Raw genomic sequence first — 57671 nt, forward strand, 5'->3', positions numbered from 1 at the left:
ATCGGCGCCGAACTCGGCTATCGCTATGTGGATAGTCCGCTTATATGGGACGAACCCGGCGGTCCTGAACACTTGTTCCGAACGTATGAAGCCTCGGCCTGGACGGGTACCCGGTTACCCCACATCTGGGTCAAACCCGATGTCTCAGTGAACGACCTGATTGGCAGGACCTATGCAATCGTGAGGATGGGACCCGGCAACGACGCGGTGGATGCAATGGTCGACGCCTTTCGCCAGATCGGGGCGCCCATCACCGTAGTTGACCTTCCCGATGAGCGTTATCGAAAGCTCTATGGCAGTTCCTATTTTCTCGTCCGACCGGACCTTCACATCGCGTGGCGCGGTGAGGCGCTGCCTTCTGACCCAGCCAAACTGGCTGCCCTTGCGACAGGCCACTCAGTCGACAAGATGGCGCGGTACCACGCCTGACATTATTGGCATAAGAAGAGCCCGGCATTCGCACGCCGGGCCTTCGCCAATCTCCCTCACCAATCTCATTGTGGGTGAAGTTCAATATCGCGAGGCGTCACCGCGCCCACGCCCCTCATCGAGGGGTAAAAACAGATCCTCAGCCTTCATCAGCCTACTGCTCAGTCCCTGTTCGAACGAGTAACGCGCCAAAGTCTCGATATTGGTGCGGTTTTGTGGACCCAGGCCGTAGGCCCAGGGGTCTTCGCCAAGGATCGCTTCCTGCTCTTCCCATGCCTCGCGATACCATGCCAGCGGCACGATGCGCGGATTGAGCATGCGCTGCATCGCCATTCGCCGCGACGCATCAAACGCTTTATAGAGATTGATTGCCACCCAGGGATGGCGCTGCACAATCTCGCGCTTCAGCGCCGTGACGTGCATGATCGGAAAAATTCCGGTCCGTTGAAAATAAGCAATTTCCTCGGCCTTGTGATCCTTAAACAAACGGCCGACACGGGGGTCGTGGGTCTGAATGGATTTGATGATATCGGGATGAAGCAAGGCATCGATCTCGCCCTCGGCGAGCATGTCTTCGATGTTTTTTCCCTCGCTGATCTTGGACAGTTTCAAGCCAGACGGCAGGGAAAGATCCACGTCTTCATCGAGCTGCGAATACCAATCGATCGACTGGTGAGGAACACCATAATGTTCCTCCAGAATCCCGCGCAACCACAGCGTCGCGGTGACAATATAGGATTTCACGCCAACCTTGCGGCCAATTAGATCCTTTGGCTTCCTGATGCCCGAGGCGCTGTTCGTGAAGATAAAACCGTGCCGAAACCGCCTATGGAGAAAAACGGGAATGGCTTCAAGGTCCTGCCCAGCAGCCTTTGCTGCGATGTAGCCCGAGGCAGAGACTTCTGCGACGTCGAATTCTCTGTTTCGCAGAAACCGCCAGTGGCGTGTGGTCGAATCCATATTCGTGATGAAGGTGAGATCGATGCCATCCGCCTTCACCAGCCCCTCGCGCAATGGTCTGATGATTTCATAATCGCCGCAGGCCAGGGTGAGATGTAAATTCTTGGACATTCGCTAACTTTCAAACGACATCCCGGCCCCACCCGATTGCTGCGGGGCCGGAAACTGGAATCACGGAGTGAGAATTCCCTTCACCCGCGCAGCAAGCGCCTCGGTTGTGTTGGCATAAACATCCTCCACGATGGACTGTATCTTCTCACCGTTCAGATAGTTGAGTTCAAGCCCGGCTTGTTCTGCTTCCTTGACGAAATCCGGGTCAGACAAGGTCGCCTCGAACGCGTCGCGTAGCAGACGAATACGCTCCTGTGGAACATCCGGCGGGGCAAGATAGGGGCGCCCAAGTGCCTGTCGGGCCAGAATAAGATTGACCAGAGCTTTGTCCTCAGGAGTTTCTATGAGGCTGGACAGGGTCGGTACATCAGGTAGGTCCGGGTGCGCTGTGCTGCCCATTTGCACGAGGACCTTGATGCGCCCGCTGTCCAGCCATTCCTTTTGCGATGCCACGACACTTGACCACGACCAGCCGCAACGACCTTCAACCTCACCATTCTCCATCGCCAGGTTGATAGCGCCGCCGCCGCCATATCCACTGACGATCTCAATCTTCGTTCCAATCACCTCATTCATGACACGGGCAAATTGCTCCCCGTCCGCGGTTGGCCCGTCTCCGCCCATAACCATCCCTCTGGTCATGAGATCATCGAGGCTTCCAATGCCGGACTCAGCCCAGGCCACACACACGCTGACTTCATCATTGGCGCTGCCAATCCAATTGAATTTGGTCGCATCAAACTGAACCGAGCCGTCGTCCTGACCGGTCAACGCGAAGAAAGGGACGGCGCGGCTGATCGTGGCGATGGCAGTGCCATCTTTCGGTGCCACGTTGTAAAGCCAGTTTGTAAGCAGCATCGAGCCGGCGCCCTCCATATTCATGGGGATCACGCTCGGCTCACCAGGCAGATGCTTGCCCAGATGGTTTGCGATCAAGCGGGCGTAAAGATCATAGCCGCCGCCCGGACCGAACCCGATATAGAGTTTTACCTCCTCCCCCGCGAAGGTTTCTTCTTGTGAGAATGCCGGCGCTGCCACCGCCCCGATCGTCAGGGAGAGCGCAACGGAACATAGAAGTGATTTCAATAGATTTTCCTCCTCCTTGCATGGCTCTTCGGCCATCACGATCTCACTATATACTAATCCTATAATACGAGATAGATATCTAAACCCTTTGGAGGAATTCTTAGGATTCTGCGTGAGTTTCTGGAATTTTTCCATTAAACATATGTTTTATTTTCGTTTTTTTTGAGCGCACTCTTCGGAAACGAAAGAATGGCATAATTCCATATTACAAGATTTTTATAATCTCGCGCCATCGCCATCGAGAGATCGGCTCTCTATGCCGCGAGAGATGCTGCGGGTTCGCGCTTGAGCTATCCGCCACGCCGTGCGCCTACGCCCGCGCCTTCCTGATTGAAGGCATAGGAATGCCGTTGCGGATTTTGTACCCCTTGATAACTTCCGAGACCGTGCCGGCGAGGGGCAAGCTTATGCGCGCATGGTCGGCTTCATCGAGCGCTATGCGCATGTCCTTTTCCGACCAGGGCATCGGCTTTTCTTCGGCTCGCGTCGTGAGAGACCAATTTTGAGCGCTCGAGAGACAGAGGGCTTCACGCACCTTCTGCGGATCCACCCCCATTTTCTCCACCAGACGCAGCGCCTCGTCATTGGCCGACATGCAGGCCCAAAGGATCATATTGTTGGCCATCTTCGCGACCTGCCCGGCACCAAATCCGCCAAGATGAAAAATATCGCTGGCGAAGGTTTCGAACGCAGGACGCCATTTTTCGAACAACGCCGTATCCCCACCCCCGAAAAGCAGAACATCCCCGGTTTCCAACGCCGCTTCGCCGCGCGCCGAAGGCAGGTCAATCAACCCAACACCGCTCCCCACCAGACGCTGCTCCAGTTCCCACGCATAGCTGGGGGATATGGTCGATCCAATCGCTATATCGACCTCGCCCTTCGCACCCGCCAGAATACCGTCATCAGAGAACAGAACCGCCTCGACTTCGTTGTCGAACCCGACGAGAATGAGGACGAGGTCGGCAACCCGCCCCACCGCCGCCGGTCCGTCGAGTACGGTAATTCCGACTTTGGCGGCCTCAGAGCGCGCCGCCTCGACCGGGTCGCATCCGACCACGGCGTAACCCGCCGCAAGGAGATGCCTGCCAACAGGCCGCCCCATCTTCCCTAACCCGACGATGCCAATGGTTGTCTGCTTCCCGGTGGCGGCTTGTTTCATTGTCGACCAGCCCTAGCGATGCTGCGTGATGATGTCGACAAGCGCTGGCCTGCCGGCTTTTACCTCGGCAAGCGCGCGCCGGATTGCCGGACCGACTTCTTGAGGATCATCAATCGGGCCTTCGCCATACATCCCCATGGAGCGCGCCAACGCACCGAAATCCGGGTCGGGCCCGAACAGATCCATACCAATATGCGCCCTGGCTTCGTCGGTATTGCGGTCGCGCGCCACGGCAATCTGATGGTCCCAGTCATTGTAGTATGCGCGGTTGTTGAACATCACGATCAGGATGGGGATTTCGTATTTTGCGGCAACCCACAGAGCCCCCGCGTCGAACATCAGGTCGCCGTCAGGTTGAATGTCGACGACAATACGGCCCGTTCCCTTGTGCGCCAGGGCCACGCCCAGTGAAATCCCGATCTGGGTGGCGGTACCCAGATCAGTGCCGGGATGCTGATGCGGCTTGTCGAAGGTCCAGGTCTTTCGCGCCCATTCTTTCAGGGTATGACCCGAAAGCACCCAGTCTTCATCCCTGATCGCATCCCAGATTTCCAGCGACAGGCGACCAAGGCTTACCGGAGAGCTATCCCAGTTTTCCCTGGCCTTGTCCTGCCATTCATTCCAAAGCTGCTGCTGACGCCTTCCCTGCTTCTCTTTGCGCGCGGCAATTCGTGCCTGCGCGGCCGGGTCACGCGCAATGCGCTGTGCACATAGGCGCGTCAATTCAGGGATTCCCAATATGGTGTCGCCCAAAGCCCGAATGGAGCAATGCTGCATCCGCCCATAGTCGAACGACCATTTCGAGATGCCCACCTCGGCAATGCCAATTTCAACCCACTCGCAACTGTCCGGCGCAAGAGGGCGCACAGCGCGTTCCGTCATCACATATTCGCAGGTCTCCTTCTCCCAGTCGCGCATATCGAGCCCGACAATGAGATCTGCATTTCGGAACACGGATTTGTCGTAGCTGGCGTTTAATGGATGTCGGTTGGGAAAGTTCAGAGCGCTTTTCGCGTCCCATACGGGCGCACCCACTGTTTCAGCGAGCGCGATCATGTTTTCGAACCCACCCTTTTGACGCCCCACATACTGAGCAATCAATACAGGATGCTCAGCCGCCACCAGCTTGTCGGCGATCGCTTCAAGCGCGCGCGGATCCGGCATCATGGGAGTTGGGGTTCGGGCAGCGTCCGGCGGCGGAAGAGCAACGGGACTTTTGAGTTCCTCTTCCTGCATGGCCGCATCGTAACACATATAGATCGGCCCCTGGGGCTGCGTTGTCATGATGGAATAGGCCCGCGCGAAGGATTCCGGTACGCCCTCAATCGCCGTGGGCTGGTAATCCCACTTGGTATAGAGGCGAACGGCATCGCCCTGAACGAGAGCTGTGTGAGTCCAGTCGATCATCGGGCGACGCTCACCTTCATGCATCGGTCCCGTCGCGCCCATGATGAAGATCGGCACCCTGTCGATGAAGGCGTAGTAGATCGCCATATTCGAGTGCAGCAATCCGACAAGATTGTGAAGGATAACCGCCATCGGCTCGTTCGTTGCCTTGGCATAGCCGTGCGCAATCTGAACAGCTGTTTCCTCGTGCTGGCACAGCATCATGGGAGGTTCATTGTTTCCGTAATTGATCAGAGAATCGTGCAGACCCCTGAAGCTCGCTCCCGGATTCATGGTGATGAAGGGAAATTCATAACGTTTGATCAAGTCGACGATAACGTCGGAATTGTACCCCTTGTATGCCCCTTCATCCGACATGCCACCCTCCACTTCCTTCAGTTACGGACAACCGCAATACAAAAGAGAGGGCCGCAAGTCAAAAACAATCCCGTTTTATGAGATAATTATCTCTCTTATCCTCTGCTTCCGCCATACCAGTCGATGAATTTTGAGAAAAAAATCAGTGACTATCCGCTCCGCACGGACCGATTGCTTATCGCAGAAAATGAGATTTTATACTGAACTTCTACAGCTTTGAGGCCAGGCGAATACACCCCGACTGGTTAGCCTTGAAACCGGTGTCCATCAGCACTCTCGGTGCACCAACAAGGCCACGGGCCGTTGCGGGACTGGGCGAGTCCCACAGCTTGTTTGCCACATTCAACGCCGATGGAAATCTCGTGGGTCGCCTGCCCACGCACCGCCATATGCTTCATGCAGCTGCAATCAATCATTGATCGCAAAAACCAATTCCACACTCGCCATGGGCCAGCAACCGCGATTGAATTCTATCACTTTTCCAGAGGCGTCGCGGTTGATCGAAGTGACGTATTGGACCGGGGTCTGCGGTGAAATCTCAAGAATTTCCGCCTCTTCCTTGCTGGCAAACCCACCAAGAACGCGTGTTTCGGAGCGGCGATAGTTCTCGATACCGGCGCTGCGGAAGACTGCGCGAACCGAGCCGCTTTCATGGTAGCGCTCTTCGAAATCGGGAAAACGGGAGATCGGAAACTCTTTGCGCGACACATAGATCGGCGCGCCGTCCAGCTGTCGGAGGCGATGGAGAAATATCACCGGCTCACCAGGTTCGATTTCGAAGAGATCCGCAGCCTCCGCACTGGCCCTGCCCCGCCCCAGCCACAGGTTTTTTGAGGAGATGCTTCCCCCGTCGACGAGCAGCGATTCGGCAAACTGCATGTCGTTGCGGATGAGAAAGCGACGCGGGCGCTGTCGCACAAAAATACCCACACCCTTGCGCGCCTGCAGAAGACCCTCGTTCTGATGCAGTGCCAGCGCGCGCCGCATGGTGATCCTGCTCACGCCGAAAAGATCAGCGAGATACACTTCGCCGGGCAAACGCGAGCCGGGGGGCACCAGCTCCTGCCGAATGGCATCCGCAAGGCGGTCATAGATCTGCAGCCATATGGGGCGGGCCGATCTCGGTGCGTAGGGCCTGGCCGCGAGCGCTGCAAGTTCCGGGTTTTCTGCCTTCACCAGATCGCCCGCCAGCAATTCAGCCACGCTCGAAAACCTTTCTGCCTGCAACAAACACGGCACGAATGTCGCGCGTCCTTTGGTCGATGACAAGCAGATCTGCCCGCAGGCCCGGGGATATTCGACCGCGATCAGTCAGACCAACAGCTTCCGCGGGGTTGCTCGATACGATTTTCCAAGCCTCTTCCAGTGGCAGCACACCCTCATCCACGAGCCGGAATGCAGCATGGCGTTGCGCAGGGTAGTAATAGTCGGAAGCGAGTATGGAACAGTGCCCCGAGCGCACCGCTCCGGTGGCGCACATTGCGCCATTATGACTACCGCCCCGCACCACATTGGGCGCCCCCATCACCACATGCTCCCCGGCTGAGCGTGCGGCCGCGGCCGCCGCCTCGGTCAGCGGGAATTCGGACACGCTGACGCCCTTGCCGCGCGCCTCGATCCTGTCTTCCACGGTCTCCTCGTCATGGGCGAAAACGGGCGCGTCGTGCTGAAGCGCACCCTCGCAAATGCGCCTGATCGCGGGCGGCACTTCATTGCGCCGCGCCCACACATCGTCGATGAGCCCCTTAACCTGCCGCGAGGACATCCCCATGCGCGCAGCCATCCGCTCCAGTTTCGGCGCACCGATTTCCAACGCGCGGTTGGCAGTCGTATGGTCATTGATCGACAAGATATCGCCAGCTCCATTCTGCAACCATGCCAGAACCTCGTCCACGTGGTCGACGGCGAACGTTTCCCAGCGGATGTTCAAACGTGTGTCGGTGGCAAGGCCGGGCGCATATTCACGATGTGCAGAAACGATCTCGCGTGCGCACTCGATGCTGCGCAGGCCCGGTTCCCACGACACGGTGAGACCGTGATAGGCGGTGGTTATTCCATTCGCCAGAAGCTGTGAGCCTGCTTCGGCAAAAGCCACCCCCGCAGGAAATCTCACACCCGGTCGCGGTTCGATGATCCTCTCGAAAGCATCGCCATGAACATCGATGATCCCGGGCAGCACCCAGGCTCCCGATGCGTCCATAGCTCGTGTTGCCTCGCCGCTTTCCCACTGAATGATCCCCTCGGCCAGGTTCAGGCTCCGCACTGCAAAACCTTCTTCAGTCAGGACCTCGCCACCTGAGATCGTCCATTCGTCCATCATGTCGGATACCGCTCTGTTCGTCACGAAAGTGTTATGGGCATCCTCTATGAACGCGGTGTGTGACATCCCTGTGTATACAGCAATTCTTGGAGAGAAGATGATCCGCTCACTTGCCACCGCCGTCGCTCTGGTGTTCGCCGGGGCCGTTCAGGCCGCCCCCCTCAAATTCGCGGTAACCGACATTGAGGGTCTGGAAGCACTTCAGCAGGAGTTTGCGCCCTTCGAGGAGGCTCTCGAGGCGGCCTCAGGACAGGACATTGAATTGCTGCCGGTCAGTTCCCGCACCGCCGCCGTCGAGGCGTTGAAGCAGGGCCAGGTCGATCTCGTTCTAACGGGGCCGGCTGAATATGTCGTCATCGACGGCCTGACGGACGCGGAGATCGTCACGGCCTGGCAGCGCCCCAATTATTATGCGCAGATCGTCGTCATGTCTTCAGGGCCCATCAAGACCGTTCAGGATCTCAAGGGCAAGACGGTCACATTCGGTTCCGTTGGGTCCACATCCCAGCATCTCGGGCCGGCGCAGGTTCTGGCTGATTTCGGGCTGGCATACGGCTCGGACTACAAGCCCCAGATCATTTCCCGCAATGTGGCAGCGGAAGCTCTGATACGCGGGGATGTGCAGGCCATCGGGATGAACGAGGGGCATCTTTCCTCCATCCGCGAAGCTTTCCCCGACCAGTCCTTCACCGTCATCGCGCGTGGACGCGACCTGCCCAATGATGTGCTTGTGGCGCGGAAGGATGCCGACCCCGAAGCGATTGCGGCTGTCAAAAAGGCGTTTGTGGAACAGTCCGACAAGCTCATGGCTGCAGTCCTCAAAGGCGACGACAACCAGAAGTACAAGGGCGGTTTCTTCCTCAACGAGGTGAGTGACAGCGACTACGACTACGTCCGGTCCATGTATGCCACGATCGGTGTCGACAGCAATGCCTTCGTCGGCGAGTGAAGCTCTTCTTGAGCGCCCCGTGCAGGAACCCCAGCCGGGGATTCCGGCACGGGTGTGCCCGCCAATGCCGGACGCATCCGGTCAAGGCGGGGAAAGCGCGATGGTTGTCGATGCCAGGAGCCTGCGCAAGTCCTACGAAAACCGTTCTGAGGTGCTCAAAGGGGTGGACCTCAAGATCGCCGCTGGCGAGCGCGTGGCGCTGATCGGCGCGAATGGCTGCGGCAAATCCACCCTTTTGCGCTGTCTGATCGGTCTTCACGACATATCGGGGGGCTCCCTGGCCACAATGGGGCACGATCTGACGGCTGGACGACACACGGCAGCGCGGCGCCATGTCCGTCTCCAAACAGGGTTTGTGTTTCAAAGACATTGCCTCGTTCGCCGAAGGACCGTCCTCTCGAATGTTGTTCATGGCTTCTTCGGCGACGCCGGAAGCTGGCGTGCCCATGCGCATGGACTGGCGCCTGCCGCCTGGCGCAAGCGCGCCATGGAGGTTCTGGAAGAGGTTCGCCTTTCCGACCGCGCACTGAGCCGCGCCGACACACTTTCCGGCGGGCAACAGCAGCGTGTCGCAATTGCGCGCGCTCTGGTGCGCCGCCCTCGCCTTCTCATTGCCGACGAGCCGGCTGCGAGCCTTGATCCATTGTCCGGGAAAAACGTGATGGAGCTGTTTACCGGGCTGTGCTCCTCACATGACATCACACTGCTTTTCACCTCGCACGACATGGAGCATGCGCTGACCTATTCGAGCCGGGTTGTGGCTCTGCGGAACGGACGCATTCTCTTCGACAAGGCGAGCGGCAAGGTTTCGCAAAGCGATCTGAAAGACACATTCGATGGCTGAACACAGGCACATGGCTCCCAGCCGCCTTTCGGGGATCACACCCCTCCATTTTGTGGTTCTCGTCACGCTTGCGGCTGTGATCCTTGGCTCCATGGGGCAGGTTGCGCCTTCGCCCGGGCAACTCGCCGCGGGCGCGCCGGGCATGGTCAATCTGGTGGGCCGGATGATGCCGCCAAACCTCGAGCCGGACTTCCTCTGGCGGATTGCCGTGCGCATTCTCGAGACCTTTCAGATCGCTTTGGTCGGGGCAGCCATCGGTATTGCCATCAGCCTGCCTGTCGGCTGGCTTGCAGCGCGCGGCGTTTCTCCGCTCGGACGGGGCCACTATGTGTTCAAGATGCTGACCTCGCTGCTGCGCACCGTGCCCGATCTTGTCTGGGCGCTGCTTTTCGTGGCAACGGTAGGACTGGGCGCCGTCGCCGGGACGATGACAATCGTCGTCGACACAATCGGGTTTTGCGGCCGGTTCTTTGCGGAAGCCATGGAGGATGCGGAGAAAGAGCCCCAGGAGGCGCTGGCAGCCATCGGGGCAGGACGCGGGTTCCATCCTTCTCGGCGCCGTGTTGCCCGATGTCGCGCCCTCGCTCACGAACTCGGCGCTCTTCGCGCTCGAAAAAGCCGTTCGCTCATCCGTGGTGCTCGGATTGGTCGGTGCCGGCGGGATTGGCCAGGAACTGAAGGTCGCGTTTGATCTCTTCCAGTATCGCAATGCGTCGACCATCATTCTGGTGATCTTTGCGATCGTGCTTGCGATGGAATTCATCACCGACCGGCTGCGCGCACGCATCCAGTAAGATCAAATGGCGATGAGCCTCTGCTGCTGCCGAGGATCGCGGTGAGATCCTCGGCGGCCGCCCATTACTCCCACTCGATCGTGCCCGGTGGCTTGGACGTCACGTCGTAGACAACGCGGTTGATGCCCTTCACCTCGTTGATGATGCGGGTGGCCGCACGGCCGAGGAATTCCATGTCGTAGTGATAAAAATCCGCAGTCATCCCATCGACAGACGTCACCGCCCGCAGCGCGCAGACGAATTCGTAGGTGCGCCCGTCGCCCATCACGCCCACCGTCTGCACCGGAAGGAGCACGGCAAAGGCCTGCCAGATCGCGTCGTAGAGGCCGGCCTTGCGGATCTCGTCCAGATAGATCGCATCGGCGGAACGCAGGATTTCGAGCTTCTCGCGCGTGACGCCGCCGGGGCAGCGAATGGCAAGTCCCGGCCCCGGGAAGGGATGGCGGCCGATGAAGCTGTCGGGCAGGCCAAGCTCCTTGCCAAGCACGCGCACCTCGTCCTTGAAGAGTTCGCGCAGCGGTTCCACCAGGCTCATATTCATGCGCTCGGGCAGACCGCCCACATTGTGGTGCGACTTGATGGTCACGGACGGACCGCCCGTGAAGGATACGCTTTCGATCACGTCGGGATAGAGCGTGCCCTGCACCAGGAAATCGGCGCCACCGAGCTTTTTCGCCTCTTCCTCGAACACTTCAATGAACAGGCGACCGATGGTCTTGCGCTTCTTTTCCGGGTCACTCTCGCCTTCCAATGCACCGATGAAGCGGTCGGAGGCATCCACCAGGATCAGCGGCAGATTGTAGTGCTCGCGGAACATGGCGACCACTTCGGACGCCTCGTTCTTCCGCATCAGGCCATGGTCGACCAGAATACAGGTGAGCTGATCGCCAACGGCCTCATGCGTCAGAAGGGCTGCCACGGAGGAATCGACACCGCCCGAAAGCGCGCAGATCACCTTGCCGTCGCCGACCTGCTTGCGGATCGCCTCAACCGCCTGTTCGCGGTAGGCGGCCATCGTCCAATCGCCTGAAAGGCCGGCGATCTTGTGCACGAAATTGGAAAGCAGCTTTGCACCATCTGGCGTGTGGACCACTTCGGGGTGGAACTGGACCCCGTAATATTTGCGATCATCATCGGCAATCGCCGCAAAGGGTGCTCCGGTCGAGGTGCCGACGACGCGGAAGCCCGGCGGAATGGCCGTCACCCGGTCGCCATGGCTCATCCACACCTGGTGGCGTGTGCCCTTGGCCCAGACACCTTCGAACAGAGGACAATCGTCTTCGATCTCGAGGAAAGCGCGGCCAAACTCACGGTGGTCGGAGCCTTCGACCTTGCCGCCAAGCTGCGCACAGATGGTCTGTTCGCCATAGCAGATGCCAAGCACCGGAAGGCCCGAATCGAAGATGATCTGCGGCGCGCGCGGGCTGCCGATATCAACCGTTGAGGCCGGGCTGCCCGAAAGAATGACCGCCTTGGGCGCAAGGCGCCTGAACGCCTCTTCCGCCGACTGGAAGGGTGCGATTTCGCAATAGACTCCGGCCTCGCGCACCCGCCGCGCAATGAGCTGCGTGACCTGGCTGCCGAAATCAACGATGAGAACTGTGTCGGGATTGGATATCGTCATGGCGAGCCTTTAGAGAAAGAAGCGTTTGGGTGCAAGCGTCCGGGCTGTTTTTTGGTCATAGAAGGCCATCGGCGATGGCCTGTTCGAGGCGGTCCACCGCATCGGCGAGCTTTTCGTCGATGACATGCAGATATTCGGTCCAGTCGCTGACATGCTGAAGTTCGGCTGCACCATCGGAAATGCCGCGCAGCGCCACCAGATCGAGGCCGAAACGCTGGCAGGCGCGCAAGGCGGCAAAGGTTTCCATATCCACCATGTCGGCATTGATGGCGTCGTAGGCAGCCCCTGAAATCACGTTGCCGCCGGTCGAAAGCGTGGCTTCCCGGATGCCCGGAATGCGATGTGGCAGGGGCATGATCGCAGGATGATCGAGAAAGGGCGTGACACCCTTTTCGAAACCAAGCGGCGAAGCGTCCATGTCGCGATAGGAAACGGCGGTAGCCTGATAGACCTCCGTCTGTTCGAGACTGCGGCTCCCGGCAGATCCAAGGGAAACGAGGAGATCCGGCAGACGGCCCTCGGCATCGAGAAGGGCGAGCTCTGCACCGAGCACCACCCCCGCCTCCACGGGGCCGACACCTGTCATCAGGGGTTTGAAGCGCTTTTTAAGATGTGGGCCATATTCGGCTTCAGCCGCCATGACGAAGAGAACGCGTTTTCCGGCAAGAATTGCCGGTTCCACCGGTGCCCGCATCATCCCTCGATCCCTTCACGTCCGATGATGGTCATCATAGTTCCCGTCATCGTGGCAATGAGTTTGGCATCGCCTTCAGCGGAATAGGCATAGGCCTGACCGTCTGCCACGACGATGGTGCGGCCGGGCTTGGTGACGGTGCCACGGAACAGAAAGCGCTCGCCGCGCCCCGGCGCGAGGAGGTTGACCTTGAACTCGATGGTCAGGACGGCAGCATCGTCCGGCATCAACGAGAACGCAGCATAGCCACAGGCTGAATCCAGCGCCGTCGAAATCACACCCGCATGGAGAAACCCATGCTGCTGCGTCAGCGCATCCGCATAAGGCATCTCGATCTCGACAATGCCCGGCGTCACGAGCGTCAGCTCGGCGCCGATGGTTGCCATCATCTTCTGACGGGCGAAGCTTGCCCGAACACGGGCTTCGACATCTGCGGGGTTTGGCTGGTTCATCGTCTGGCCGTTGGTTTTCAACTCCGCTCCAGCGCGGCAAAATGAAAGCCGTCCGTCGCTGTGCGGTTGGGAGAGAGGGCAATACCCGTGGTCTTGCCTATTCTTGCCTTGGCGGATTGCCCCGGGAAGTGCCTCTCCCATAGCGCCTCATGGTCCACCGGACAGAAATCCGAATTGGCTTTGAGAAAGGCGCGCACCTGGTCGTCGTTCTCCTCGGCGAAGACCGAGCAGGTGATGTAGGCCAGCCGCCCACCCTGCCGCACGAAGCGTGCTGCCCGCGCGAGAATTTCGGCCTGCTCCGCCTGCCGCTGTTCCAGCTGTTTTTCGCCAAGCCGCCATTTGGCGTCCGGTCTGCGCCGCCAGGTGCCCGCTCCCGTGCATGGCGCATCGACGACCACGAGATCGAACTGGCCCTCATGCGCGGCCAGCGCCTCCGGGTCGGCTACAGCCTGGACGTTCCGGCAACCGGCCCGCTTCAGTCGGTCGAATATGGGAGCAAGCCTCTGCTTTTCAGCATCGAAGGCCCGAATCTGGCCGGTGTTCTCCATTGCTGCCGACATGGCGAGCGACTTGCCGCCGGCTCCCGCGCAATAGTCGAGCACCTGCATGCCAGGCGCGGCTTCGGTAAGGGCGGCAACGATCTGCGAGCCCTCGTCCTGAACCTCGAACCAGCCCTTTTGAAAGGCCGGTTCTGCCTGCACATTGGGATGCCGCCCCTGCCCTTCGATCGGACCGATCCGCAACCCCTGTGGCGCAAGCTCGCTCTCGTGAACGCCGGTGCGTGCCAGCGCTTTCGCCACCTTGTCGCGCGTCGACTTCAACGTGTTGACCCGCATGTCGAGCGGCGGGCGCTCGGCAAGGGCCGCCGCCTCGGCCACCCAGTCATCGCCCCAGGCTCGCTGAAACAGCGGCTCGCACCATTCGGGGCATTCCGCCCGCACGCCGTCAGGCGCTTGATCCAGTCGGTGCGCCGCAATGCGGTCCGCTTCCTCGCTGGAAATCGGTTGCGGTGCGAAATTGTCTTCCGCCAGGGCTGCATTCAGCGTTTCGGGATCATATCCCGCCTCGATCATGAGGGCGCCGAAGGCAAGAGCGCGCGGACTTTCTTCCTGAAACAGCCATGCCGCAGAGCGTTTTCTGCGCAACGCGTCATAGACGAAATTGCCAATGGCCGCCCGGTCCTTGGAGCCGGCAAAGCGGTGTGACAGACCCCAGTCTCTCAGCGCTTCCGCCGCCGGTCGATAGCGCCGGTCAATGTCTTCCAGAATTTCAATGGCCGCAGCCAGACGTCCGCCAAGTCGCATGTGACACCTTTGCCGGTTACCCGAATGGCGCACAGCTAGCCGGTAGCGAGCCTTTAGACAAGCAAAACGGGCGTGGATTGCTCCACGCCCGTACTTTATCAAGGCCTTTTCACGTCTGCCTATTCGGCAGCGCGCTGCGGCGTATTGCCGGTCACGGGCACGGCATTGGGCTCGTAGCCGTGCGCTTCCTTCAGCGCCTTGCGCACCCCATTGCCATAATCGGGATGAACCTTGTCGAAATGCGCGAGCTGGCGCTCGATGATCTCGCCGGGCACGCCGTCCATCGCAGCAGCAATGTTGGAGAACAACCGGTTCTTCTGTCCCTCGTCGAAGAGGTTGAAGAGCGCGCGCGGCTGGCTGTAGTCGTCGTTGCCGATGCGATGGTTGTAGCGGTCCGCATCGCCAGAAATCTTCAGCGGAGGCTCCTTGGCTGCCGGTTTTTCCACCGGGCCACCGAAGGAGTTCGGCTCGTAATAGGCGTCGGGGTTGCCTGTCTTGATGCCGCCGAACGTGTTCATCTCGCCATCGCGGTGGTAGTGATGCACCGGGCATTTCGGCTGGTTGACCGGGATCGTCTCGTAATGCGTGCCAAGCCGGTAACGGTGCGCATCCGCATAGGAGAAGATGCGCGCCTGTAGCATCTTGTCGGGCGAATAGCTGATACCCGGCACGATGTTGGAGGGCGAAAACGCGGCGTTCTCGATTTCGGTGAAGTAATTGTCCGGATTGCGGTTGAGCTCCATCACGCCAATGTCGATCGGCGGATAGTCCGCATGCGGCCACACCTTGGTGAGGTCGAAGGGATTATAGGAGGTCTTCTCCGCATCCGCCTCGGGCATGATCTGCACCTGCACTTTCCACTTCGGGAACTCGCCGTTCTCGATCGCGCCGTAGAGCGCTTCCTGATAGCTTTCGCGGGTCTTGCCCACCACCTGCTCGGCCTCCGCATTGGTGTGGTGCTTATGGCCCTGCATGGTCTTGAAATGGAATTTGACCCAGAAGCGCTCGCCTTTGTCGTTCCAGAACGAATAGGTGTGGGAGCCGTAGCCATTCATGAACATGGGTGCAGTCGGCAGACCGCGATCCGACATCAGGATCGTCACCTGATGGAGGCTTTCCGGTGAGAGCGACCAGAAATCCCACATGGCCGTCGGCGAACGCATATTGGTGCGCGGATGGCGTTTCTGCGTGTGAATGAAATCGGGAAATTTGAGCGGATCACGGACGAAGAACACGGGCGTGTTGTTGCCCACGAGATCCCAATTGCCGTCCTCGGTGTAGAATTTCAGCGCAAAGCCGCGCACATCGCGCTCGGCATCGGCTGCACCCTGCTCGCCGGCAACGGTGGAGAAGCGCGCGAGCATCGGTGTTTCCGCGCCCGGCTGAAGCGCCTTGGCAATCGTGTACTTCGAAATGTCACCGGTGATCTTCAAAACGCCATGCGCGCCCCAGCCCTTGGCGTGAACCACACGCTCGGGAATGCGTTCGCGGTTCTGATGTGCAAGCTTTTCGATGAGCTGGTAGTCCTGAAGCAGAACCGGGCCCCGCTCACCCGCGGTCACGGTGTTCTGGTTGTCGCTGACGGGCGCGCCAGCAGACGTGGTCATCGTGGGTTTGTCTGCCATAAAAAAACTCCCTTGCTTGCTTTCCGGTTTTGCCCGGCTGCCGGTCTCACCTGCGGCGTGGCTTGGAACGGTTCCAAGGTATCGACGCCTTTTGATAAATTCCAATTGTCTTTGATATTCGATGCGATAATTTAAACTTATGATACGCTTGACCATCAGACAGATGCAGTATTTCGAACGTCTGGCCGAAACGCTGCACTTCGGACGCGCCGCCACGAGCTGTGGCGTCACGCAGCCCGCGCTCTCTGCACAGATTTCCGAAATGGAAGCTCAGCTTGGCTTCAAACTTTTCGAGCGTGGCGGCGGTGCCGTGCGTCTCACGGCCGAAGCGCAGTCTCTTTTGCCTCGCGTGGCGCGGATCCTTGCCGAGGTACGCGATCTGGAAGGTGAGGCGCGCAGGGAGCGCAAGGCGCTCGAAGGCCGCTTTCGGCTGGGGGTGATCCCCACCATCGCGCCGTATCTTCTCCCTGAGCTTCTGCCGCTCCTCAAACAGAGATTTCCGCTGCTGCGCCTTGAGGTGCGTGAGGCGGTCACCAACGCATTGGCCGAAGATACGGCGACCGGTCGGCTCGACGCCATGATCGCAGCCGATCCCATCGACGATAACCGGCTCGCGCCGGATATTCTTTTTGAGGACCCGTTCTACCTTGCGGTACCAACAGGCGATGCCGCACGGATAGCCCCGCCCGTGGCGCAGGAGAGCATGGCGCTCGAGAGGCTGATGCTTCTGGAAGACGGGCACTGCATGCGCGGCCAGGCGCTCGAAATCTGCGGGCGCGTCAAACCTGTGACGATGGAGACTTTTGGAGCGACCAGCCTGACAACTCTTTTGCACATGGTGTCGCATGGGATGGGTGTCACCCTCATACCGCAAATGGCGCGCGCCTCGGCAAACCTTTTGCCATCCGTCAGCGTGCTTCCGTTTCTCGACCCCAGCCCTTCCCGCAGCATATGCCTTGTCGGACGGAAGTCCAACCCACGCAGAAACGACTTCGCGGCTCTGCGCGAGACTGTGCTGGAGGCCCACCAGGCGCTGCTCGCCCGCGTCTGAACGTCATCCGGCATTCCACAGTTTCAGCGCGAGAAGCACCCACATGGCGGCCAACGCCAGAAATCCCAGCACGAACAATGGCTGCCGATAGCGGATCCTGTTGGACGTGACGTGTACATAAGCATGTGCATAGCGGGAGAGCACAAAGGCCCACGCCAGCCAGATTGCCACCGTCCCTGCGCCTTCCACCGCAAAAAGTGCCAGACATACCGAATGGAAGAGCACGGGCAGTTCAAACTGATTGGCCAGATTGTTCCGCACAAACAGGCTTTCAGGCGGTTCCTCACGGTTTTCCCTGAATTGGGAAACGCGCGCGCTCCCCGTTTGCACGGCCTTCTTCCGCCGCAGGCCGATCAGCACATACACGGCGTAGACGAGTGCCACATGGGCGATCATCGGCCAGAAGATTGCGTGTTGAGACATGTCTTTCCCTTCCCGTCTTCACGGTTTCCCGTCTCAATTCCTGATTTCACCATCAGCATCGAAACGAAGACGCTTGGCAAGGGTGGCCTTATCGCAAGGATGAAACCATGAAAGCTTACGTCGCCGAGTGTTTTGGAACGTTTTGCCTGGTCTTTCTGGGATGCGCCAGTGTGACGGTTGGTGGGTTTGGAAATCTCTTGCCGCTGGGGGGCCTGGGTATTGCCATCTCGTTTGGCGTTGCAGTGATTGCCATGGCCTATGCCATAGGCCCCGTTTCCGGCGCTCACCTCAATCCCGCTGTCACGGCCGGGGTTTTTCTGGCCGGTCGCATGCCTCTCAAAGACGTATTGCCCTATATGGTCGCACAATTGGCTGGAGCTTCACTGGCCGCTGCATCACTTTGGGGCATGGCAAAGGGCTCTGACGCCGTCGCGCCCGTGTCCCGTGCAGCCAATGGCTGGGATGCAGCAGGACTCTATCCAATGCCGACAGCCTTCGCACTCGAAACCTTGGGCACTTTTATTTTTGTCACCGTCATCCTCGGAGTGACAGCGTCAAAACACCGGACACCTTTGTCCGGTGTCGTGATCGGCCTCACACTCACAGCAATACACCTCTGCCTGATCCCGGCGACCGGGACATCAGTCAATCCCGCGCGTTCAATCGGCCCTGCCCTTTTTTCAGGTGCACGTGAGATGAACCAGCTCTGGCTCTTCATCGCTGCGCCCTTTGTCGGTGCAGCTGTTGCGGGGGTCGTTGCCAAAACGACATTGATGGAACGCATGTAGGGACAAGAAAAAGGGCGCTGAGGCCCTTTTTCAAATGGCAATGGGACCCAACCCGCCTTACGCGCCGCCGGGATAGTTCGGGCTTTCGCGTGTGATGGTAACATCATGCGCGTGGCTTTCGCGAAGGCCTGCTCCCGAGATGCGCACGAAGGTCGCTCGCTCACGAAACTCCGCCAGATTGGCCGCGCCGACATATCCCATGGCAGCCTTCAATCCACCGGTGAGCTGATGAAGAACTCCACCGGCAGGCCCCTTGTAAGGGACCTGTCCCTCGATACCCTCAGGAACGAGCTTCAGCGTGTCACGCACCTCGGCCTGGAAATAGCGGTCGGCCGAACCGCGTGCCATCGCTCCGACCGAACCCATGCCGCGATAGGCTTTGAAGGAACGTCCCTGATGCAGGTAGACCTCCCCCGGGCTTTCATCGGTGCCCGCAAGAAGCGAGCCGACCATCACGGCTGAGGCACCGGCGGCGAGCGCCTTGGCCAGATCGCCGGAGAACTTGATGCCGCCATCCGCGATCAGCGAGATGCCTTCCTTATCCGCGACCTCGACTGCGGACATAATGGCCGAAAGCTGCGGCACACCGACACCGGCGACGATGCGGGTGGTGCAGATGGAGCCGGGACCGATGCCGATCTTGACGCCGTCGGCTCCCGCATCAATCAATGCCTTGGTGCCATCGGCCGTTGCTACATTGCCGGCGATGATGCGCACGTTGTTTGACAGCTTCTTGGCGCGCGCCACAGCATCAAGCACACGCTGCGAATGGCCATGAGCGGTGTCTATCACCAGAAGGTCCACGCCGGCATCGATCAGGCGCTCGGCGCGTTCGAAACCATCATCACCAACACTGGTTGCCGCTGCAGCGCGAAGCCGTCCCTGGGCATCTTTCGACGCATGAGGATTGAGCTGCGATTTCTCGATGTCCTTGACCGTGATCAGACCAACGCAGTTTCCCGCATCATCGACCACCAGAAGCTTCTCAATGCGGTGTTGATGCAGAAGCCGCTTCGCCTCGTCCTGCGCCACGCCGTCCTTGACCGTCACCAGGTTCTGATGGGTCATCAGTTCGCGTACCGGCTGTTCAGGATCAGAGGCAAAACGCACGTCACGGTTGGTCAGGATGCCAGCCAGGCGACCGGTCGTATGGCCGCCGGCACCGCCGTTTTCCACCACCGGTATGCCCGAAATGCCATGCGCGCGCATCAGCGCCTGTGCCTCGGCCAGCGTTGCATCGGGACCTATGGTGATCGGGTTCACCACCATGCCGGACTCGAACTTCTTTACCTGCCGCACCTCTTCGGCCTGCTCAGCCGGGGAGAGATTGCGATGAATAACGCCGATGCCGCCGGCCTGGGCCATGGCGATCGCAAGGCGTGCTTCCGTCACCGTGTCCATAGCCGCCGAGAGAATCGGAATGTTGAGGTCGATGTCGCCGGCGATGCGCGTGCGCACGTCCGTCTGACCGGGCATCACTTCGGAATGGCCGGGCTGCAGGAGCACGTCGTCGAATGTAAGCGCCTGGGCGCCGGTTGCTGTTTCGATGATTTTCGCCATGGCCGACCCTTTGGAATAAGAGGACGCGCGACCCCGCCATAAAATGGCACGGCCCCGCTTGTGTGATTCCCTTTCAGGATTGGCGCTGGCTGGTACCACGGAAGCGCCGGCTTGAAAAGGAGGTCCTCCTCTATGAGGGCGGAATGTTTCATCCACACAACATGACAGCACCAACACAGCACCGCCTCTGCCACAGGACAAGCCGTACATCTCATGCTATAGCCCGCATGCTGATCCGGCCTGCCCGCAGTTTCCCTCCCAGCCCCACCTGGCAGACCGGCACAGGGACAGAATGCCTTGAACCGCACATTACCACTGATACTCGCCGTCGCGCTCTTCATGGAGCAGATGGATTCAACCGTCATCGCCACATCGCTTCCGGCCATCGCCGCCGACATCGGCACAAGCCCCGTGACGTTGAAACTTGCGCTGACCAGCTATCTCGTTTCACTCGCCATCTTTATCCCGATCAGCGGCTTCATGGCTGATCGTTTTGGGGCAAAAAAGGTCTTCCGAATTGCGATCGCGGTGTTCGTCCTCGGTTCAATCGCCTGCGCGTTCTCCAATTCTCTGGCTGCTTTCGTCCTCTCACGGTTTTTGCAGGGGATGGGCGGCGCAATGATGACCCCGGTTGGCCGCCTTGTTCTCGTGCGGGCCGTGCCGCGCGAACAACTTGTAAAAGCGATGGCCTGGCTGACTGTCCCCGCTCTGATCGGCCCGATCGCCGGCCCGCCGCTCGGGGGATTCGTCACCACCTATTTTTCCTGGCACTGGATCTTCCTGATCAATGTGCCGATCGGGCTTCTGGGCATTCTCCTTTCTGGCTATGTCCTGCCTGACTTTGCCCGCGAGGAGACTGGGCCTTTGGACCTCTCCGGATTTCTGCTCTGCAGCATCGGTGCATCCGGGCTCGTGTTCGGTCTCTCCGTCATCAGCCTGCCGGCATTGCCTCCCATCGTCGGTGTGGCGACAGTGGTGCTCGGTGTCCTGGCCACGGCTTTCTACATCCGCCATGCACTCCGCACCCCCGCGCCCATTCTCAATCTCCGCCTTTTTGCCAACCGCGCGTTCCGCTCGGCAATCCTCGGCGGCGCCCTCTTTCGCATCGGGGTCGGTGCGGTGCCCTTTCTGCTACCGCTCATGTTTCAAGTGGTGTTCGGCCTGACACCGTTTCAATCGGGCCTCCTCACCTTCGCATCGGCATTCGGTGCCATCGCGATGAAATTCATCGCCACCACAGCTTTGCGGCTCGGCGGTTTTCGGGTCGTTCTGGTTGCCGCTTCGGTGCTTGGCGGAGCGAGCATTGCCGTAAACGCATTGTTCACGCCGACCACACCGCACTGGATTATCATCGTCGTGCTTATCGGCTCGGGCCTTCTGCGCTCGCTCTTCTTCACCTCGGCCAACGCGCTCGTATTTGCCGAGCTTGGTGACCGTGAGGCAAGTCAGGCGTCGACCATCTCAGCGGCAGCCCAGCAGGTCAGCATCGCCCTTGGGGTCGCGGTCGGCGGCGGCATACTTGAGATGTCCGCCTTCATCACCGGCACGGAACTCGGTATGGATGCCTTTGTCAGCGCTTTCCTGATCGTGGCTGCGCTTTCCGCTCTGGCCGCCATCCCGTTCCTTTCCCTGCCACCAGAGGCAGGGAGCCGCGTTTCCGGTCACATCAAGCGGCGCAACACCGTTGACACGCCGGCTCCCGCCGGCGAATGAGGCAAGGGCTTTACAAATCCTTTTCGGAACGTTCTTCGGAACGTCCCTTGAACCCCTTGGCGAGAAGGTAGAGCTCCACTGATTCGGCGCGCGAGGCCTGCGGCTTCACGTGGTGGACGGACTTGAAATTGCGCTTCAATTGATCGAGCAGGCCGGTCTCGGCGCCGCCCTGGAAGGTCTTCGCCAGGAAGTGTCCGCCAGGTTTCAGCACGGAAAGCGCGAAATCCGCCGCCGTCTCGCACAGATGCATGGTGCGCAGATGGTCGGTCTGGCGATGCCCGGTGGTCGGCGCAGCCATGTCGGAGATGACCAGATCCGGCGCTTCACCAAGCGTCTCCAGAAGGCGCTGTGGAGCGTTGTCGTCCAGAAAATCCATCTCCAGAACGATGGCGCCGGGCACCGCATCCATACCCAGATAGTCTATGCCGACAACGAGCGGGTTTTCAGGTGTGGACCCCACCCGCTCGGCCGCAACCTGGCACCACCCCCCAGGAGCGGCACCCAGATCGATCACCCGCGCGCCGGGAAAGAGCAGCTTGTGGCGATCGTCGATTTCCGTCAGCTTGTAGGCTGCGCGCGAGCGCATTCCCTCAGCCTGTGCGCGATGCACATAGGGATCGTTCAGATGCCGTTCGAGCCAGCGGCGGGACGAATTCTTCAGCCCACGCTTTTTCTTGACCCGTGTTTTGAGCGCACGAGCGCCGCCGCCCGTCTTGGCCGGTTTCTTGCTCATCCGCACAACCTCATTTGCCTCGTCCCGTCTGCCGCCGGCGGCGCCACGCGCCATCAGCGGCCATCATTTCGTTCAACATGCCTTCGCGCAGGCCACGGTCCGCGACCCGCAACCGCTCCGAAGGCCAGCGCCGGCGGATCGCCTCCAGAATTGCACAACCGGCAAGCACGAGGTCGGCCCGATCCGCGCCGATGCAGGGATTGGCCTTGCGTTGCTCAAAATCCCATGAAAGCAGGGTGTCGATCATGCGGTCCACATTGTCCCGCTCCATCCAAAGCCCGTCGACCTGCCGGCGATCATAGCGCGCCAGGCCCAGGTGGACACCGGCGAGCGTCGTCACTGTTCCGGAGGTACCGATGAGATGAAACCGCCCTCCGGCAGCGATCTTCGAAAGCCGTCCGCCATCGTCAAACCGGTCAAGCATGTCGCTCACCGCATCGACCATGGCCGAAAAGCTTTCGCGTGTCACATGATGGCCGCCGAAGCGCTCTGCAAGCGACACCACGCCTACAGGCAGCGACGTCCAGGCGACGATATGATCAGCAAGCCGCGGGGTGCGGTGGCGTGAAATGTCCACCAGAGCGATCTCGGACGAACCGCCGCCAATGTCGAAGAGAACCACGCCCTCCGTACCTCGGTCCACCAGCGTGCTGCAGCCAGCAACGGCCAACCGTGCTTCCGTCTGCCGGTCGATGATTTCAAGGGTGAGCCCGGTCTCGTGTTTCACGCGCTCGATAAAGGCTTCGCCATTTTGGGCCGAGCGGCAGGCTTCCGTCGCGATCAGCCTCATACGCCGGGGCTTTCGATGCCCCAGTTTTTCGGCACAAATGGCAAGAGCACTGACGGCTCTGTCCATCGCCGCTTCGCTTAGCCGCCCTTCGCGGCTCAGCCCTTCTCCGAGTCGTACGATCCGCGAGAAAGCGTCCACCACGCGAAAATGTCCGGGTCTGGTCGGCACGGCCACCAGCAGGCGGCAATTGTTCGTGCCGAGATCGAGCGCCGCATAGGATGTGCGCTGGCCATCCTGCTCTGATTCGCCCCGTCTTCCCGCCTGAAGCCTGGCCGGCTTCCCCGTGTCGACTTGAGGTGGGGTTTCCTTGGTGGTCGGTTCAACCACCGCATCACGCACGAACGCACGGCGCCTGCGCCGCTTGCGGCGTTTTCTTTTCGGAGGAGTTTCCTCCGGTCGCGAAGCACCATTCCGATCCGCTTTCCCGTGCTGCAATCGCTCAGGCGAAGCGTGATCTTCGGATGCGTCTTTTGAAGCCTCGCCCGAGGTCCCGGGCGACGCGGCGCGAGAGCGTGAGGCTCTTTTTCTGCGCGTTCTTTTTCGCTGGGGCAAAACATTCGTTTCACCCACAAGAGCAGGTTGTCCGGCCGACCGATCGTCGAAGCCGGGGGAAGAGCCCCCATCCGACGCGGCATCCCGGACGACCCTGTCTAACGGGGAGACCCCGCCATGGTCGTGGTTTTCCACCGCTATTCCTTCGCCGCCGCGCAAGCCCTTCAGGGCGCAGCAGGCAGCTCATTCCGTTTAGTTGACACCAGAGTATCAGCCATAGCTGGTTTCACCAAGAGTGGTGTTCGCCGGAAATGCAATCATCTTTGCGTGGTCGGGAAAATTGTCGTTCCTCGAATTGAATCCGGATCCGCCCTTGACTATAAAACTCATATCGCTAAATAGCGTGGCGAAAGCGGCCAGCGCCGCCTGCTGGGGAATAGGTTAACGGTAGACCCACGGACTCTGACTCCGTTAGTCCTGGTTCGAATCCAGGTTCCCCAGCCAACTTCTTTCTCGAGAATATTCAAGCACCAGAAGCGCTTTTGCGGAGAGCGCCCACCCACTTCGTGCCGGGCTTTCACAGTCGCTAGACAGGTTGCCTGCAACGCGTGGGCTTGTTGCTCGCACGCTCCGTCCAGAATAAAGCCAGGCGATCCTGCCGGCGTTGGAAAAATGCGCCCTCACCTGGCGCATCGTGATCAAGCCCCTCTTTCGTTGAGGCCGCAGCTTCCCTGGCCATCATCGTTTGCTGGCACTGTCCGATGCGCCGGTTGCTGCAGGAAATTTAGCCGGATTACCCTGGTAACCATTGGTTAACCATCTCGGCGCATCGTGTCCCCATACGTCTGCCTGGATCGGTTGTTGACCGGTTCGACCAGTTCAGCGTTGGCAGCTGTTTTGCGTTTGCTCACACTGTCCGGAGTTGTGAATGCGTCAGCTCGACGAATTGTCTCTCGCGTTCGGCTGCGCTCTGATGGCGCTGCTTTGCGGATGTGCGAGCACGCCCACAACGAAGCCTGCCGACGCACTCAACGGGCAGCCAAGCAGCGAAATAACCGGATCGATCACACCGTCAACCGACGCGCCGAGCGCAGCGGATGAAGCATCGCCTGCCCGAAGCGGGCAAAGCAAGATGCCCCAATTGTCTGCCGGGCCTGGTGGCGGGCAAAGCCCTACCGGCCTGGCCGCGCTGGTACGCCGTGCATTGACCTGGCACCCTTCGGTGAAGGAAACGGTTGAGCGTCTGAACCAGCAGAATGAGATCGTGGAGCAAGCACGGGCCGGTTATCTGCCGCAGGTGAATTGGGGCGTGAACTCCTCCTATGGAAGAGACGCGAATGAAAGCGGATACAGCCCCACCGTCAACCTCTCCGCATCACAGATGGTCTACGATTTCGGTAAGGTCGACCATAAGATAAAGGTTGAGCGAGCTGGTGTTGAGGGCCGCAGATCGCAAGTGCTGCTCCGGGTGGATGAATTGATCCGCGATACCGTTCTGGCTGTCACCGAGGTGCAGCGCAATCAGGCACTCGGCAGGATTGCTCAAGATCAGGTCCGCGATACCCACGCCATTCTCGACCTCGTGCGCGCCCGCACCGACAAAGGTGCAAGCACGCGTTCCGATCAGCTTCAAGCCGAGGCGCGGGTGCAGGCAGCGCGCGCAAAGGAACTCGAAATAAAAGCCCAGGCGCGGCGCTGGCAGAGCAGGCTCGACACTCTTACCGGAGGGGCTGCCCGTGCCGGAACACCCGCTGTTGTAAAAGCACCGAAATGGCTGAGCGAGGCCTGCGCGGTCAATAAGCCGGACTGGTCGCAGATTCCCGCGATCATGCAGGCAGACGCCGAACGGGCAGCCGCAACTGCGCAAGTCGATCTGAGCAAGGCAGAGGGCCTGCCCACCTTCTCGCTTGAAGCCAGTGTGGGGGCCGACCTCCTGGAACTGGATGATAGCGATCCCGAATACAATATCGGTGTGAATGTTAAGGGGAGCCTCTACAACGGCGGCGAGAACGCGGCCCGCAATCGCGCAGCCAACCGGGCTTTGCTCGCATCATCACAGGCACGCGATCGTGTCCGGGTGGAGGTCGAAGGCAAGCTGCTTGAGGCCAACGGACAGATTGCCAGCTATCGGCAGCTTCTCGAATCCATTACCTCGCGTGAAGCGATGATGAAGCAGACACGTGACCTTTATCGCAAACAGTATCTGGATCTGGGCACGCGGACACTTCTGGACCTCCTCAACGCGGACCAGGAATTTCATGCCGCCCGTTTTGAAGCAGCAAACATCCGCTACGACCTGCAGAAACTGAACGTGGACTGCGCATTTCAAACAGGGCTGCTGCGCCGCTACCTCTCTCTGGAGGGAGAGCAACTCCACGGTGTTCGCCTTTAGGGCGCTTCGCAGCTCCATCCTGCCTGTCCGTCTGTCTGACCTCTGGACTCGGCACCAGAGGCGCGAATTCCGCCGTTCTTGCAACGACAAATCAACCCTGAGTTTTACTGTAATATATATTTCAATTACTATATTTATATTTTTAATAATCAAATCAATGAATCAAAAACAATGAATTTGCGAAAAAACATCAATAATCCACCACTATCTAATTGAAGCTGCGATGTTTTTAGATCCAGCCGATTCTACCCGTACTAAATATCCACGCATTTCTTTTTGAAACGTATTTTGTCTACACTATTTGTATTTCAAGTTATTTATTGAAAACGAATTCTTTTAGGACAACATTGTTGACAGAGGTGATCTCGTGGCAGCTGTAATTTCAGTTAAAGGGACCGGGAGCGAGAGAACCGCAGCTCTTGACGCTATCGTTCTGGATGCGCCGAGTGTCGTCACGCTGAAAATCTCTCCTGCAGCAGTGGATAGTTTTACCCGGGAAGGCAATCACCTTCTCTTGAAGCTGCATGACGGGCGCCTGATCAGAATCGCGAATTTCTATCTTGAAAGTGAAGGTGCCAAAAGCGACCTGGTTCTAGAGGATCCAAGCGGGAATCTCTGGTTTGGAGATCACACGGCGGGTCTCGCTGACTTTCAGTTCTCCGAAATTGCCTCTGTCGATCAGCTTGTGGGGGGTGGGGCAGGCGGTTCCTCGCTGCTAGGTTTGGCAGGCCTCGGCCTTCTCGCCGGCGGTGCCGCCGCGCTTACCGGTAGCGGCTCGAAAGCTGACGACAGTGATGCGGATGCCGATGCCGATGCCGACGCAGATGCTGATGCTGACGCGGATGCTGACGCAGACGCAGATGCGGACGCAGACGCAGACGCAGACGCAGATGCCGATGCCGATGCTGACGCGGATGCAGATGCGGACGCCGACGCGGATGCAGATGCTGATGCGGATGCTGACGCAGATGCAGATGCAGATGCAGATGCCGACGCGGATGCGGATGCCGACGCCGATGCCGATGCGGATGCTGACGCCGATGCCGACGCTGATGCAGATGCAGATGCCGACGCGGATGCAGATGCTGACGCGGATGCCGATGCTGATGCAGATGCGGATGCCGATGCAGACGCGGATGCGGATGCTGACGCAGATGCAGATGCAGATGCAGATGCCGACGCGGATGCGGACGCCGATGCCGATGCCGACGCAGATGCGGACGCGGACGCAGATGCTGACGCCGATGCGGATGCCGATGCAGATGCAGATGCCGATGCCGACGCTGACGCTGATGCGGATGCGGACGCCGACGCGGATGCTGACGCCGATGCCGACGCGGATGCAGATGCCGATGCGGATGCTGATGCTGATGCGGATGCAGATGCCGACGCGGATGCCGATGCAGATGCCGATGCCGATGCCGATGCTGACGCAGACGCCGATGCGGACGCTGATGCAGACGCGGATGCAGATGCTGACGCAGACGCCGATGCAGATGCCGACGCAGATGCCGACGCTGATGCAGATGCTGACGCTGATGCCGATGCGGACGCCGACGCAGATGCCGATGCCGATGCCGATGCCGATGCCGACGCGGACGCTGATGCCGACGCCGACGCTGATGCAGATGCTGATGCAGACGCCGACGCTGATGCAGATGCTGATGCAGACGCGGATGCTGACGCCGATGCAGATGCTGACGCCGATGCAGATGCCGACGCGGATGCCGACGCAGACGCGGACGCGGATGCTGACGCCGATGCAGACGCGGACGCGGATGCCGACGCAGACGCGGACGCCGACGCCGACGCCGACGCCGACGCTGATATTCAGGCCTATGATGATTTTGCCAGAGCTGAGGTGAATATTCTTCCGACGGCCTCATCAGTCGATCACGGCAGCGCAAATTATCTGGCACTCGTTTCAATCGGTGTGTTGGACCTGCAGGCCGAAGTTCTGGGAACCTCGACCGTCAACTTCAGCGTTGAAGAAAATCACACTCTGGAAGCGGACTTCGATTACAGCGCTCTCGCCTCTCTGGGCGTCCTCAGCGACTATTCGCTGGTCATCCAGAAATGGGATGGCACGCAATGGACCGGCATTGACGGCACCGGTGAAGCGACGCTGCTCGAGCTTGGCTTGTTGAGCGGAAACGAATACCGCGTCGAGCAACTCCTCGAATCCGGCCAGTACCGGGCCTTCATGACATTCGAAGGTGTCGGGGCCGGTGTGCTCGGCGACCTGCAGGTGTCTGGCACGGACTACGATTACACCGAGATCGGGGGTTACGATCCGGTTCCGGTTTCCGGCAATGTCATCACGGATGTGAATGACGACGGGCAGCTCGATGACGTCACGCCCACAACAGTGATCGCGCAGGTGAACGGAGAAGCGGTGGCCGGACCGGGAACCACCATCGTCGGCACCTATGGCACGCTTACCATTGGTCCCGACGGCAGCTACACCTATACGCCCAATGCAGCAGGCGATGGTATCGGGCAGGTGGATGCGTTCACCTATACGCTGAACGATCCTGAGACAGGAAATACCTCGACAGCGACGCTCTATGTGCAGATCGACAGTGCCGGGCAAGGCCTGGTGTGGAACGACCTCGATCCGACACAACCCGCCACGCTCGACATGAGCGCAGTGGACGACGCTGGAACAGCCGGGATCGACACGACCTATGTCGTCACCACCCAGCAGGTCGACAATGCCATCCAGTACACAAACGTGTTGGGCGGTGGCGAAGGAAGTTATGATTTCAACGTTGCGGATCAGGTCGAGACCGACCTGTCCATTGCAGTCAGTTCTTCCAGTCTGCTCAATCTTCTTGAGGCCATCGAGTTCTCGCTGGAACAATTCATTGACGGCGCCTGGGTGGAGATCGCGAACAGCAGCGAGGGCGGGCTGATCGACGTGATCGGTATCGTTGGCGAATCAATCGAAGCGACGATTGATGACCTGCCGACAGGTCAGTATCGCCTAAATGTCTCCAATAGCGGGATCGCCATTGGCGTCACCGTTAGCGCCGACCTGACCTTCGAAAACAGCGATCTGACGCAGATCGTGGCGGAGGGTGGCGTATCAACACAGGGCAACGTGCTCGAGGACGATACGCTGGGCTCGACCTATACGGTGCTTAAAGTGGCGCCTGACGGCGTGACTTATGAAGAGCCTGCGCAGGCAGGAACGCAGCTTGTGGGCACGTATGGCACACTCACGATTTTCGCCGATGGTCGGTACAGCTACGCACCGGATCCCGACACGGCATCGATCGGTCAGTCAGACGTCTTCACCTATCAGCTGGAGCACCCGAACGGCACGACCGTCGAAGCCACGCTCACCATAGAGATCCAGCATGGCGCCGGGCCGGGTACCTTTGCCGCATTTGCATCGACCCAGCCGCTGTTTGCCACAGACGATGTGATCGGGCTCGACAGCCTCGACCAACCGAACGAGGAGGATAGCAGCCCCGGCAAGACCACATCCTCAGACGGCCCAAGACTGTTTGGCCTGCTTGAGGATGGAGGCAGTCCGGACGTGCCCTTGGACAACATCGAAACGCTTTCGCAGCAGACAGAAAGCGCTGCGGCCAAAGGCGCGGTCAGCGATGGAGCATCCGAGCTTGGCGAAGGCGTGCCGGTCGATCCCTTCGGCCACCTGGTGCAAGAAGACGACCTGGATGACACCGGATCGGCTGGCGTGTAGCCCCAGACACTTCGTCGTGCGGTTGCAAGATCGCGCGACCGAAACACATTGATTGATCAACCGAAGGGGATCGCATGATGGGCCCCGACATGGAGCAGGTGGAACTACCTGATCGAGATAGGCCCGATCTCTCGGCCTGGATCGAGGCGCTGGAACATGTGGCGCGGCACTACAACGTGCCGTTTTCCGCACAGGGTGCCCGCCAGCTGGCGCAGGCCCTGGAAACGCCCGACAAAGCCGAGAGCATCATCAGGGTGTCCCGAAAACTGGGGCTGCGGGCAAAGCCAGTGCGGCTTCGCAAGCTCCATAGCTGGCGCCTGCCGGTTCTGGTCGAGTTCGAAAACGGGCTTGTCGGGGTTGTAGTTGCACTGAGCGCAGAGCGACACGCATCTGTGGTCTTCAGCGGTGATGCCGGCCAGCCCACCCCCATCCCGCTCGACGACCTGTTGAACGAAACGCGGCTGATGGTGCTCGCCCGCCCTCAGCGCGCAATCGCCGATGAACGCGTGGACGCCTATATCGCTCCCTATCGCAGGAACTGGTTCCGGCGCATCGCTCTGCGTGATCTGCGGCCCTATGCCCATGTGATGCTGGCCTCGCTCATGGCCAATCTCCTCGCGCTGGCCGGCATCATCTTCTCCATGCAGGTTTATGACCGGGTGGTGCCAGCAAACTCGATGAACACCCTCTTCGTCCTGTTTTCAGGTGTGTTGCTGGCAGTGCTCTTCGATTTCATCATACGCCGGCTGCGAACAGGCATTCTCGACACGGTGGGCAAGCGCGTCGACCTGCGGATGTCCGACGTTCTTTTTGGCCATGCATTGCGGGTCAAGAACACAGCCCGACCGACATCCACGGGGACGTTCATTGCGCAACTGCGCGATATGGAACAGGTCCGCGAATTGCTGACGTCGACAACAGCGTCGGCCGTCTCGGACCTTCCATTCTTCTTTCTCTTCCTCGGTATATTCTGGCTCATTGGCGGACCGCTGGTCATCATTCCCGCCGCGGCCCTCCTTCTGTTGGTCGCTCCGGGGCTGATGGCTCAAGGCAAGCTGCGCGCCAGTGCGCGCGAAGCCATGCGCGAGGCCTCGTTGCGCAATGCGATGCTGGTCGAGGCGGTGCAGGGCATCGAGGACGTGAAAGCGTTGCAGGCGGAGGAGCGCTTTCAGCAACGCTGGAACCATTTCAACGCCGTCGCAGCCGAGGCCCAGCTGCGCCTCCGCTCGATCACCAGCGCGCTCACGGGATGGGGCCACACGGTGCAGACAGGCACGTTCGCTGTCATCGTTTTCTTCGGTGCGCCGTTGGTCATGAATGGTGACATGACTACGGGCGCTCTGGTTGCCTGTTCCATTCTGGGCTCGCGGATGATGGCGCCCATGGCGCAGATCACTCAGGTGTTTGGCCGTCTGCAGCAGGCAAAAGTCGGACTGAAAAGCCTCAACGCGATCATGGAGATGCCGGTAGATCACCCCGATACCGAGGTGCGGGTGTCGGCAACGGCTCTGCGCGGCGCATACCACATGCGCATGGCCGTGTTCACCTATGGCGATTTCAGCATGCAACCGGCGCTGACGGTAAAGGATCTGGACATAGAAGCCGGGGAGAAAGTCGCCGTTCTGGGTAAGAATGGCGCCGGCAAGTCCACATTTTTGCAAGCGCTTTCAGGCATGATGGAACCATTTTCTGGAGATGTGACCCTGGACGATCTCGCGCTTGGCCACATCGATCCTGCGGATGTCAGACGTGATGTCGGTCTGCTCACACAGAACGCGCGGCTCTTCCATGGCACCATCCGGGACAATGTCACGCTTGGAGCACCACATGCTTCGCAGGACGCACTCTTCGAAGCTCTGGCCATGGTGGGCGCAGATGAATTCATACGCCGCCTGCCGCAAGGTCTCGATCATCCCATCCAAGAGGGTGGCCTCGGGCTTTCAGGCGGTCAGAGGCAGTCACTGTTGCTGGCTCGTCTGCTGATCAGACAACCGACAATCATCCTTCTCGACGAGCCCACCGCGGCAATGGATGAGGCGACCGAGCGCCAGTTCATAACGCGCTTCAACGATTGGGCCGCGGACCGGACAGTGGTGATCGCCACACACCGCATGCGCATTCTCGATCTGGTCGAGCGGATCGTTGTGTTCGACAACGGTCAGGTGGCGCTGGATGACAGAAAGGATGCGGCCTTGAAGGTGCTGCAAGGCGTGAAAAAGGTCGTCCCGGCCAATCGACCGGGCAATCGTCAAGCCGCGAATGAGGAGAGCCGATCATGACGCTGCTTCACAAGGACGACACGCACGGCTGGGAGTATGGCGATCACGACGATGTCCGGCTGTCACGATCCACACGCATTGTGCGGGTTCTGTGCTTCCTGCTGGCGGCAGCGCTTGTATGGTCGTATTTCGCAACCCTCGATGAGGTGTCTTCAGGCAGCGGACGCGTTATCCCAACCAAGCGTGAACAGGCGATCGAATCCTTCGAAGGCGGTATTCTTGCCGCGCTTCACGTTCGTGAAGATCAGGTGGTGAATCCGGGCCAGTTGCTGGCGCAGCTCGACCCCACGAGAAAAGCGTCCGACGTAGAAGAAAGCGCAGCCAAGTACCGGGCCGCCCAGGCCGCGTCCGCGAGACTGCAGGCAGAGGTCAATCAGACACCGCTTCGGTTTCCTGAAGACCTGCAGGAATATCCAGATCTGATCAGAGCGGAACGCGAGCTCTATGAGGAGCGACGGCGCTCCTTGCGTGCATCGCTGCGTTGGATCGAAGAATCACTCCTCCTCGTCACCAAGGAGCTGGAGATCAACAAATCTCTGTCTGCGATCGGCGCGGCGAGCAATGTCGAAATCATCCGCCTTCAGCGTCAGGCCGCCGAGCTGGAACTCAAGAAAGCCGAAGTCAAATCCGAGTACCTTGTTCGCGCCCGGGAGGAACTCTCCGAAGCCAACGCCGAGATGAGCGCTCTTTCCCCGGTTGTCCGAGGCCGCTCCGACAGTCTCGCCCGGTTGACCCACCGCTCGCCAGTGCGCGGCATCGTCAAGAACATCGAGGTTTCCACCATCGGGGGCGTCGTCCCCCCGAACGGGAAGCTAATGGATATCATTCCACTTGATGATCAACTGCTCATCGAGACCCGCATCTCGCCGCGCGATATCGCCTTCATCCATCCGGGCCAGAGAGCGAACGTCAAGATCAGCGCCTATGACTACGCCATCTACGGAGACATTGACGGAGAGGTGACAACCATCTCACCGGACACAATCCAGGACGAGGTGGAGAAGGAGAAATATTACTATCGCGTCTTTATCGAAACCGATGATGACGCCCTCGTCAACGAGGCTGGAAAGCGTTTTCCCATCGTGCCGGGGATGGTCGCCACCGTCGACATTCACACCGGAAGCAAGACCGTTCTGGACTACCTCATCAAACCTTTCAATCGCGCGCGCGAAGCACTGCGTGAACGTTAAGGCAGAACCTATGCGACACGAGAAATTCGACGGCTTGTCAGAAATCAGAACGGCTCTGCGCAAAGGCATCGTGCCGCTTCAGGCACCGTTTCCGGCGGTGGTGTTGTTTTTTTCCGTTTCCGACGGCGAGATGCGTGCGCGCGTGGTCTCTGCCACCGGCGCCACCCTCGAAGCCGCATGGCAAAAAGGGCTGGCGCAACTTCGGCAAGTCATGCGCAAGGACAGGCTCGAAGGGCGATGGCTGCGGGTGGACTGGATTGATCGCGCCGAGGCCTGCAGTTGGAAGGATTTGCGTGAGAGTCTGACCCGTACCAAGCGAAATTATTTTCGATGCGGTATTGCGCTCGATGCAGGCTTTCACAGGGCCTTCTTGGAGCAGGAGCTGAATGCGAATGCGATGCTTTATGGCGGCAATCGCATGGCCCACGCCACACTCAACGAGAAGAATTTCGCACGATATGCTGGTGCGAAATATCCCGGCACCGCCGCCATGGATTTCAATGACGAGCGGGCGGTTTTCATATTCTCCACAAAAGGCGTGTTCCGCGATGTCGATGGCGGTCTGCATCCACTCAACGAAGCGGGACCGGATGCGGGACGGCGGCACGTCGAAGACCTCGACGCCCCTCTCGTCGATCATCTGGTTCGATCGGCCTCTGGATATCTCGCCCGGCAGGTGGGAGATGATGGCGCATTCGTTTACGGGTTCCACCCCTGTTTCGACCGGCGCATTGAAGCATACAACACGCTGCGCCATGCAAGCACCACCTACGCCATGCTTGAAGCCTGGGAAGTGACGCGCGAGGCGACACTGAAAAGCGCCATAGATCGCTCCATTGGGCGTATGAATCGGGAGTTCATTCGCGAAGCTGATCTACCGGATGGCGGGCGGGCTGCATTCCTGGTGGATGTCGGCGACGAGATCAAGCTGGGTGGCAATGCCGTCGCTCTGCTGGCGCTCAGCAAATATACGACCACCACCGGCGACCAGACCCATCTTCCGTTGATGGAAAAGCTCGCGCTCGGCATTCTTTACATGCAGGATCGGCGAACCGGCTCGTTCAACCATGTGCTGCACTTTCCCTCCTTGGAAATGAAGACGGCTTTCCGCACCATCTACTACGAGGGCGAAGCTGCCTTCGGCCTGATGCGTCTCTATGACATCACCAGGGATCCTCGTTGGCTGGATGCCGTGGAAAAGGCGTTCGACCATTTTATCGCCCAAAACCACTGGCGCCATCACGACCATTGGCTGAGCTATTGCGTCAACGAACTGACCCGCCATCGACCGGAAGAGCGCTATTTCATCTTCGGGCTGCAAAATGTCGCCGGTCATCTGGATTTCGTGCGGCAGCGCATCACCACTTTTCCCACGCTTCTTGAACTGATGATGGCTGCACGCTCTTTGATCAGTCGGATCGGCGATTTTCCCCAGATGACGCATCTTCTGCGCAGGATCGATCTTGTCGCGTTCAGTGAAGCGCTCGAGTTTCGTGCCCGATACCTGTTGAACGGGTTCTTCTGGCCGGAGACAGCGATGTTCTTTCGAACGCCGAACCGGGTGGCGGGGAGCTTTTTCATTCGCCACCATGCGTTCCGGGTGCGCATCGACGATGTGGAGCACTATTTGTCCGGCTTCATAGCATACCGGAATTATCTCCAGCTGCGCCCCGGTTTCCAGTCACTGGTGGCGCAGCATTCACGTGATCCTGCTGACCGTAGACCTCTTCTGCGCACGTCGACCGCCGCCATCTGGAACTCGTCCACCGTTGCCGAGGCAACGGGCGGCCACTGGATCGTTCCGCCGGAGACTGGCTGGACCGCTACGGGACTGTGCATTCACGCTCCCACGCGCAAGCCCGGGCAAATGGTCACCATGCGTGTCGGAAAGACCGGTAGAGGAATACCACCGAACGTGATTGCCGGCATGAAGCCGCCACCGGCGGCTATCATCACGGATAATCCCCAGGCCCCGGTCCCAGACAATATTCCCGTTCTTGCGGTGAGAGATACCGGAGCCGCCATTCTCGCCCTGGGGCGCTATGCGCGCCAGCGTATGAGCGGCAAGCTTCTCGCCATCACGGGTAGCGCCGGAAAGACGACATCCGTCGCAATGCTGGCCCACGCACTGTCGCCATATGGAAGCGTCGCCCAGACCGCGCACAATGCCAATCTTCCACACGGTGTGGCCTGGAATCTTGCCTCGATACCTGCTGCGACAGATCACGTGGTGCTCGAGCTGGCGGTCGGCCGCATGGGTCAGAGCGCGCGCATGGCGAAAGCGGATGTCGCCATTTTTACCAACATAGCGCCAGCGCACCTCTCCGAGACAACCACGCCGCGCGACATCGCCGTGACAAAAAGCGCGATCTTTGAGGGCATGACTTCGGGTAGCGTGGCAATCCTCAACCGCGACATGCAGGAGTGGGATGTGGTCCACGCCGCCGCTCGGGCCCGCAACCTGAAAATCCTCCATTATGGCCTCGGCGAGGAGTGCGAATATCGGCTTATCAATTACGACGCGCAAAACGGATCTGTTGAGGCCCGCGTCAATGGGCAGGCAGTGCGGTATGCGCTTGGTGCCGCCGGCGAGCACATGGCGCTTAATAGCCTCGCCATCCTTGCTGCTGTGGCGGCCCTCGGGCACCCGCTTGATGCGGCCCTAGACCAATTGGCCAGTTTCTCGCCCCTGCCCGGACGCGGTGCAGAGCACCGGCTGACCATCAACGGGTGCACCATTCATCTGATAGACGATGCCTACAATGCCAACCCAGCCTCCATGAGAGCCGCCTTTGCCAATCTCGGCAAAAGAACCGGGGCTGGTCGGAGGATCGCTTTTTTGGGCGAGATGGCAGAGCTGGGTGCTCAAAGCCGGGATTTTCACACCGGTCTGGCACCCCTGATCGAGGCAAATGGCATCGACCGGGTTTGCGTGCTCGGAACACTTTACGAAGATTTCTGGGCCGCCCTGCCGGATGCCTGCAAAGGAGTTTACGCGAAAACACTGGAAGAGATGCACCAAGCATTTCTTGCAGATATCCGGAATGGCGACATTGTGTTGATCAAGGGATCCAACAGCACCAGACTGCATACCCTTGCAGGCGCCATCGCGAATATCCGTTGAGAACACCGGATACGTGGACGCCGGTTGCATCGTTAAAGACCGTAGGGAGAGCGCCTGAAGCGTGCACGTTCGGCGCGGGCAGGCAAAACAAACAATCCGATTATTGGTAGCCACAACGGCAAAGTCCCTGCCACCCCGGCAAATAAGCGTGACATTTGCGGCATTCATCAAGCCAGCCTGCTACTGGTCTCTGTTCAAATATGATAATTGTGAGCAAATAAGACCGATTCAGCGGGGCCGTAAGTGGCAGAAGAGCATAAAGCAGAGACAAAAGAACCCCTTTACGTGGTTCCCCCGGTGACCAGAGCAATTGCGCTGCTTCGCTATATCGCGGCGGGCAATCGGTGCCGCAACATAAGCAATGCGGCGAAGGCGCTCGACATCAACCGCACGACGCTCATCCGTCTGCTTGCGACGCTCGAGGCAGAAAGCATGATCGAACCCATTGCCGATGATGGCGGATATCGTCTCGGCACCGGCCTCATCGCTCTTGCCTCGGAGGCCCTGAACGAGCGAAGCATACTTCAGGTCGCGCGGCCCTTCCTCAAGCAGCTTGTCGAATCACTCAATCTGTCGGCGCATCTTGGCGTTCTGGAGGGTCGGGAGATTGTCTATCTGGCGCGTGAAACACCGAATTCACACCTTGCCAGCACCGTGCGCGAGGGAACCCGGCTGCCGGCGCATGCGACCACCATCGGTCGCATCCTTCTGGCGGAACTGCCGATTGCCTCACTCCGGTCCTTATATGCCGGTCAGACGATGGAATCGTTTACGACCAAAACACGCACCACACTTGCGGATCTGGAAAAGCAGCTTCAGTCCGACCGGGCCCGTGGGATTGCGTGGAGCGTTGCTAATTTTGAGCGCGAGATCGGCTCCGCTGCAGTCGCAATTCACGACCATCAGGCACGTGCCGTTGGTGCCATCAACGTGACCGGTCACGCGAGCATTTTTGATGAAAACAGTCCCAATGCAGGGAAAATCGAGCAGGAGCTCAAGACCGTCGCCCGCGCCATGTCCGAAGCTTTGGGCTATCGCGGCTGGTCAGCCGATCAACTGTAGGTGTACCCATAGGAAAGCGGGAAGGCGCTGCTTTGCAGCCGCCTGTTTCCCACGACAGCGTGACGCAGCCACAGGCGGCCATGAACCTGGGTGTCCGCAAAGTCGGCGTTCTCAGGCAATTGTGCCGCCTCGCACCATAGCCCCCCCAACCATTCGGCTCCCTGAAACTCCGCCTGCTTGCGCATCCACACGCCGTGCAGGGAGAAGTTTCCGTAACATGCAACGCTGCGAAAGTTCGCTCCCGAGACGAAGTCACCGCGGTCGAACCGTGCGATACCGCGGAACTCGGCGCGTTCAAATGATGCCTTGCCGGAAAAGGTGGCCTGATCGAAGCGGGCATCATTGGTAAACACGGCTTCTACGAAGCTGGCGGCCTTGCCGAAATGACCATGGCTGAACCAGCTCACGCCGCGAAAACGAGCGCCTGATGCATCAAAGCCATCGGGGAAAAATGCCCCTGTGAAATTCACGCCCGTCACATCACATCCGGCGAGATCCAGCGCCCCCTCGCAAATGACGCCCGAGAGGTCGACGCAATCCCCATGGTGCCATGGTGTACAAACCAGTTCTCGAATTTCGGCGGCCTTCATCACGCGGTCTCGCCCAATTTTTCCTCAGCCAGCGCCACGATCTGCGCTGCCCAGGGGAATGCCAGGTCCTCGGCCATGTCGCTGCCCGAGGCGTCATGCGTGATGCGTTCGCCGATCTGTACCGCCCCTCTTGCGCTCAAAAGCTCCGCAAGGCTTTTGCTTCCGAAGCCGAATGTCTCTTCATATTCCGTGTCTCCCAGGCCAAAAATACCGAAATGAACACCAGTCAGGTCCGGCGTGTTTGCCTGTAGCGCTTCGGCAAAGGGCTGGGCTGAAGCCGGGAGCTCTCCGTCGCCATATGACGAGCAGACGATCAGGTAAAGCCGCCCGGTATCAAAGGCATCCGGCGCAAAATCCGACAGATTGCTGCAGGCGACATCATGTTCGCCCTCGAGCTCGGACATGATGTCCTCGGCCAGCATCTCGGCATTGCCGGTCTCGGTGCCGTATAGAACCGTAATGTTCATTGTGAAGGCTCCTGTTTCTCAATGGCGAGCGCCAGCATGGCGTCGCGCGAAGCAATCTTGGCGCGGCAACGATTTTCCGGAGCTGCCGCAAGTTCAGCAGCGTCAATACGTTTCCAGCCCTGATAGTCAACCGCATGCCTCCAGTCCGGAAAAGCGCTCCGGCCGGGTTTTGGAGGCGAACCCTCCCCTGCCTGAAAATCCGCAAGGATACGCTCTGCCAGACGCTGTGCATCGGCGCGATTGTCCGGGATCGTTCCGCGCGGGCCGCGACGGAACCACCCCGTTGCATAGAGCCCCGTATCGAGAACCCCGAGTTCCCTATCCCTCGCCGCGCCAATTAGCGCATCGCGTGGCAAGCCATCCTGGGCGCCGAAACCGATCGCGGTGATAAAGGCGCTGCATGGCAGGGACACCGTGTTGCCCTGCCCGTCCTCGAACTGCGCTTCCTTCAGATTACCATCGATGCCGGAAAGCTCTTTTGGCGTGAGACCAAATCGGAACGTTATGCGGCGCGGGCCGGAACCATGACCGTCAACCGCTGCAAGGGCTGCAAGTTTCTTCGCCGCCTCCGGATCATCGCCCTCGCCCGCATCGATAACGCGAATGCGCACACCCTCGAGCTTGGCCAATTCCTTGATCATGACGGGATCGAACTTGGCCGCTGCTGCCGGCGAGCGGCCAACAATCTCGATCTCCTCGATTGCGGAACCGGCAAGCCAGGCGGTCGGCCCGGCACCAAGATCGGAGCCGGCCAGTTCTTCCGGGGTCTTGGCGAGCAGGCGCAGAATGTCGATGGCGACATTGCCATTGCCCATGATGACCACCCGCGATCCCAGTTCGGGCAGAGGCTCTGCATCGGGATGCTCATAAAGCGCGCGCGTCAGACGCCCCGCACGATAAACGCCCTTGAGCGTTTCGCCGGGAATGCCAAGGGCGCGATCGGCGGACAGGCCGGCGGCGAGCACCACGGCATCATAGGCCGCGCGCAGCTCATCGAGGCTGACATCCTCGCCGATTGAAACATTTCCGATGAAGCCCGCACCCTGTCGCTCGAACAGTCGTTCGAACTGCCGGATCACCCCCTTGGTGCCCTGATGATCGGCCGCCACGCCATAGCGCACGAGCCCATAGGGCACGGGCAGGCGGTCGATCAGATCGACGCTGAGGTCCGGCTCTGCCTTCAGGAGCGCTTGCGCCAGATAGCAGCCGGACGGCCCCGACCCGACAATGGCGACCGCGCGGCTCATTGGGTCTTCACCGTGGCTGCCGCCCAGGGGTGCGGCGCGCCCGAAAGATCGGTGTAGAAGGATTTTTGCGCCATATAGGCGCGGATGCCATCGCGGCCTTTCTCGCGCCCCATGCCGCTTTCCTTCTCGCCACCGAAGGGCGTTGAGATCGAAAACTGCTTGTAAGTGTTGATCCAGACGGTGCCTGCCCCGATGGCATTGCCGACACGCCAGCTTTTCGGGAAATCGCGGGTCCACAGGCCGCACGCCAGACCATACTCGTTATCATTGGCCTGCGCGATGACGTCTTCCTCGCTGTCGAATGGCAGGACGACGAGAACCGGCCCGAACACCTCTTCACGGCAGATGCGCGCCGTGTTGTCGACACCGGCAAGAATGGTGGGCAGATAATAAGCACCCTTGTCGAAAACATCGCCTTCGGGCGCTTTGCCGCCGGTCAGGAGTTCGGCTCCCTCTTCAATCGCCCTTCTGACATGCTCTGCGACACTGTCGCGGTGATCGAAGTGGACCATCGGCGCGACCTGCGTCCCCGCTTCGAAGGGATGTCCCACTTTCAGGCGCTCTGTCGCCGCCACGAGGCGCTCGACGAACTGATCATAAATCGGCCGCTCGACGAAGAGGCGCGCACCGGCGATGCAGCTCTGACCCGTTGACGAGAAAATGCCGAACAGCACGCCGGCCAGCGCCTGCTCGATATCGGCATCGGCAAAGACAATGGTCGGAGACTTGCCACCAAGCTCCAGCGACACCGGCATCAGTTTCTGCGCGGCCTTCACGGCAAGCGCACGGCCCGTCGCCGTGCCGCCGGTGAAGCTGATTTTTGCGATATCGGGATGCTCGACCAGAAGATTCCCGATCTCCCGGCCCGATCCCGGCAGCACCGAGAACAACCCCTTGGGCAGGCCCGACGCCTCGACGATCCGCGCCAGTTCAAGAGAGACCAGCGGCGACCAGGAGGCCGGCTTCAAGAGCACCGCGTTTCCGGCAGCCAGCGCCGGAGCAACCTTCTGCGCATCCGAGGCGATCGGAGAATTCCACGGCGTGATCGCGCCCACAAGGCCGAGTGGTTCATGAACCGACATGGTCAGGGCGTCGCCACGCTGGACCGTCAGCGTCTCGTCAGAACTCTCCAGCACCGCGCCGAAATAGCGAAAAGTGCCGGCAGCGGAAGCGGCCAGCGCACCTGTCTCCCGCAGGGTCTTGCCCGTGTCACGGCTCTGGATATGGGAAATACGTTCGGCATTCGCCTCGATGCCGTCGGCTATGGCGTAGAGAAAGCGCGCCCGCTCATGCGGTTTGAGATTGCGCCATGCCGGATCTGCCTGCGCCTTCTTCGCGCGCTCGATGGCACGTTCTCCATCGGCGATGCTTGCACCACGAAGCACGCGGTTGACGCTGCCGTCAGCAGGGAAGATCGAGGTGATTTCGGCACCACTTCCCTCTTCCCATTCTCCGCCTATGAAGAGCTTATTCTGGGGCAGTTCGATCATGTTCGCCTCCCTTTTCAGATCGCCACCGGTCCGATCCGGTTCCGGATCTCGCGCAGAACGCTGTAGACCGTTGAAACGGATGTCTTGGCATTGCCGGCGGATGGCAGGTTCTCGATCCGCATCGAATATTTCGCCAGCGGTGAGACGACCGAGTATTCGTGCACATTGCCGGGTGCGGCGGGATCGGCGACCAGCTCCACATGGGTCGCCTCGAACCCGGCTCCCGCCAATGCCAGCGTTGCGGCAACATTGGCGTTCTTGGGAAAGTCGCGTGCGGCTTCGCGGGCGTTGCCCGTGAAGAATGTGGTTGCATCGGTCAGGTTCGCCAGATCGACCGCCTCTTCGGCGGGTGTCCCGCTCCAGGCGCGCGGCGGTTTGGAACCGCGATAGCGCACCTCCAGCCCGCCTGCCGCTCCCAGAGCGGAGAGCAGGTCAATACCGCCAACAGCACCGGCGGGCAAAACGAGGCGCGCACCGCCGGCGCTGGCGGCCGCCCGAAGATCGGTCTCGAGCGCCGCATCGGAGAGCGCGCCGATCGACACGATGATCACGTCCGTGCCAGCGCGCAAAACCGGCGGCACATGTGCCACCACGGCCCCGTGGCCCGCGCATTCCACCACCAGGTCCGGCTTTTCGGCGAGCAGCGCTTCGGCATCACCGACAACGGAAATGTCCTGCGCCACGGCACCAAATTCCGCCCGAAGGCGCGCCTCCGTTTCGGCGGCAAACTCCGGCAGCGTCACAACACACAGATGAGCCAGCGGCGCATCGAGTGTCTTTGACAGCAGGTCGAGCAGCGTCCCGGCGATGTTGCCAAAACCGATCAGTCCGAGCCTCATTCTCTACGCCTCCTTGCCCGCGGCGCCCGCAGGCGGGCCGGCAAAGGCTTCGTTGAACGGGCCAATGGCGCACATATCGATCTCAATGAGCTGCGGTCCGTCAGCGGCGACAGCTTCATCAAAGGCTGTGGGGAAGTCTGCGACGTCGCTGATCACCCGGTGGGGCATACCGATCGACTTGCAGAACCCGGCAAAGTCCGGCGTCGCCAACGCCGAATAGTGACGGCGGCTATCATACTGTGCATCCTGGATGTTCTGGATCACGCCATAGGCCTTGTCGTTCATCAGGAGATAGACGAGCGGCGCGTTCTCTTCGACCGCGGTGATCATCTCGGCCAGTCCGAGCATGGTTCCGCCGTCGCCCAGAAGCGTGATCGCCTTCGCCCCCTTGGACGCAACCGCCGCCCCGACGCCCATCGCGACGCCCTGGCCGATGCCGCCGCCCAGCGCGTGAACGCCGAGATTGGGTGCGGCAATGCGCACATAGCGGTTGCCGAAGGTGGAGTTGGAGATGGTGACGTCCCGTACCCAGGCATGGCCATTGGTGAACACCCGGTCAGCCAGCGTGTCGGCCACAACCCGGTAGGGTCCAAGCACATCGCGCATCCGGCCTTCGGCCTGTGCCCGTGTGCGGGCGATGTCGAAGGAAAGATTGGTGTCGGTGTCGAGCGTGTCCGGCAGGCGCTCAAGCAGGCGCGCCAGCGTGTCTGCGGCATCGCCATGGGCAAACACGTCAACCGGATAGTTGCGCCCGCCCTGTGCAGCGTCAGCGTCGATCTGGATCAGCGGCCGGGGCAGCGGCATCTTGTTGTTGCGCGTTTCATTGCCGCGAAGGCGCGAACCGACAACGATCATCAGGTCACAGCTCTTGTAGAGCTCGACGGCCTCCGGCGTCATGTTGAAGGCGCCGAGGCTGGCAGGCTCCGCTTCCGAAACAATGGCGCGGCCATTGGTCGAGGTCACAATGCCGAAACCGCGGCGCATCAGTTCGGTCGCTTCCCCGCCGGCTTCGCTGGCACCACCGCCCAGCCAAAGAAGCGGGCGTTTTGCCGCCTTCACCAGTTCGGCGATCTCGTCGATCACGCTGTCGGGCGCCACCGGGCGAATCGGCTGCGGCTTGTGAATGCGCGCAGTCGGGCAGGCAGGCGACCTTTGAACGTCGACCGGTATTTCCAGGCTGACCGGCCCGCTCGGTGCCGAAAGTGCCGCAGATACCGCAGCGGTCAACGCCCCCACCGCGCCATTGGCGTCCCACATGCGGAACACAGCCTTGGAGACGCCGCGCAGCATTTGTGGCTGGCGTGGCACATCGTGGATGGCGGCGCGGTCGCGGTCGGCGAATTCCAGATCAACCTGCGTCGTGATGTGCAGAACCCGCGAGCCGGCGGTGAGCGCTTCGGCCTGTGCGCCGGCCGCGTTGCCGGCAGCGGTGCCGGTGGAGGTCAGGCAGACACCCAGCTCTCCCGAAACACGTGCATAGGCATCGGCCATGTTCATGGCGCCCGCCTCGCCGCGCGCCGGCACGAACCGGATGCGCTGCTGCCGTGCAATCGCATCAAGGATCGGCATGTTGTGAATGGAGATGACCCCGAACACCGTGGTAACGCCGATTTCTGCGAGATAGCGGGCGATGAGGTCCCCGACCGTCTCGGTGGCTGTGATTGTCTCGAGTTTCATCCCGTGTCCTTCAAATGTAACGAGACAGGCCGCCCGAAACTTCGAGCTGGGCGCCTGTGATGTAGCTCGCCGCAGGCGAACCGAGAAAAGCGATGGCGGCGGCCGCTTCCGCCGGATTGCCGAGGCGGCCGAGCGGAATGCCCTTTTTGGCCGCCAGAGCGCCATACCATTCGGCGCGGCTCTGGCTCTGGTCCTCGCGTTCGGCAAAGCGGCGCGACCACTGACCGGAACCGACCAGACCAAGCAGGATCGAATTGACCCGAACATCGGGTGCCAGTTCGACGCTCAGCGATTTGACGAGGTTCTGCACCCCGGCCCGCGCTGATGAGGTGCAGACCATGTGCGGCTCGGGCTGGTAGGCCAGAAGCGAGTTTACCGCGACGATGGCGCCCTTCGCCCTGCGCAGCATGGGCAGGAAGGCGCGGGTTGGATGGATCTGGCTGAACAGCTTGAGTTCGTATTCGGCGCGCCAGTCCTCGTCCGATGTGTCTTCAAACGTGGAAATGCGTCCCTGCCCGGCGTTGTTCACCAGAAGGTCGCAGCCACCGAAGCGGTCTTCCACCGATCTGGCGAAATCCTTCACCGCCTCCGGTTCGAGAACCGAAAAGGCCTTTGCCATCACCCGTTCTTCGCCATGATCGCGGATGAGGACCGCGGCCACGTCGTTCAACCGGCTTTCGGTACGGGCGCAGAAGGCGACTTTCGCGCCCGACTGGAGCAGCGTTTCTACCGTTGCCAGACCGATCCCGGACGAACCGCCGGTGACCACAGCAACCTTGCCGTCATATCCGTAGTGCATCAGACATTCCCCCCGGTTGGTGCGAGTTCGGGGAAGCCGGGATCGGGCCTGCCCTGCATCACGGCGCGTTGGGCAGGTGTCGGGGGGCCCGCCGTCATCCAGCGATCCATCGCTTCGGGCTTGTCGCGTGGCCAGACCTGGGCCTCGTGCGTTTCCTCATCGATCTGCTGCAGCTCGGAGGTGAACTCGATGACAAAGCCCGATGGCGAGACGAAATAGGCGAAGGGGTTGTTGCCCGGCCCATGCCGCCCTGGCCCCCAGGTCGGCACATGACCCTTCTGTTTCATGCGGCCGATGCCGCGCATGAACTCGTCGATCGAGGGCATTTCAAACGCAACGTGATTGACGCTTGCATAATTGCCCCGCACAAGCGCGATGGAATGGTGATCCGAATTACACCGCAGGAAGACCATTTGGTCGGCGGAGTAATCGGAAACGCGGAAACCCAGAACATGGGTGTAGAATTCCTGAACGCCTTCCATGTCCGGCGTGTTCAGCACCACATGGCTCACCTTGCGCGGCTTGGCCCATTCGGGTTCCTCGTCAAGGCTAAGGGCATCGGTGCGGAACCGAAGGCGCCTGTTGTCCGGATCGAGCATCTCGAAACCATAGCCGCCGGCGTAATCGTCAAATGGTCCCGGCTCACCAAGCACCACGCCTCCACGCTCGATGATCTGGGCATGGAGCGCGTCCATCGAAGCGCGGTCGGGCATCGCAAAATGCACATATTCGATGCCGTAGACGGGTCCGTCCTTCAGGCCGTAAAGGAAAGGCTCACTTCCGGTGCCGCGCAGAAGCGCCAAGCCGTCTTCCTTGTGAGCGAGGCTCAGCCCCCACATATCCTCATAAAACGGCAGCGTGCCGGTGATGCCAGGCCCACGCATCATGATGCCCCGAAGGCTGCCGACGCGAACTGTATCTGCCATGCTCGTTCCTCCTGCCGGCTTCAGCCGGCTGTTTCCGCAAACGCGTCCAGCGCCGCTGCAAAGGCGGCGGGCGACTGTTGGTAAAGGGCGTGCCCGGCACCCGGCACCAGCGTGAGCGCACCACGCCATGGCTGGCGCAACGCCGCATGGGCACGGCGGGCAGAATCGGGCGGCGTCACGACATCCTCCGCACCGACGATGACGTCTGTCGGCACCTGCAGGCGTTCCGCATCATCCAGAAGACGGCCGGACGCCAGCATGCGCGCTGCCTGCGGGTAGCCCGGCACGCTCACCTGCGCCATGCCATGGCGCACACGGTCCACGATGTCGGTGTTGGCTTCCGGTTCGAAGACCAGCCGCGGCGCGCGCAGCGCGGCGAATTTCTCCGCGCCCAGTGCCTCAAGGTCGTCAATGCGCGCCTGAGCAGCGGCACTCAAAGCGGCCCCGCGCGGCACGCCATGGCCAAGTGCCGGCGAACTCAAAAGGAGATGCGCGACGCGGTCGCGATGTGTGCTCGCAAAGGACGCCGCCATCAGGCAGCCGAGCGAGTGGCCTGCGAGAAAGACCCTATCCAGTTCCAGCCGGTCGAGAAACGCCTTCAGCGCCTCGGCATAATCGCTTGCCAGCGGCCAGTCCGCATCGAGCGGAGCCGATCCGCAATAGCCCGGCGCGTTCCAGGCGACGACGCGCCAGTCCCGCGGGAGATGCGGCAGAAGCGGTACGAAGGAGGCCGCGTTGGAGCCGACCCCATGCAGCATCACCAACGTCGGCCCGCCCGAACCTAGGCGCTCGAGATAGGCGATATTGCCGGATATGTGCTCTTTGAACGTCATGACCGCCTCAATTGAAGACAAAACCATTGTTGACCGGCAGGATCTGCCCGGTGAGCGCGAGCGCGCCCTCGCTGAGCAGAAAGGCAATGGTTTCCGTGATCTCGTCCGGGGCCTGTGCTCCAGGCACTGCCCTGCCCTCGGCATAAAGCCGGTGGCGGGCTTCCGGTACGTAATCCGTGGACTCCGTCGTCAGAATGCCCGGGGCAACCGCCGTCACGCCGATACGGTCGGGACCGAGTTCGCGCGCCAGCGACCGCGTCATCGACATCATCGCTCCCTTGCTGGCGACATAGGACAGCAGGCGCGGCGCGCCCCAGAGCGCCGTGTCAGATGCGACATTCACGATCCGGCCTGAGCCCGCAGCCTTCAAAAGCGGCGCGACCGCGCGTGTCATCAGCCAGGTGCCGCGCACATTGACCCGCATCACCCGGTCCCAGCTTTCGATGTCGATTTCATCGAAGGGGATGCCGCCAATGCCGGTCGCGATGGCGCCGTTGTTGACGAGCCCGTGCAGGGTGCCGCCATTCGCCTCGCCCAACGCCTTTGCCGCCGCCTCGATCGATGCCGGCTCGCCAAGATCGAGCGGGATAAAGCGCGCGCTCGTCTCTTTCGCGACCGCGCGGCCCTCCTCCTCGGCTATGTCGGCAAGCACGAGATCCGCACCGTGTTTCGCCAGGCATCGCGCGATTTCGGCGCCAAGCCCGCGTGCGGCTCCCGTCACCAGTATGGTGCGTCCCTCAAGCATCATTCAGCCGCCATCTCGGCTTCGATCTGGCTTTTTGCCGCGCGGGTCAAAATCTGCCTGACGCGGGAGACGCCGAGGTCGTGCTGATAGAGCATTTCCCGCTTGCGTGCGTCGTCGGGCATGCCCTCCAGCATCACCCGATCCTGCTCGAGCACGTCCCAGTGGGTCTTTTCCAGGCGCGCCCGATAAAGGAAGCGCCAGCTTTCGCGAGCAAGCCCCGAGACCTTGCGCATGCGCCAGAAAAAGACCTTGCAGGTGTTGGCATCGACGGGCGTGACAAAGCCGATGATGCGGAACACGCCGCCCGGACCGGCTGCCGGCGGATAGGGGATCTCAAGGAAACAGAACATCGAGCCCGGATGAACCTCGAACTCGGTCCAGTCGAAATTTTCGCCGACCTGCCCCACACGGCTGACCCGGAAACCCGTGTCGGTCTTGTCGAGCTTCATCAGATCCTGTTTGGAACCGAAGGCGAGTGTGAAGCTTTCCGCATGCAGGTAGCAGCCATGCATCGGGTCTGCGAGATTGTCGAGTGCATAGCGGTAGTTGGTCTTCCACTCGCCGGTGCACAGAAAGCCCGTCCAGGCCTCATCGGTCAGCTCTTTCGGCAGCGCCAGCGGCGGCGCTTCGGGCTGTTCTGCGGAGCGTATGTAGACGAATACGGCATCACCAGCTTCCGCGACCTCGAAGGATTTAAGCGCCTTGCGCCCTTCCAGCGCGCATTCGGGCATGGCCGGAACCCGCACCACCACACCCTCGCCATTCACGACAACACCATGATACCGGCAGCCGATATTGCCTTCGTGAATTTCGCCATAGGAGAGCGGCGCGCCGCGATGTGGGCAGAAATCCTCCACGCAGCGCAGCCGGTTCTCTGCATCGCGCCACAGGACAATCTTGTTGCCGAGCACGCGTGTTCCATAGGGCTTGCTCGCCTTGACCTCCACCGATTTGGCCACCGGGTACCACTGGCCATGCAGACCGGTGTTCACCCGCTCCTCGATCAGCGCTTTTTTGTCGATGCCTGTCATGTCCGTCTCCGTACTGGATCCCGGAAGCCTCCCGCCTCCGGTGGTCTTGTTTGTTCAAAGCCAGCTTCGGCCCACTGTCTTGCGCAGGTCTAATGCTGGGCTTTCGGCAGATAGTGCAGCACCCGTTCCTCGATCCGCACGAGCACCGTGTAGAGAAGGAAGCCGATCACGGTCAGAAGCACGATGGCGTTGAAGACCATCGCCGCATTCGCCTGTCCGCCGCCGTAGGAAATCAGGAAGCCGAGCCCGGTGTTTCCGCCCACCAGTTCACCAACCGTCACGCCGATCACCGCAAGCGTGGATGCGATCCTCAGCCCCGCCATCAGATTGGGCAGGGTGGACGGCATCTCGACCTTCATGAAGATGCCCCAGCGGGAAAGGTTGTAGGCACGTGCCAGATTGACCAGATCACGGTCGACCGTGCGCATGGCCTGCAGCACATTGACCAGAACGGGAAAGAACACGATCAGCACGGTGACCAGAAGCTTCGGCATGGCGTTGTAGCCGAACCACATGATGAACAGCGGTGCGAAGGCAACTTTCGGGGCGATCTGAAGCGCCAGGATATAGGGCGAAAGCACCTTCTCCCAGAATTCCGACATACCGAGCAGATAGCCGATCACCGCACCAAGCAGGCTTCCGATGGCAAAGCCGAGCACCGTGTAGAGCGCCGTCGAAAGCGTGTGGCCCACCAACCCTTCCTGAAGCAGCATGCGCTTCATCTCGATGAGGCAGTCCGTCACCGTCGGGATGATGAATTTCGGCACCCCAAGCGCCGGTGGCAGGAACTGCCAGGCGAGCAAAACGAGCACCAGAAGCGCCAGACTGGCCAGATATGTCTTACTCTGCGAACTCATAACGGGCTTTGCCACCTCGGCCGGGGCTTTCGCCCCGGTCTCCATCGAACCGACCTGTGTCATTGGACGAATTCGTTCGTGTAAAGATCATCGATCGGAACGGCGGTCTGGACGATGCCATTGTCGACATAGAAGGCCTGCACCTTGCCGATGCGTGTCGGATCGAATGCGCCGAGCGGCTGGTTTTCGCCTTCGGGGTAAACCAGCGTTGCATAAGAGCGCAGAATGCCCTCGATCTCGGCTTCCTTGCCCGCATGCTGTGGGACCGCGGCGACATAGTCCTTGGCCGCCTGAGCCGGATCGGCAGAGATATCGGCAACCGCCTTCAGTACGGCACCGACGAAGCCGCGCACCACTTCCGGACGCTCTTCGATGGTCTTGTCGGACGCGATGATGGCTTGCGCCATGGCGGGGAAGACTTCATCGACCGGCATCTGTTCCATCTCGACGCCTGCTGCCTCGATGGCGGCAATCCATTCCGGCACACCGGACATGGCCTGCAGGTTTCCAGCGATGGTCAACTGAATGATGCCGCCCGGGCCGACCGCCTGAATATCGGCATCCGCCTTGCTCAACTCGGCCGAAGCCAAAACGCCGAGCAGGTTGTAGTAAGTGGTGTCCTGAAAGGCGAGAACGCCGATCGACTTGCCCTTTAGGTCCGCGGGCCCGGTAATGCCGCTGTCCTTGCGCCAGGCGAGCTGCGTCAGGCCGCGCCCGCCGAGCAGGGCCACGCCACGAATGTCGAGCCCGTTGGCGCGCACGATGATCGGCGTGTCGCCAATGCCTCCGCCAAGATCCGCATTGCCGACCGCGACCTGGGTGGCCACGTCGGCGCCGCCCTTGCCCACCTGAAATGTCACATCGAGACCGGCATCACCGAAATAGCCTTTGCTCTTGGCAAGCTGGAAGGGTGCGAATGCCGGCAGGAAGTCAGGTGCCGGGAAGAGATAAGTCACTTTTTCGGCAGCTATCGCACTCACGGCCGAGGCCGTCAGAATGGCAGCGGCAAGTGCTGATTTGAGCATGCGTTTCATCGAAATTCCCCTTTGTTTGTGGCCAATCAGATGGCTTTTTCTTCCAGCTTCAGATGCTTGAATATCTGCCCCGCGTAGTCGCTGACTTCGGGCATGACCCGGCGCTGCAGCGGCTCGTCGCGATGCGGCAGGTCGACCTTGATCTCCGCCACGACCGTGCCGGGGCGTTCGGACAGGACGAGAATACGGTCAGACATCAAAACCGCCTCGGCCAGATCGTGGGTGATCAGCAGCGTCGTCTTTCCGGTCTCGGAGATCGTTCGGGCAAAGCTGTTCTGCAGCAGCAGTTTGGTTTGCGCATCGAGCGCAGAGAACGGTTCGTCAAGCAGGACGATTTCCGGCTTGATCGCCAGCGTTCGTGCCAGTGCCGCACGCTGACGCATGCCGCCGGAGAGCTGATATGGGAAATGGTTCTCGAACCCCGCCAGATGACAGCGCTTCAACTCTGCCATGGCGCGGTCGCGCCGCTCGGCCCGCGCGACGCCACGTGCTTCCAGTCCAAACTCAATATTCGAGACGATATCCCGCCAAGGCAGAAGCAGATCCTTCTGCAACATGAAGCCCACATGCGCATTGGGGCCGCTGACAGGCTCGTCACTGACCAGAACCTCACCGCGCGTTGGCTGGTAGAGGCCGGCGGTCATGCTCAGGATCGTGCTCTTGCCGCAACCGGACGGTCCGACCACGGAAACGAATTCGCCCTCGTTCACCCGGAAACTGATGTCCTTCACGGCAACGAGGTTCTGCCCGGTCCCGGTGGTGAACTCCTTGCTTACAGAGCGAAACTCAAGCGCCATAGCCGTGAGCCTCGTACGCCGCGTCCAGTTCCCTGTTCGTTGCCACGAGCTCTTCGTTGAGCAGCTCTTCCGTCCAGTCTGTTCTTCCGGAGCGAGGCGCAACCACGCCCTTTTCGGCCAGTTGCTGCGCTACTGCGGAAAAGTCGTGCTCACCGGTGGCATAGATCGCCATCAACGCGTCGGCGAGCGCGTTCTCTCGCTCGTCCAGCTCACGCCCCCGGCATTGATGCTCCAGCCCGGGACGCCCCGTGTCGAAGGCGCGCTGCGACAGGCGATCTTTGAAGGCGTCCATCTCTTGCTCCCACTCAACGTTCAAATAAGAACACATTGTTCAAAATTAGAATGACGAATCCCGGCTTCCTTGTCAACTGCCCTTCCAAGCGGCTGGGGAGGCCGAGGTCCTCTCCGCAAACAACCGGATCGCCCGGCCTTGATGCTGGGGCCGCGTTGACACCGAACTTCACACGGAATACCGTTATTTATTGAACTATAAGTTCTTATTTGAACATATTGGGAGTGAGCTGGATGAAGATCGGCATAGCCGGTGGCGGCGTTGGTGGAATGGCAACGGCGATCGCGCTGCAACAACAGGGGCACGCGGTCACGATTTTCGAGCGCGCCCGCGCCTTCGGCCGCATCGGTGCCGACGTCAACCTCACCCCAAACGCAGTGCATGCGCTCGACGGGCTCGGGATCGGAGACCTTTTGCGCAAGACAGCGGCACGGCCTGAATATCGCATCAGCCGCACGTGGGATACCGGCGAGGAGACCTCGCGCCTCCCCATGAGCACGGCGGCCGAGGAACGCTATGGCGCGCCTCAGCTTACCATTCACCGGGCTGACCTTCTGGCAGCGCTAGAGAATGCTTTGGCTCCAGACACCATTCGCTTTGCAACACAGGTGCAAAGCGCAGAGGTGAACGAGACCGGTGCGACCGCTCTTCTGACCGATGGAGCGCGCTTTGACTGCGATGTGCTGATCGGAGCTGACGGCATTCACTCGGCCGTGCGGCATTCACTCTTCGGCGAGGATCATCCACGCTTCACCGGTCTGGTGTCCTACAGGGCCGTGTTCCCGCGCGAGCGCGGCGAAGGCATTCCCAATCTCGATTCCTTCACCAAATGGTGGGGCCCGACCCCCGAGCGCCAGATCGTCACCTTCCCGCTCAATCTGGGCAAGGAGATTTTCGTCTTTGCCACCACACCGCAGGATGACTGGACCGAAGAGGGCTGGACATTGCCCGGAGATATTCAGGCACTGCGTGACGCCTATGCGGATTTCCACCCCGAAGCCCGCGCGCTGCTCGACGCCTGCGAAAGCGTAACCCGTTCAGCATTGCATGTGCGCGAACCCATGGAGCGCTGGTCGCGCGGCGCGATTACGCTTCTGGGCGATGCCGCTCACCCCATGGTGCCCTTCATGGCGCAGGGTGCCTGCATGGCCATCGAGGATGCAGTCGTTCTGGCCAGGGCGCTCGAAGGCGCCACGCCCGCTTCCATCCCCGAAGCCCTGCGCAGCTATGAAGGCGCGCGCATACCGCGCACGGCGCGGGTGCAGGAGGGCTCGCTGGCCAATGACTGGCTCAAACAGGGTACCAATGCCGACTGGGTGTATGGCTACAATGCCTGGGCCACGGAGCTTGCTGAAATGGCCTGAGCGCCGCCGGCTATACAAATCGGAACAAAAGAGCCCCCGACTTGGCGAAGCCGGGGGCGTTTTCATTTCTCGAGAGCGCGGAGCCTACGCCGCCTCGTAGACAATCCCATCGGGCTTGGACGAGCCGATGACCGACCACACCGTGGCAGGCGCTGCGGCGTTGTTGCGGAACCAGTGCTTGCGGCCGGCCGGTGTCTTGACCAGATCGCGTGGCCCAAGCTCCACCTCCACAGTTTCGCCATTCTCTTCCCAGCCGACGATCAACGATCCTTCAAGGACAAGATAAGCATCCTCCACATCACGCACGATCGGTTTGATGCCAACCTTGGAGGGAATGCCCAGCATTTCCTTGCGGCAAGTGTCGTGCTGAATACCGCCCTCGCCCACATAGACCTTGCGGGTGAAGCCAGCCTTCTCCCAGATCGTTGGCAGTTCACTGTGGCGCACCACATACTGCGCCATCAGCTTCTGCAGCGGGTGGCTGCCATTGCGATCGAAGGGGAGCGTCTTGCCGGGTTCGGCGCCGAAGCTACGCGCCAGCTCCGCCGGATGCTCCTTGGGATGATAATGATAGACCGGCGGCAGCGGCTTGCCCACATCGACCGAAATCGACATCAGCACAGGCACCACGCCGTCGTTTCGGAAGCCGTGGCCGATCTCGCGGGCGTTGAGGATCATGTCCTTGGCGCCAAGCTTGACCTCGACCACCTCGCCATCCTTCTCCCAGCCCACAACGAGCACACCATCGATGATCAGGAAGCTCTCTTCGATCTCATGGCTGTGGCAGGCGGCATATTTGCCCGGCTCCTTGTGGATCAGGCTCAACGTGAAATGATCGGGCTTCAGGGTCGTTGTATCGCCCACTTTCGGCGAACCGCCGGCACCGATATAGCGCATCTGCGCGCGGGCCAGATCATCGAAACCGGCATTCGAGGGAAAAGCGTTCCAGTCGAACGTCTTGTCGGTAAAGCGCCCCGTATGGGCAGCAAGGTCCTGAGCAAGCGCCGAAGCGGCAGTCGTGTGTATGGTCATCGGTTTTCCTCTCCTGTGAGTTAACCGAAGGCTAGGACAAGCTCGTTTTACCTGCTAGACAGCGTTTTATGGATAAAACACCAACACCCTCCCGAGACACCGTTCTCTCCGACGACAAATACATTGTCCCCGGCCTCATCCGCGGCCTGCAGGTCCTGCAGGCTTTCACGCCCGACAACCGCGAGATGACGCTTTCGGACATCGCCCGCCAGCTCGGCACCACCCGCTCGGCGGCGTTCCGGACTGTCTACACACTGGCACATCAGGGATACCTCCTGCACAACCCGCAAACCGCGCGCTACACGCTTGGGCCCGCCGTTCTCCGGCTGGGCTACGGCTATCTGGCAACACGCGAGCTGGTGGAAGTCGCCCTGCCCGAGCTTGAGAAACTCCGCGACGCAACCGACTGGTCGGCCCATCTGGGCGTGCGTGACGGCCGGTTTGTGCTCTACATGCTGCGCGTTCCCAGCCATATGGGTCTCGCCAGCATTGTTCATGTCGGCAGCCGCCTGCCTGCCGCCGGCACCACAATGGGCCGCGTCCTGCTCGCCGATCTCAGCGAGGAAGAGCTGATCCGGCTCTTTCGCGACGAGACCTACCAGAATGCGCCAGGCCAGACGCCGCGCAGCCTGAGCGAGGTGGCCGCGCAATGGAAGCGTGACCGGCACGCGCGATCGATTGTCCAGGTCGGCAGTTTCGAGACCGGGATCGTCAGCATCGCCGCGCCCGTGCGCGACATTGAAGGGAATGTCGTTGCCGCCATCAACGCCACACAGGCAGCATCGGCCGACCGGGTGGACAGCATCGATGAAACGGTCCGACAGGAGGTCGAACGTACTGCAGATGCAATAACACGCCTTTTGGGAGGGCTGCCGAAACCCTCTTCCCGGATCTCGAACGGGTGATCCCGGCAAATGTTTGTTACCCGGCTAGCCAAGCCACTCTTGCCAGAACCGCCGATTTGCGCTTAGATTTCATTGAACAATGAGTTCAAATTTGAACAGAGGCGCGCTTAGCATGAATATTTCAAGAAGAAACCTGATGTTGGGGGCAATGGGCAGCGCAGCCATGCTCTCTTTCCCCATCAAGGGTCACGCCGAAGAAACATTCAATTTCATTACCCCCTTCTCGCTCTCGCTTGCCTTTGCGCCGGTCATCTACGCGGATGCTGCAGGCTATTATGCCGAAGAAGGGCTTTCCATGAACCTTCAGGCTGGCAAGGGTGCGGCTCTTGCCGCGCAGATGACCATTGCCGGACAGATGGATTCGGGTCGAACCGGTGGCACCAACTACATTGTGTCGCGCGTCAACAACGATGCGCCGCTGATCTCCATCGCCACCATCGCGCAGCGCTCGCCCTTCTTCGTTCTGTCCTCAAAGGACAATCCGGTGAATGAAATCGCGGATCTGGAAGGCCGGACGGTCGGCATGGCGTCGCTGGGCGGCTCCATGGAGGGTACGCTCGATCTGATGATGTCCGGTGCAGGGATCTCCCCCGACACGGTGGAGAAGGTCAAGGTGGCGGATTCGGCTGCCTCCTTTGCCCTGATCGAGGCCGGTCGCGCCGGTGCCTTCCTCGGCAACACTTCGTCGATGATCATCGCCAGTTCGGCGCGGGATGATGTGAATGTCATGCCGATCGACGATGGCATGCCCGGCCAGGTCTATGTGGCGCGTCCCGACCAGATCGCGGAAAACCCGGAAAAGTTCGTGGCCTTCCTGCGTGCCACCCACAGGGCGGCCAGCGAGATTGCCACGACCGAGGACCTCCAGCCCATTCTCAAGACCATCGGCGAAAAGCACGAGGTCACCGGCCTGAACAATCTCGAGACAGCCCAGAAGGATCTGCGTACCAATGCGGAGAACTGGGCTTCCAAGGGCAATGACAACATTCTGCGCAATGTCCCGGAGGTCTGGGAAAAGGCCGTCGGACTGCTGGCCGATGCCAAGCTGATCGACAAGAAGGTCCCGGCCACGGAGCTTTATACCAACGACCTCCTGGATCAGGCCCTCAAAGCATGACCATCGAAAATGCCGCCGACATCCGCATCCTGGGTGTCGGCAAGACCTTTGGACAGGGCGAAAACGCTGTCCGCGCCATCGGCGATGCAACGCTCGACATGCAGCGGGGGGACTTTATCTCCCTGCTCGGACCGTCGGGCTGCGGCAAGACCACGCTTCTGCGCATCATCGCCGGCCTGGAGCGGCCGAGCGAAGGCGAGATCATCGTCCGAAACCGCTCCGTCTGGGAAAACGGCAAACGCTCTGCGGCAGCCACTCGCCCCATCTCAATGATGTTTCAGGAGGCGCGGCTTTTTCCGTGGTTCACGGTCGCGGAAAATGTTGCCCTGCCGCTGCGGCTGCGCGGCGTCAGCAAGGCAGAGCGGGAGGAGCGCGCCCACGTTCTTTGCGAGACCGTGGGCCTCAAGGGCTTTGAGAATGTGCGCCCTTCCGCGCTCTCCGGCGGCATGCGTCAGCGCGCCTCGCTTGCCCGCGCCCTTATCACCGAGCCTCAGGTTCTGTTGCTCGATGAGCCCTTCGGCGCGCTGGATGCCATGACGCGCGACACGCTCAATATGGAGCTGATGTCGGTCTGCGCGAAGGCAAATGTCACGACAATTCTCGTTACGCACTCCATCACCGAAGCGGCTTTTCTTTCCGACCGCGTCGTGGTGCTTGCCGCCCGTCCGGCGCGCATTACCGAAGTTGTCGAGATGCCGTTCGAGCGTCCGCGGACGCTCGATCTGCAACGCAACGCCGAATTCCAGGACATGCTCCTGCGCCTTCGCGCCAGTCTGACAGGAGACCACTGATGGGCACCGACCGTTTGATCCGCGTCGCACTTCCTGTTGCGACGGTAGCACTCTTTCTGATCGCATGGACGGTTTATGTCCGCACCGCCGAGGTGTCGGCCTTCATTCTGCCGACGCCCTTTCAGATCGTTCTCGCCTTTATCGAGCTCGTGAGCGATGCCGCGGTCTGGCGTCATGCGATGGTTACTGTCATCGAAGCGGTTTCAGGCTTTCTGATCGCCGTCTTTTTGGGCATCACGCTCGGTATGGCGATGGCGCGTGTGCAGATGCTCGAATGGGCCTTCAAACCCTTCATCGTGTGCCTGCAGCTAATTCCCAAGATCGCACTCGCACCGCTTTTCATCCTGTGGTTCGGCTTCGGACTGGAATCGAAAATCGTCATCGCCGCGGCACTTTCCTTTTTCCCGGTGTTCTCCAACGCACTTGTCGCCTTCCGCTCCGTTGAACCGGGTGACCGCGACGTGTTCGTCATGCTGCAGGCAAATCCGGTCCAGCGCTTCACCATGCTCGACCTTCCAACCGCCCTGCCCGTGGTTCTGGCCGGCATGGAGGTGGCAGTGGTGATGTCCATGATCGGCGCCATTGTCGGCGAGTTCATCGGCGGCAATGAGGGTCTCGGCTATCTCGCCGTCGCCATGCTTCAGGAGCTTCAGGTCCCCGGCCTCTTCGCCGTCATCGTGCTCCTGACGCTGATCGGGCTGACGCTCTACACGCTGATCGCGCAACTGCGTGGCTGGCTGACCCCATGGCACGCTTCCGTGGCAGGCAAAAGCCGGGAGGCCTAGCCGCAACGGTTTCCCTCATGCTCGCAATCGTGGACGTTCGATCCTTTCACGATTGCGGCTGCCCCCTTTGTTCAGCGACCAGCCGTTCCTCACCAAGACCTCCGGCAGCGGACTTTTCCTATGCCCATAACGGCTTTGTGAAATCCCCCTTGCAGCGCTATACCGCTTCCCATGCGTTCGCCGCTGCCCGACCTTCTTGCCGATCTTGTTGACCTGCTTCCCCGGGACGAGCGGGCGCTTCTGCTTCGTCTGCATAGCAGCAGTGAAGGCTCTGAACTGTGCACTCTTCTGGTCGGGAGCCATGAACGTGGCGCGGCCCGCAGACTGGCCGGACGGCTTCCCCGCACAGTCCACTACCACCAGGAAGAAAACACACTCGTGGCAAGGCGAAGCGCGGTTGACCACTTGTCGAGCGCTCTGGCGCAGGAGGAGTGCGGGACATCGTCCACGGATGATCCCGTAACGCAGATCGTTGCTGCTCAGGAGAATGGAGACCACCAGCGTGCGCTGACCCTGTTTCAGGAAAATGGTGGCATCTACTTCATCCACTTCCATGGAAACGACGCCTGTCTCGACGTCCTGAACCGATTTCCCAAGGCCATGGTGGACACCGAAGAAACATTGAC

Annotated in this window: 52 protein-coding genes, 1 tRNA gene and 1 pseudogene (2 of these 54 cut by a window edge); 23 read left to right on the forward strand and 31 right to left on the reverse strand. The window is 60.5% G+C overall.

The window, feature by feature from the left end:
• Positions 1-429, forward strand: the 3' portion of a protein-coding gene (locus H7H48_RS05015; protein WP_229447687.1) for an FAD-dependent monooxygenase. 1212 nt of this gene lie to the left of the window's left edge; 429 of the gene's 1641 nt are visible here — the last part of the coding sequence; its start codon lies off the left edge, out of view; it ends in the stop codon at positions 427-429.
• An 81-nt stretch (positions 430-510) separates the two neighbouring features.
• On the opposite strand, the gene H7H48_RS05020 is transcribed toward H7H48_RS05015, so the two are convergent.
• The 6 genes from H7H48_RS05020 to H7H48_RS05045 all read right to left on the reverse strand — a co-directional run bounded on the left by H7H48_RS05020 (position 511) and on the right by H7H48_RS05045 (position 7856).
• Complete coding sequence (locus H7H48_RS05020; RefSeq protein WP_229447688.1) at positions 511-1500, reverse strand: ABC transporter substrate-binding protein; 990 nt, start codon at positions 1498-1500, stop codon at positions 511-513.
• Between the two features lie 60 nt (positions 1501-1560).
• Positions 1561-2721 carry a tripartite tricarboxylate transporter substrate binding protein gene (locus tag H7H48_RS05025; protein WP_229447689.1) on the reverse strand — a complete coding sequence of 387 codons (1161 nt, stop codon included), beginning with the start codon at positions 2719-2721 and terminating at the stop codon, positions 1561-1563.
• A gap of 175 nt (positions 2722-2896) precedes the next feature.
• The gene (locus H7H48_RS05030) at positions 2897-3748 is read right to left on the reverse strand and encodes an NAD(P)-dependent oxidoreductase (RefSeq protein ID WP_229447690.1); all 852 of its coding nucleotides are present in this window, start codon (positions 3746-3748) and stop codon (positions 2897-2899) included.
• A gap of 12 nt (positions 3749-3760) precedes the next feature.
• On the reverse strand, positions 3761-5512 hold the full coding sequence (locus tag H7H48_RS05035; protein ID WP_229447691.1) for a thiamine pyrophosphate-binding protein: 1752 nt from the start codon (positions 5510-5512) through the stop codon (positions 3761-3763).
• 408 nt (positions 5513-5920) lie between these two features.
• On the reverse strand, positions 5921-6715 hold the full coding sequence (locus H7H48_RS05040) for a GntR family transcriptional regulator (RefSeq protein ID WP_229447692.1): 795 nt from the start codon (positions 6713-6715) through the stop codon (positions 5921-5923).
• Positions 6708-7856 (reverse strand): alpha-D-ribose 1-methylphosphonate 5-triphosphate diphosphatase, encoded by a 1149-nt coding sequence (locus H7H48_RS05045; RefSeq protein WP_229447693.1) that lies wholly within the window; start codon positions 7854-7856, stop codon positions 6708-6710. The genes H7H48_RS05040 and H7H48_RS05045 overlap by 8 nt, the downstream gene beginning before the upstream one ends.
• A gap of 73 nt (positions 7857-7929) precedes the next feature.
• Here H7H48_RS05045 and H7H48_RS05050 point away from each other — a divergent pair, with 73 nt between their 5' ends.
• The 4 genes from H7H48_RS05050 to H7H48_RS05065 all read left to right on the forward strand — a co-directional run bounded on the left by H7H48_RS05050 (position 7930) and on the right by H7H48_RS05065 (position 10419).
• Complete coding sequence (locus H7H48_RS05050; RefSeq protein WP_229447694.1) at positions 7930-8781, forward strand: PhnD/SsuA/transferrin family substrate-binding protein; 852 nt, start codon at positions 7930-7932, stop codon at positions 8779-8781.
• 100 nt (positions 8782-8881) lie between these two features.
• A complete protein-coding gene (locus H7H48_RS05055) occupies positions 8882-9625 on the forward strand; it encodes a phosphonate ABC transporter ATP-binding protein (RefSeq protein WP_229447695.1) in 744 nt (247 codons plus the stop codon).
• The gene (locus H7H48_RS05060; RefSeq protein WP_229447696.1) at positions 9618-10316 is read left to right on the forward strand and encodes an ABC transporter permease; all 699 of its coding nucleotides are present in this window, start codon (positions 9618-9620) and stop codon (positions 10314-10316) included. Before H7H48_RS05055 ends, H7H48_RS05060 begins: the two co-directional genes overlap by 8 nt.
• Entirely contained in the window at positions 10270-10419 is a 150-nt protein-coding gene (locus tag H7H48_RS05065; protein ID WP_229447697.1) for a hypothetical protein, read from the forward strand. The genes H7H48_RS05060 and H7H48_RS05065 overlap by 47 nt, the downstream gene beginning before the upstream one ends.
• A 64-nt stretch (positions 10420-10483) precedes the next feature.
• On the opposite strand, the gene guaA is transcribed toward H7H48_RS05065, so the two are convergent.
• The 5 genes from guaA to katA form a co-directional block, all read right to left on the reverse strand.
• On the reverse strand, positions 10484-12043 hold the full coding sequence (guaA, locus tag H7H48_RS05070) for a glutamine-hydrolyzing GMP synthase (RefSeq protein ID WP_229447698.1): 1560 nt from the start codon (positions 12041-12043) through the stop codon (positions 10484-10486).
• Positions 12044-12098: 55 nt separating this feature from the next.
• Positions 12099-12740, reverse strand: coding sequence for a 5'-methylthioadenosine/S-adenosylhomocysteine nucleosidase (locus H7H48_RS05075; protein ID WP_370633307.1), 642 nt, complete (start codon positions 12738-12740; stop codon positions 12099-12101).
• Complete coding sequence (locus tag H7H48_RS05080) at positions 12737-13189, reverse strand: PaaI family thioesterase (RefSeq protein ID WP_229448115.1); 453 nt, start codon at positions 13187-13189, stop codon at positions 12737-12739. Before H7H48_RS05080 ends, H7H48_RS05075 begins: the two co-directional genes overlap by 4 nt.
• Positions 13190-13206: 17 nt before the next feature.
• On the reverse strand, positions 13207-14493 hold the full coding sequence (locus tag H7H48_RS05085; protein ID WP_229447699.1) for an RsmB/NOP family class I SAM-dependent RNA methyltransferase: 1287 nt from the start codon (positions 14491-14493) through the stop codon (positions 13207-13209).
• Positions 14494-14612: 119 nt separating this feature from the next.
• Positions 14613-16118: a catalase KatA gene (gene katA / locus H7H48_RS05090; RefSeq protein WP_229447700.1), complete on the reverse strand. Its 1506-nt coding sequence runs from the start codon at positions 16116-16118 to the stop codon at positions 14613-14615.
• A gap of 139 nt (positions 16119-16257) precedes the next feature.
• On the opposite strand from katA, the gene H7H48_RS05095 reads away from it, so the two are divergent.
• Positions 16258-17169, forward strand: a complete 912-nt coding sequence (locus H7H48_RS05095; RefSeq protein WP_229447701.1) for a hydrogen peroxide-inducible genes activator — start codon at positions 16258-16260, stop codon at positions 17167-17169.
• A 3-nt stretch (positions 17170-17172) separates the two neighbouring features.
• Here the strand turns inward: H7H48_RS05095 and H7H48_RS05100 are convergent, their stop codons facing one another.
• Positions 17173-17592, reverse strand: a complete 420-nt coding sequence (locus H7H48_RS05100) for an MAPEG family protein (RefSeq protein ID WP_229447702.1) — start codon at positions 17590-17592, stop codon at positions 17173-17175.
• A gap of 107 nt (positions 17593-17699) precedes the next feature.
• Between H7H48_RS05100 and H7H48_RS05105 the strand changes: the two genes are divergently transcribed.
• Entirely contained in the window at positions 17700-18380 is a 681-nt protein-coding gene (locus tag H7H48_RS05105; protein ID WP_229447703.1) for an MIP/aquaporin family protein, read from the forward strand.
• Positions 18381-18437: 57 nt separating this feature from the next.
• On the opposite strand, the gene guaB is transcribed toward H7H48_RS05105, so the two are convergent.
• Entirely contained in the window at positions 18438-19940 is a 1503-nt protein-coding gene (guaB, locus tag H7H48_RS05110; protein WP_229447704.1) for an IMP dehydrogenase, read from the reverse strand.
• Between the two features lie 297 nt (positions 19941-20237).
• Between guaB and H7H48_RS05115 the strand changes: the two genes are divergently transcribed.
• Positions 20238-21653 (forward strand): DHA2 family efflux MFS transporter permease subunit, encoded by a 1416-nt coding sequence (locus H7H48_RS05115; protein ID WP_229447705.1) that lies wholly within the window; start codon positions 20238-20240, stop codon positions 21651-21653.
• A 10-nt stretch (positions 21654-21663) separates the two neighbouring features.
• Here the strand turns inward: H7H48_RS05115 and H7H48_RS05120 are convergent, their stop codons facing one another.
• Both H7H48_RS05120 and H7H48_RS05125 read right to left on the reverse strand, forming a co-directional pair.
• Positions 21664-22386, reverse strand: coding sequence for an RlmE family RNA methyltransferase (locus H7H48_RS05120; protein ID WP_229447706.1), 723 nt, complete (start codon positions 22384-22386; stop codon positions 21664-21666).
• Positions 22387-22396: 10 nt separating this feature from the next.
• Positions 22397-23863: a Ppx/GppA phosphatase family protein gene (locus H7H48_RS05125; protein WP_370633308.1), complete on the reverse strand. Its 1467-nt coding sequence runs from the start codon at positions 23861-23863 to the stop codon at positions 22397-22399.
• Positions 23864-24098: 235 nt separating this feature from the next.
• On the opposite strand from H7H48_RS05125, the gene H7H48_RS05130 reads away from it, so the two are divergent.
• The 9 genes and pseudogenes from H7H48_RS05130 to H7H48_RS05165 all read left to right on the forward strand — a co-directional run bounded on the left by H7H48_RS05130 (position 24099) and on the right by H7H48_RS05165 (position 37427).
• Positions 24099-24172, forward strand: a tRNA-Gln gene (locus H7H48_RS05130).
• 424 nt (positions 24173-24596) lie between these two features.
• On the forward strand, positions 24597-26060 hold the full coding sequence (locus H7H48_RS05135) for a TolC family outer membrane protein (RefSeq protein WP_229447708.1): 1464 nt from the start codon (positions 24597-24599) through the stop codon (positions 26058-26060).
• Positions 26061-26427: 367 nt separating this feature from the next.
• Positions 26428-26607: pseudogene (locus H7H48_RS20135) on the forward strand (BapA prefix-like domain-containing protein); the annotation flags it as partial.
• Positions 26608-26872: 265 nt separating this feature from the next.
• On the forward strand, positions 26873-27925 hold the full coding sequence (locus H7H48_RS05140) for a hypothetical protein (RefSeq protein ID WP_229447709.1): 1053 nt from the start codon (positions 26873-26875) through the stop codon (positions 27923-27925).
• Positions 27922-29772 (forward strand): BapA/Bap/LapF family large adhesin, encoded by a 1851-nt coding sequence (locus tag H7H48_RS05145; RefSeq protein ID WP_229447710.1) that lies wholly within the window; start codon positions 27922-27924, stop codon positions 29770-29772. The genes H7H48_RS05140 and H7H48_RS05145 overlap by 4 nt, the downstream gene beginning before the upstream one ends.
• 74 nt (positions 29773-29846) lie before the next feature.
• Positions 29847-32051: a type I secretion system permease/ATPase gene (locus tag H7H48_RS05150; protein WP_229447711.1), complete on the forward strand. Its 2205-nt coding sequence runs from the start codon at positions 29847-29849 to the stop codon at positions 32049-32051.
• Positions 32048-33241 carry an HlyD family type I secretion periplasmic adaptor subunit gene (locus tag H7H48_RS05155; protein WP_229447712.1) on the forward strand — a complete coding sequence of 398 codons (1194 nt, stop codon included), beginning with the start codon at positions 32048-32050 and terminating at the stop codon, positions 33239-33241. The genes H7H48_RS05150 and H7H48_RS05155 overlap by 4 nt, the downstream gene beginning before the upstream one ends.
• 10 nt (positions 33242-33251) lie before the next feature.
• Positions 33252-36365, forward strand: a complete 3114-nt coding sequence (locus tag H7H48_RS05160) for a UDP-N-acetylmuramoyl-tripeptide--D-alanyl-D-alanine ligase (protein ID WP_229447713.1) — start codon at positions 33252-33254, stop codon at positions 36363-36365.
• 297 nt (positions 36366-36662) lie between these two features.
• Positions 36663-37427, forward strand: a complete 765-nt coding sequence (locus tag H7H48_RS05165; protein ID WP_229447714.1) for an IclR family transcriptional regulator — start codon at positions 36663-36665, stop codon at positions 37425-37427.
• On the opposite strand, the gene H7H48_RS05170 is transcribed toward H7H48_RS05165, so the two are convergent.
• The 15 genes from H7H48_RS05170 to H7H48_RS05240 all read right to left on the reverse strand — a co-directional run bounded on the left by H7H48_RS05170 (position 37418) and on the right by H7H48_RS05240 (position 51051).
• Positions 37418-38017 (reverse strand): pentapeptide repeat-containing protein, encoded by a 600-nt coding sequence (locus H7H48_RS05170; RefSeq protein WP_229447715.1) that lies wholly within the window; start codon positions 38015-38017, stop codon positions 37418-37420. The two genes, H7H48_RS05165 and H7H48_RS05170, sit on opposite strands and share 10 nt — an antisense overlap.
• Complete coding sequence (locus tag H7H48_RS05175) at positions 38017-38484, reverse strand: flavodoxin domain-containing protein (RefSeq protein ID WP_229447716.1); 468 nt, start codon at positions 38482-38484, stop codon at positions 38017-38019. Before H7H48_RS05175 ends, H7H48_RS05170 begins: the two co-directional genes overlap by 1 nt.
• A complete protein-coding gene (locus tag H7H48_RS05180) occupies positions 38481-39731 on the reverse strand; it encodes an FAD-dependent oxidoreductase (RefSeq protein WP_229447717.1) in 1251 nt (416 codons plus the stop codon). Before H7H48_RS05180 ends, H7H48_RS05175 begins: the two co-directional genes overlap by 4 nt.
• On the reverse strand, positions 39728-41221 hold the full coding sequence (locus tag H7H48_RS05185; protein WP_370633309.1) for an aldehyde dehydrogenase: 1494 nt from the start codon (positions 41219-41221) through the stop codon (positions 39728-39730). Before H7H48_RS05185 ends, H7H48_RS05180 begins: the two co-directional genes overlap by 4 nt.
• Positions 41222-41235: 14 nt before the next feature.
• The gene (locus tag H7H48_RS05190) at positions 41236-42060 is read right to left on the reverse strand and encodes an aspartate dehydrogenase (protein ID WP_229447718.1); all 825 of its coding nucleotides are present in this window, start codon (positions 42058-42060) and stop codon (positions 41236-41238) included.
• A 3-nt stretch (positions 42061-42063) separates the two neighbouring features.
• Complete coding sequence (locus tag H7H48_RS05195) at positions 42064-43737, reverse strand: thiamine pyrophosphate-binding protein (protein WP_229447719.1); 1674 nt, start codon at positions 43735-43737, stop codon at positions 42064-42066.
• Between the two features lie 10 nt (positions 43738-43747).
• Positions 43748-44536: an SDR family oxidoreductase gene (locus tag H7H48_RS05200; protein WP_229447720.1), complete on the reverse strand. Its 789-nt coding sequence runs from the start codon at positions 44534-44536 to the stop codon at positions 43748-43750.
• Positions 44536-45462, reverse strand: coding sequence for a VOC family protein (locus H7H48_RS05205; RefSeq protein WP_229447721.1), 927 nt, complete (start codon positions 45460-45462; stop codon positions 44536-44538). The genes H7H48_RS05200 and H7H48_RS05205 overlap by 1 nt, the downstream gene beginning before the upstream one ends.
• A gap of 20 nt (positions 45463-45482) precedes the next feature.
• Positions 45483-46295: an alpha/beta fold hydrolase gene (locus tag H7H48_RS05210; protein WP_229447722.1), complete on the reverse strand. Its 813-nt coding sequence runs from the start codon at positions 46293-46295 to the stop codon at positions 45483-45485.
• A gap of 7 nt (positions 46296-46302) precedes the next feature.
• The gene (locus tag H7H48_RS05215; protein WP_229447723.1) at positions 46303-47043 is read right to left on the reverse strand and encodes an SDR family oxidoreductase; all 741 of its coding nucleotides are present in this window, start codon (positions 47041-47043) and stop codon (positions 46303-46305) included.
• Positions 47040-48071 (reverse strand): aromatic ring-hydroxylating dioxygenase subunit alpha, encoded by a 1032-nt coding sequence (locus H7H48_RS05220; protein WP_229447724.1) that lies wholly within the window; start codon positions 48069-48071, stop codon positions 47040-47042. Before H7H48_RS05220 ends, H7H48_RS05215 begins: the two co-directional genes overlap by 4 nt.
• Before the next feature lie 89 nt (positions 48072-48160).
• A complete protein-coding gene (locus H7H48_RS05225; RefSeq protein WP_229447725.1) occupies positions 48161-48928 on the reverse strand; it encodes an ABC transporter permease in 768 nt (255 codons plus the stop codon).
• Between the two features lie 59 nt (positions 48929-48987).
• Positions 48988-49962: an ABC transporter substrate-binding protein gene (locus tag H7H48_RS05230; protein ID WP_229447726.1), complete on the reverse strand. Its 975-nt coding sequence runs from the start codon at positions 49960-49962 to the stop codon at positions 48988-48990.
• 26 nt (positions 49963-49988) lie between these two features.
• Positions 49989-50759, reverse strand: a complete 771-nt coding sequence (locus H7H48_RS05235) for an ABC transporter ATP-binding protein (RefSeq protein ID WP_229447727.1) — start codon at positions 50757-50759, stop codon at positions 49989-49991.
• Positions 50749-51051: a recombinase-like helix-turn-helix domain-containing protein gene (locus H7H48_RS05240; RefSeq protein WP_229447728.1), complete on the reverse strand. Its 303-nt coding sequence runs from the start codon at positions 51049-51051 to the stop codon at positions 50749-50751. Before H7H48_RS05240 ends, H7H48_RS05235 begins: the two co-directional genes overlap by 11 nt.
• A 233-nt stretch (positions 51052-51284) precedes the next feature.
• Here H7H48_RS05240 and H7H48_RS05245 point away from each other — a divergent pair, with 233 nt between their 5' ends.
• Positions 51285-52415, forward strand: coding sequence for an FAD-dependent monooxygenase (locus H7H48_RS05245; RefSeq protein ID WP_229447729.1), 1131 nt, complete (start codon positions 51285-51287; stop codon positions 52413-52415).
• Positions 52416-52499: 84 nt separating this feature from the next.
• Here the strand turns inward: H7H48_RS05245 and H7H48_RS05250 are convergent, their stop codons facing one another.
• The gene (locus H7H48_RS05250; RefSeq protein WP_229447730.1) at positions 52500-53447 is read right to left on the reverse strand and encodes a cupin; all 948 of its coding nucleotides are present in this window, start codon (positions 53445-53447) and stop codon (positions 52500-52502) included.
• 68 nt (positions 53448-53515) lie between these two features.
• On the opposite strand from H7H48_RS05250, the gene H7H48_RS05255 reads away from it, so the two are divergent.
• The 5 genes from H7H48_RS05255 to H7H48_RS05275 all read left to right on the forward strand — a co-directional run.
• A complete protein-coding gene (locus H7H48_RS05255; RefSeq protein ID WP_229447731.1) occupies positions 53516-54352 on the forward strand; it encodes an IclR family transcriptional regulator in 837 nt (278 codons plus the stop codon).
• A gap of 136 nt (positions 54353-54488) precedes the next feature.
• Complete coding sequence (locus tag H7H48_RS05260) at positions 54489-55469, forward strand: ABC transporter substrate-binding protein (RefSeq protein WP_229447732.1); 981 nt, start codon at positions 54489-54491, stop codon at positions 55467-55469.
• Positions 55466-56260 carry an ABC transporter ATP-binding protein gene (locus H7H48_RS05265; RefSeq protein WP_229447733.1) on the forward strand — a complete coding sequence of 265 codons (795 nt, stop codon included), beginning with the start codon at positions 55466-55468 and terminating at the stop codon, positions 56258-56260. The genes H7H48_RS05260 and H7H48_RS05265 overlap by 4 nt, the downstream gene beginning before the upstream one ends.
• Positions 56260-57045 (forward strand): ABC transporter permease, encoded by a 786-nt coding sequence (locus H7H48_RS05270; protein ID WP_229447734.1) that lies wholly within the window; start codon positions 56260-56262, stop codon positions 57043-57045. The genes H7H48_RS05265 and H7H48_RS05270 overlap by 1 nt, the downstream gene beginning before the upstream one ends.
• A gap of 171 nt (positions 57046-57216) precedes the next feature.
• Positions 57217-57671, forward strand: the 5' portion of a protein-coding gene (locus H7H48_RS05275; protein ID WP_229447735.1) for a LuxR C-terminal-related transcriptional regulator. 1447 nt of this gene lie beyond the right edge of the window; the window shows 455 of its 1902 coding nt (coding positions 1-455); its start codon is at positions 57217-57219; the stop codon falls past the right edge of the window.

Source organism: Nitratireductor sp. B36 (assembly GCF_020833685.1).
GTDB lineage: Bacteria > Pseudomonadota > Alphaproteobacteria > Rhizobiales > Rhizobiaceae > Nitratireductor.

What these genes read in the sequence shown, in the direction of transcription:
- H7H48_RS05020 (WP_229447688.1), bottom strand. Translation starts at nt 1,500, where the DNA reads ATGTCCAAGAATTTACATCTCACCCTGGCCTGCGGCGATTATGAAATC.
- H7H48_RS05025 (WP_229447689.1), bottom strand. Translation starts at nt 2,721, where the DNA reads ATGGAAAAATTCCAGAAACTCACGCAGAATCCTAAGAATTCCTCCAAA.
- H7H48_RS05030 (WP_229447690.1), bottom strand. Translation starts at nt 3,748, where the DNA reads ATGAAACAAGCCGCCACCGGGAAGCAGACAACCATTGGCATCGTCGGG.
- H7H48_RS05035 (WP_229447691.1), bottom strand. Translation starts at nt 5,512, where the DNA reads ATGTCGGATGAAGGGGCATACAAGGGGTACAATTCCGACGTTATCGTC.
- H7H48_RS05050 (WP_229447694.1), top strand. Translation starts at nt 7,930, where the DNA reads ATGATCCGCTCACTTGCCACCGCCGTCGCTCTGGTGTTCGCCGGGGCC.
- H7H48_RS05055 (WP_229447695.1), top strand. Translation starts at nt 8,882, where the DNA reads ATGGTTGTCGATGCCAGGAGCCTGCGCAAGTCCTACGAAAACCGTTCT.
- H7H48_RS05060 (WP_229447696.1), top strand. Translation starts at nt 9,618, where the DNA reads ATGGCTGAACACAGGCACATGGCTCCCAGCCGCCTTTCGGGGATCACA.
- guaA (WP_229447698.1), bottom strand. Translation starts at nt 12,043, where the DNA reads ATGACGATATCCAATCCCGACACAGTTCTCATCGTTGATTTCGGCAGC.
- H7H48_RS05075 (WP_370633307.1), bottom strand. Translation starts at nt 12,740, where the DNA reads ATGATGCGGGCACCGGTGGAACCGGCAATTCTTGCCGGAAAACGCGTT.
- H7H48_RS05080 (WP_229448115.1), bottom strand. Translation starts at nt 13,189, where the DNA reads ATGAACCAGCCAAACCCCGCAGATGTCGAAGCCCGTGTTCGGGCAAGC.
- H7H48_RS05085 (WP_229447699.1), bottom strand. Translation starts at nt 14,493, where the DNA reads ATGCGACTTGGCGGACGTCTGGCTGCGGCCATTGAAATTCTGGAAGAC.
- katA (WP_229447700.1), bottom strand. Translation starts at nt 16,118, where the DNA reads ATGGCAGACAAACCCACGATGACCACGTCTGCTGGCGCGCCCGTCAGC.
- H7H48_RS05095 (WP_229447701.1), top strand. Translation starts at nt 16,258, where the DNA reads ATGATACGCTTGACCATCAGACAGATGCAGTATTTCGAACGTCTGGCC.
- H7H48_RS05100 (WP_229447702.1), bottom strand. Translation starts at nt 17,592, where the DNA reads ATGTCTCAACACGCAATCTTCTGGCCGATGATCGCCCATGTGGCACTC.
- H7H48_RS05105 (WP_229447703.1), top strand. Translation starts at nt 17,700, where the DNA reads ATGAAAGCTTACGTCGCCGAGTGTTTTGGAACGTTTTGCCTGGTCTTT.
- guaB (WP_229447704.1), bottom strand. Translation starts at nt 19,940, where the DNA reads ATGGCGAAAATCATCGAAACAGCAACCGGCGCCCAGGCGCTTACATTC.
- H7H48_RS05120 (WP_229447706.1), bottom strand. Translation starts at nt 22,386, where the DNA reads ATGAGCAAGAAACCGGCCAAGACGGGCGGCGGCGCTCGTGCGCTCAAA.
- H7H48_RS05135 (WP_229447708.1), top strand. Translation starts at nt 24,597, where the DNA reads ATGCGTCAGCTCGACGAATTGTCTCTCGCGTTCGGCTGCGCTCTGATG.
- H7H48_RS05140 (WP_229447709.1), top strand. Translation starts at nt 26,873, where the DNA reads ATGCCGACGCAGATGCTGATGCTGACGCGGATGCTGACGCAGACGCAG.
- H7H48_RS05150 (WP_229447711.1), top strand. Translation starts at nt 29,847, where the DNA reads ATGATGGGCCCCGACATGGAGCAGGTGGAACTACCTGATCGAGATAGG.
- H7H48_RS05155 (WP_229447712.1), top strand. Translation starts at nt 32,048, where the DNA reads ATGACGCTGCTTCACAAGGACGACACGCACGGCTGGGAGTATGGCGAT.
- H7H48_RS05160 (WP_229447713.1), top strand. Translation starts at nt 33,252, where the DNA reads ATGCGACACGAGAAATTCGACGGCTTGTCAGAAATCAGAACGGCTCTG.
- H7H48_RS05170 (WP_229447715.1), bottom strand. Translation starts at nt 38,017, where the DNA reads ATGAAGGCCGCCGAAATTCGAGAACTGGTTTGTACACCATGGCACCAT.
- H7H48_RS05175 (WP_229447716.1), bottom strand. Translation starts at nt 38,484, where the DNA reads ATGAACATTACGGTTCTATACGGCACCGAGACCGGCAATGCCGAGATG.
- H7H48_RS05180 (WP_229447717.1), bottom strand. Translation starts at nt 39,731, where the DNA reads ATGAGCCGCGCGGTCGCCATTGTCGGGTCGGGGCCGTCCGGCTGCTAT.
- H7H48_RS05185 (WP_370633309.1), bottom strand. Translation starts at nt 41,221, where the DNA reads ATGATCGAACTGCCCCAGAATAAGCTCTTCATAGGCGGAGAATGGGAA.
- H7H48_RS05190 (WP_229447718.1), bottom strand. Translation starts at nt 42,060, where the DNA reads ATGAGGCTCGGACTGATCGGTTTTGGCAACATCGCCGGGACGCTGCTC.
- H7H48_RS05195 (WP_229447719.1), bottom strand. Translation starts at nt 43,737, where the DNA reads ATGAAACTCGAGACAATCACAGCCACCGAGACGGTCGGGGACCTCATC.
- H7H48_RS05200 (WP_229447720.1), bottom strand. Translation starts at nt 44,536, where the DNA reads ATGCACTACGGATATGACGGCAAGGTTGCTGTGGTCACCGGCGGTTCG.
- H7H48_RS05205 (WP_229447721.1), bottom strand. Translation starts at nt 45,462, where the DNA reads ATGGCAGATACAGTTCGCGTCGGCAGCCTTCGGGGCATCATGATGCGT.
- H7H48_RS05210 (WP_229447722.1), bottom strand. Translation starts at nt 46,295, where the DNA reads ATGACGTTCAAAGAGCACATATCCGGCAATATCGCCTATCTCGAGCGC.
- H7H48_RS05215 (WP_229447723.1), bottom strand. Translation starts at nt 47,043, where the DNA reads ATGATGCTTGAGGGACGCACCATACTGGTGACGGGAGCCGCACGCGGG.
- H7H48_RS05220 (WP_229447724.1), bottom strand. Translation starts at nt 48,071, where the DNA reads ATGACAGGCATCGACAAAAAAGCGCTGATCGAGGAGCGGGTGAACACC.
- H7H48_RS05225 (WP_229447725.1), bottom strand. Translation starts at nt 48,928, where the DNA reads ATGAGTTCGCAGAGTAAGACATATCTGGCCAGTCTGGCGCTTCTGGTG.
- H7H48_RS05230 (WP_229447726.1), bottom strand. Translation starts at nt 49,962, where the DNA reads ATGAAACGCATGCTCAAATCAGCACTTGCCGCTGCCATTCTGACGGCC.
- H7H48_RS05235 (WP_229447727.1), bottom strand. Translation starts at nt 50,759, where the DNA reads ATGGCGCTTGAGTTTCGCTCTGTAAGCAAGGAGTTCACCACCGGGACC.
- H7H48_RS05240 (WP_229447728.1), bottom strand. Translation starts at nt 51,051, where the DNA reads ATGGACGCCTTCAAAGATCGCCTGTCGCAGCGCGCCTTCGACACGGGG.
- H7H48_RS05245 (WP_229447729.1), top strand. Translation starts at nt 51,285, where the DNA reads ATGAAGATCGGCATAGCCGGTGGCGGCGTTGGTGGAATGGCAACGGCG.
- H7H48_RS05250 (WP_229447730.1), bottom strand. Translation starts at nt 53,447, where the DNA reads ATGACCATACACACGACTGCCGCTTCGGCGCTTGCTCAGGACCTTGCT.
- H7H48_RS05255 (WP_229447731.1), top strand. Translation starts at nt 53,516, where the DNA reads ATGGATAAAACACCAACACCCTCCCGAGACACCGTTCTCTCCGACGAC.
- H7H48_RS05260 (WP_229447732.1), top strand. Translation starts at nt 54,489, where the DNA reads ATGTTGGGGGCAATGGGCAGCGCAGCCATGCTCTCTTTCCCCATCAAG.
- H7H48_RS05265 (WP_229447733.1), top strand. Translation starts at nt 55,466, where the DNA reads ATGACCATCGAAAATGCCGCCGACATCCGCATCCTGGGTGTCGGCAAG.
- H7H48_RS05270 (WP_229447734.1), top strand. Translation starts at nt 56,260, where the DNA reads ATGGGCACCGACCGTTTGATCCGCGTCGCACTTCCTGTTGCGACGGTA.